This window comes from Pseudoalteromonas sp. R86517 (genome assembly GCF_042466295.1).
Taxonomy (GTDB): domain Bacteria; phylum Pseudomonadota; class Gammaproteobacteria; order Enterobacterales; family Alteromonadaceae; genus Pseudoalteromonas; species Pseudoalteromonas atlantica.
The window spans coordinates 1-57,671 of sequence record NZ_JAXHCB010000002.1 but is presented as its reverse complement, the minus strand read 5'-3'; the positions used below and the strand labels follow the sequence as shown (position 1 = coordinate 57,671).

Below are 57,671 nucleotides of genomic sequence, written 5' to 3'. Positions count from 1 at the left end.
TTAACGGGATCTTGTTTACTAACATTACGTTGAATATTCATTCCCGCATATTCTAAACGTTTGGTTCTAGGACGAGGTGGCGCTACGTCGACTTCTTGGCTGCTTTGTATTTCTTTTACAGACCATAGCAGTTGTAGAGGCGTATAATATGGGCTTGCGCCGTAAGAACGGTTATGAAGGTGTCCTCGATCATATACGCCAGCATTAATGCTTGAGGCTAAATAATTACTAAAGTCATTTATTTGTTTTTCGTTACTATTTAATTTAGCTAATAACAATGACATTTCTAAAGCCGAATACTCTGGTTTATAAGTACGATGGCCATCACCAATGTAAGGATATTCGTTGTTTGGGTATTGTAGGTCGTAGTACGAGGTAAATGCCGCAGGAATGTTAGTATATTTTTTACCTAGTTTAAGCGTTGGATCGTAACGGTCGAGCAATGTCATTAGATAAACCGAAAAAGCGGCTACGTGCTTAGAGTACTGGAAAGACTCTGGCCAAATATCGCCTTCGTTTTCAAACTTTTTTGCTACCGTTTTTAGTGAAGCCTGATGCTTAGTATCTAAGTGTGTATAATACGGTAAATACTTAGCGATTTCCTCTGGGTCATTTAACGCTAAAATATTGTGTACAAGGCTTGATGACTCTAATACAGGCCAGTTTGAGTCTAGTAAACCTTTATTAAGCGCTAACCAAATATAGGTTTTAAAAACCTGTTGCGCCTGGTCAAAATCAAACGCGACTAAGCTGTTTGATTGTAAGTCGTAAACCTTGCCGCCAGACTTTAAATATGGATAAACCAAATCATAGATAATCGGTAATTGAGCACCAATCACGCGAGCTTCATACAGGTGATCGCCTGGAAACATCCAGCTTGAATTCATGGCACCTTCTTTATGCACTTTCATTTGTATTAATGCATTTGAATAGGTGTTAAGTATATCTGCACCACAAGCAGCGTATTTATCTTCTTGCGTTAAGAAGTACATTACACCGCAATCAACGCCGTCCTGCAGTGCTTTAACAACGCTTATTAACTGCTCTTTGCTTCCGCCACCTTTTACACGAAAATGCGGTAAAATAGGTGCTTGTAACTTATCTTCACTCCAAACTAAGGGCAGCTCTTCAAGCGGTTTCAAACGCTTTTCTTTATTAAGTGCAGCGATTGGTTCAACACGGTGTTTAAGCTCTTCAAATAATAACTTTGCCCAAGGCTCTGTTTTAATTTTATTTAAAATCTCTGGACGTTCAGATTTTTTTACCCAAATCGAAGGGCGCTCTACCTCTGCTGACGCTCTAAATGCGATGAGTGTTATTAAAAGAATAAAACAAGGCGTGACTAAGCTGGAGTGCAAGAAATTGCGCACTGGTATTTCCCGTTTTATTTTACTGGTGATTACAGACATTATCGGGTGTTCCTAAATTATTGTGTGTTTATTGTTGCAAGCGGTATGCATAGTTAAATTGTGTTTTTACAGCGATTAAGCGCTTCTAAATAATAATAATCGCCATAATTAAGCGCCGCATTTAGCTCTTTACTCGCAGGATAATTGCCCGTTGCTTGTTTAAGTAAAAAGTGGCCATTTTCGTCTTTTTCAGCAAGGTATTCTGGTGAGCTTAAGCTTCTTAGCATCGTCATTGCAGCTTTGCGATAACGTGCAGCCTCTTCTTTTTCAACATAGCTAGCGAGCTCTAATAACCCGCTTGCAAGTAAAGATGCAGCTGATGAATCTTTATAATTATCAATCTGCGGATCATCAGGCGCGTTATAATCAAAATACGGAATTAGATCTTCAGGCATGTTTTTATGAGTTAGGATATAATTCACAATATTACGAGCATGGTTTAAAAACTTTTCATCTTTTGTGTAGCGATAAACCATTGTATAGCCATAAGCCCCCCATGCTTGTCCTCGAGACCAAGATGAGTCATCAGTAATACCTTGAAAGGTTTGTTTTGATAGTGGCAGTCCAGTATCTCGGCTGTAATTAACTAAGTGGTATGAACTAAAATCATCCCTGAAGTGATGCTTCATCGTAACAGTGGCATGACTTACAGCAGCGTCAAAATAAGTTTTGTCTCCGGTGGCAAGGGAAGCATTGAATAACAACTCTAAATTCATCATGTTATCGATAATGACAGGAAACTCCCATACCCCCCAACTCCATGAAAATGTGGCACCAATTTTGGGATTGTAGCGCTCCATTAATGTTTGAGCCGTGCTAACTAAAATTGGGGTATAACTTTCATCGCCGGTAAGTCTTAGACCATTACCAAAGGAGTTATTCATAATAAAACCCACATCATGAGTTTTACGATTGAAACGCATATCTTCTAATGCACTAGTCCACTCTACGGCGGTATTTAACCAGCTTTTATCTTGATTGTGCTCATACATATACCAAAAGCTGCCAGCGACAAAACCACTCGTCCACCCCATTGGGGTAATGAAATTGGTTTTACCGTCACTAAAAGAAGTCGGTATTTTATTTGGATTTGTATAAGCCTTTCTGAAATCGTCCAATTGTAATTGGGCTTTATCAAGTGTGGCACTACAAAACATAGCATCTTCATTTAAAAGAGTACCTTGCTTACTATTCGTTTCAACCGCATCACATGCCGGTAAGGCCAGTAATACAGCAACAGCCAAAGCACTTTTAGTTATTATTTTTCTCATTAATACCTCTTTTAAAAATCAGCCACTACATAATGATGAGCAGACGGACCTTACAATTACGTCTGTACACCTGTTGAATATCGACTGAATGCAACATTCACTTGACCGATATTGACCCATTTTGATTGATAATGTCAAATAATAAATAACTTCGCTACATTTTACTTACACGAATAAGAAAAGGGCTTTCTTGAGTATCAGGAGTTGGTGAGTGGTTGAAGCTCTTTTTTAAGAATACTTAGCGCCATTAATAATGGCGCTAAGTGGTACTCATTAATTAAAGTTGCCTTTAATTTCATAGTTACCAGGTGATAGTAAGTCAGTACTTTGTACATTCATGGAATCATTACGAATAATACTGATGTTTTTTATGTTCGGTAGTACTAATGACGCCTCAGTGTTTTTTGGTACCGTTAAAGACATACTAAGTTGCTGATTTTCTATCGACCAGCTAACTGCAATTTCACCTTGAGGAGTTGGGTGACTACCGCTAACCTCTGACAGTTTAGTAGTAAATTGCGGTTCAACTTTAAACTGTTTAAAACCAGGCTGCGTTTGTTCTACGCCCAACATACCTCGATAAAACCATGATGCAACGGCACCATAAGCATAGTGGTTTAGTGAGTTCATGTTCGCTTTATTAAAACCATCCTCAAGCGAGTATGAATTCCAGCGCTCCCATGTTGTCGTTGCACCATTATTTATCGAATAAAACCAAGACGGGTAGCTTTCTTTAAATAAAATGTCATACATTACTTCACTGTGGCCAAACTTTTGTAAGACAGGCGCCAACATTGGAGTCCCTAAAAAGCCGGTACGTAAATGATGATCACTCTGCTCTAACAATGCAAGTAACTTACCTACCGCTACTTTTTCATCATTAGACTCAAACATATTAAATGCAAGCGGCAATAAGTACGTTGTTTGTGTAGTAATAGGATTAGTGACAACTTGTTTTGGTTGTCTTAAGCGTTTCCCCTTCTCTCGTTGGATTACTTTGATAACCTCAGGTTTAAGATCTAAGTTTTCATCAAAGTAATGAGTTCTGAATTTCTTTTTTAAGTTTTTAAATAGTGTTTCGTATTGCTGTGCATCACTTTCATATCCCAACAAACGAGCTGTTTTAGCGGTTATATCTGCCGAACGAGCAAAATATGCAGAACTAATTATATCTGGATGGGTATCCCCTTTTGCTCTACCGCCTTTAGAGTATGGCTGTAACCAATCACCATAAGTACCTAAGTAGGAACTATACTCATAACTATGGAACTCGTGGTAACTCAACCAACGCTTCATCATATTATAGTTGTCAGCGAGTATTTTTTTATCACCAGTGAATTGATAGAGATCCCAAGGTAATATTGTGGCTACGTCCCCCCAAGCTGCAGCGGTACCATCAGTTAAAAACGCTCTAAAAGGTACAAATTTAGGCACCATACCATCAATACTTTGCTCTTCACGAACACTCTCCAACCAAGCAGCCCAAAAACCATAAACATCTGCCTTATACATCGAAGTCATGGCGAATACTTGGGCATCACCAGTCCAACCAAGTCGCTCATCCCGTTGTGGGCAATCGGTTGGTATATCTAAGAAGTTACCCCTTAGCCCCCATTCCACATTATCTGATAGTTTATTTAATTTACTGTGCGAACTTTCAAAATTATCAAACACTTCAAAATCAGAATGTAGTACTTGACCGTTTATCCACTCAAGTTTTGGGGTTTGGCTTTGGTCATAGCCAGTCAGCTCAACATAACGATAACCATGAAAGGTAAAGGTAGGTTGATACTCAATAACGCCATCTTCTTTGGGAATGTAATAATCCGTATTTTTAGCTGATCGTAAGTTTTTGACATGGAAAAAATCTTTTTCTAATGCTTCAGCAAAGCGAAGTTTTAGTTTTTTCCCAGCGATAGCTGGCACTGTAATTTTAGGCACTCCCACCATATTCTGTCCCATGTCAAAGATAGCAACACCATCTTTAACGCTAACAATATCGATTGCCGGAATACTTTTAGTAACTCGAACAGGTTGATGACGTTTCGGTTTGAGTTTTACTTGATCATCAATCGGCTCAACCACGACTGGTTGCCATTTAGCAGCATTGTATTGAGCAGTATTCCAACCAGACATTTCATAACGTGCGTCATACGTTTCACCATCATAATTACTTGCTTCACGTATAGGGCCATCTATTGTACTTTGCCAGTTATCATTACTCGTTATTACTTTTACAGAACCATCATTATAAGTAACTTCTAATTGAGCAAGTAACCGCATCGGTAAGATGTATTCTTTTTTAGTAGGATGAAAGATTCGCCCAGTGTGCCAACCTTCAGCAACGACAGCACTCAATGCGTTAGCGCCTTGCTTGATTTGTGTAGTCACATCGTAAGTTAATGTTTCTATTCGTTTGTGATATGGGGTCCAGCCAGGAGTCATTACATCTTGACTTAGTTGCTCGCCATTTATAAATGGTTTAAAGACACCTTTTGATGTTATATAAAGTCTTGCTTTAGCGACTTTTTTATTAACTTCAAAGGTTGTTCGTAAATACTGTGGCCGATAATACAGGTTGTCTGGTGCACTGAAGCGGCCTTCTTTTACCTCACTTTGGTTACGCTCCCCAGTTTCAGGGTGACCAATCCACTGTGCTTTCCAATCATCGTTTTCTATTAACCCTAATTCAAGGTGGTTGACCTCACTCCATTTTGAAACTCGATCATTTTCATCCCACATTTTTACTCGCCAAAAAACTTTTTGTCGAGACTTTAATTTCGGCCCTCCATACTCAATCCAAGCGTTATCTTTAGTGCCTACCTTTTTACTATCCCAAATTATCTGTTTGTCATGAAAGTTAGAGGTATTTGCAACTTGAACTTGGTAAGCAGATTGTAATTGAGCTTTACCGTGATTGGGCAGTTTCCAACTAAATCGAGGTCGCTGCTCATAATACCCTAAAGGATTTACAAAACCTTCACCAACCTTAAGCTGAACAGGCGATGCTAGTTGATTTTGCACCTGTTTTGGTTCATTTTTATTTCTTTGCTCATTCTCTTGCGAACAACCTGTTAATGCCAATAAGGTTAGCCAAAAGAAAGATAAGTTCTTCAAGTGTTTTAATAATTTGATTTTTTTAATCACAAGAACGTCCTTAAAAGCACACATAATTAACTAAACCTAGGCCTTTGTAATAACCTAAAGCCAATCAGCGTGCTCGTCGAAATTATTTAATCATAAAAACTGACGTAAACCTATTAATACTTATAAATATCAATACCTTAAGCTTTACCTTTCGCTTAAATTAATGCATCGTCACGCCACTAGAAAAAAGCATAATGTCGTCTGTTACTTCGCTTCGACCAACATAAATCCCCCAACGAAAACCAATCTCTTCTGTACGTTCCCACTGGCCAAAACCAACTTTTTTATTATCAATGTATACTTCGTAATCCATGCCATTGTCTCTTACACGAACATCAAAGCCTTTACCGTTCATATTCTTAGCTACTATATATTTTTTATTACCTATCTCAGGTTGCTGTTTACGTGGTACATACCAAATATTGCCATGCTCATCGAGACGGATCATCACTGACCAATGATCGACATTATTGCCTTTAGCTTGAAAGATAGAGCACATATGCGGTAACGCGCACCCTGACGATTTAATAATAGTGAAGCGCCCTGCCCACTCTCGCCAAACACCTTCTGCAGGTGCCCATTTATCTTTCGTACTGAAGCTTTCAATACGTGCTGCATTTTCACGTTTATTACGAAGGTTTTCTTCACCTTTAAATAAGCGAAAAACTTGAGTATTGCCATCTTCTTGGTACCAGCGCGTCCATCGCTCAAATTGATCACGACGAATTGAGGCGTGCCCTACGGTATGGATAGCTAGATTATCTTGAATTATTGGGTTATTGGCATAAGGTCCAACTTCAACCAATGCATTATTAACATCAATTTTTGATCCCTTGTAACCTTTAGTGGTATTTGTGTGATGTGGTCTTAACGCATCACTGTCTTTAACCGTTTGCCAACTAGGGTCATCACCTAATTGTGTATATAACGGAGCAGCTTCAGCCTCGAGTGGCTCATTTTGTTTTTGCGCATTACAAGCAGTGAGTGTTAAAACTGCCGCCATTGATATTAATACTGTACGGATAATCATTGCTCATTACCTTTATTGTGTGTGTTAAATTAGCTCTAAGGCTGTGTACTATTGATCGTTAACAGAGGTTTAAATACTCAAATAGCGGTACCAAAACTTGTGCTTTTAAATTCACAGCGCTTTGGTACTAAAGTTTATTTAGTGTGTTAGTGATAACTAACGTTTAAACTCAAAGGTGTATTTACCAGTACCAAAAAGCTCCTTCGGCTTATTCGGAAGTGTTACAAAAGCACTGCTGTTATTAGGAATTTCAAAGCTCCAATTAATAACACCGTCTTTTTGAGTCCATTTACTTTTAATTTTTCCATAACCCGTTTGATAACTAACGTCGACCCATTCTAAGTCTTTAGGAAAGACAGGGCGAAGTTCAAACTCCTGAAAGCCAGCTTTATCATCTAACGGGCGGATCCCACCAAGCCCTTCGTAAAACCATCCATCGTAACCGCTATGAAATGGATGGTTTAATGAACGACCTGGGGCGTTTCTCCGCTCTGGATCAAGATCTGGGTCTAAAACCCCTTTTCGCTCCCAAAGGGTTGTCGCGTTAAGTTTTTCAAATTGAAATGAGTAGCCAGGGTAACCATCTGCAGTAAAAATATTAAAAGCAGTGTCCGCATAGCCGTAATCGCTTAATGCTAAATACAAATAGGTTTGACCAAGTGCACCTACAGAGCCATGACCGCCCCACTTCTCGACCACATCTTTATTTAAGGCAACTGCGATTGATTGGCGTAAATCAGCTGGCGCAATCCCAAAGCGTAGCGCCATTGCATCGGCGGTTTGACTACCATAATGTCCGGTCTGCGGGTTATAAAACTCTTTATTGAACTGCGCACTGATTGCTTGGAATAAGTCAGTAAATTGTTGTGATTTATCTGCCTCATTGAGTAAAGCAGCTATTTTACTCATTAGATCGGCGCCATGAGCAAGTAAAGCTGAACTCGTAATTGTTGGCGAAGTGTGCTGTGGATTACAGCGTTTTCGACCCATACCCGGTTTTAAAACGGGATCACACCAATCACCGTAGCCTATACGTAATAAGCCATTATCTAATTTACTTTCGGCTAGCTGCATATACTCCAGTAAACTATCAAATTGTCTCTGTAGTACTTGTAAGTCACCGTGATGACGGTAATGTTCCCAAGCAATAATTATCTCAGCAACGGCCCAATCAAAATTGCCACCGTGTGTACGCTTACCTGGAACCACGGCAGGGGCTTGGAATGTTGCCGTACTAAAGTCACCTAAATACTTTTGCCAAAAGTTATCCATATTATAATTATAGTTACCAGTGATAAGCGCAGCATGTGCATCACCAGTCCAGCCCGCACGCTCTCTGATAGGGCAATCCATTGGTACAGCCATTAAATTACTTTCATAACTCCATAACGCCATATCATGAATGCGGTTAATTAAATCATTAGAGCTTTTAAAAGTACCCGCAATTTCAACATCGCTTCTTACTAAATGCGCTTTAATGGCATCAATAGCTGGTGCTTGTTTAAGTCCTGTTATTTCTAAATAACGAAAGCCATGCCAAGAAAATTCAGGTGTCCACGTTGATGCATCATTACCAGAAGCAATATAACCATCCACTTGTTTTAATAGTGGTGCTCCACCGCCTGTTTTTTGGCTAATGTTACCATCTATATCAGCCCATTCAGCATATCTAAAATACACAGCCTGCCCCTTACGTAACCCTAATTTATCAAGGTTGAATGTCGGTACGCCGGTAAAGTTTTGTCCAAAATCGAGTACCCATACGTTTTCTTTAGGCTGAAATATTTTTTGCACTGTCATTTTTTTAACAGGCCGAATAGGCGGTAATAGTTGGGGTTCAAGCTTCTCTGTGGGCCACAGTTTAAGGGCTTGTACTGGCTTCCACCCTGTCAGGTTTGAAGTATTTACATTCCAATCCTTAACGACTTTATTTGCATCATATAACTCACCTGAAAAAATACCTTCTTTTATCACTGCTGAAGGGTGACTTAACCATTTTTCATTCGATGTTATTAATTGTGTGGAACCATCTTCATAGGAGAGTTCTAATTGCGCAATAAATTTAGGTTGGCCGTAAGAAAGTGTTTTTGATGGGCGACTTTTTGAGGCATCTGGGTTTTTCCATCGACTAAACGCAATGTTTTCATCGTACCAACCGCTGCCTAAGTGTACAGCTATTGTATTATCACCTAGTGATAGGAGCCCAGAAATTTCGTCGGTGTTATAAAGAATACGCTTATCAAAATCTGTTTGTCCTGGGTCCATAATACGATCAGAAACTCTCTGGCCATTTATATAAACTTCATAGTAACCAGCTGCAGTAGAGTGCAGTTTAGCTTTTACTACTTTTCTACTGTCTTGAACTTTAAAGGTATGACGAAATAAACTCGCTGTTGGTTGTGCCTTGACCTGTTCAATAACCAACTTTTGCGTTTTATTTTTTTTCTTTGTTAAGGTTGATGAACTTTCTGGGTTTAGGCCTGTGGCGAAAAGCGCCCATTGGTCAACATGCTCAGTAAGCGGTGTAATAGCCTGCTGTTGAACTTGCAGCCATTTCGCTTCCCAATCACTTTCATTGAGTAGCCCCATTTCCCAAACGCTCGGCTCACTCCATTGACCAGCTTGGTTATTGCCTGACTGCCAAACTCTCACACGCCAATAAACAGTATCATTAGTTCCTAATGCAGCCCCTAGATATTTAATGTTTAAAGAGTGTTTAGCTTCAACCTTACCGCTATCCCATAATAAACGAGAGATAAACTTATCAGTTAAGCTGGCTTGAATTTGATAATGAGATTGGCTTTTTATATTTGAATGCCATGATAACTTTGGCCGCATATTATGCACATTTAGAGGGCGCAGCTTAGATTCGACCAATAAGTTGGTTGGTTTGCCGATCGGATTATCGGAAACTTTTTGGGTATGACATGCAGACAAAAACATTAATACTAAAAGAAAGGCAAATTTTTTCATAATGCTGCTCACTAGTTGGAGTCATGTTAGATGGTTAAAAAAAATTCCTATTAATAGCTCTATTAATAGGAATTTAGTGCACTATTTTACTGGGGAAAATAGCGCAATTTAAATTTTAACCGAGCGTTAATTTTCCCATTTCACCATTTCAGATGCGGCTAAAAGTACTGCACCAACCCCATATAATTGTGAATCTGTTTTTTTGACGGGATCTGGAGATTTACCTACATGCTGCACCCAGTTAACTCGACCACTGGGTTCTACAGCTTCCTCGATAGCTTTCCACCCTTTTTTAACGATCTCTTTTGATTTTGAATCGGTTAAAATACCATTATTTACACCCCAAGCTAGGCCAAACGTAATAAAGCCGGTTGCACTGACTTCTGGGGTTTTAACGATATCAGGATCCATAAGCGATGCGGGCCAATAACCGTTTTCACGTTGCAATTTCATCAAGCCCGCAGCGTTCTTTTTATATAACTCAATGTAGCGTTCTTTTGAAGGGTGCCCTTCAGGTAAGTCATCTATAATGAGAGGTATAGCGGCAAAAACCCAGCCATTACCACGTCCCCAAAATACCGGCTTACCATTTTCGTTTTTCATATTAAAGTAACGGCTGTCTCGGAAAAACAAACCATATTTATCTGAGAACAAATAATCTGCGCTTGCCCAAAATTCCTTATCGGCATATTCAAAGTATTTTGGATCTCCCGTAACATTACTTAACTTTAGCCACGTTCTTGGCGCCATATATAGCGCATCAGCCCAGCACCAACGATCTTGGCAGTTCCCTTCAAAATGAGCGCCATTTTGGGTTGTGCTAGTTTCATCTAACATTTCTAAGCCAACTTTAGGTGGATTGGCTAAAATTTTGTCGAATAGCTCCTGGGTAGGCTTATAAGCATCAGTATTACCTGTTTGCTCGGTTAACCATAAGTAAGTTTGCCCAATAGTATGGTCGTCTGCATGGTAGGGACGATCGAGCAGTAGTTCATAGTTTTGTTCTTTTGCCATTTTTTCTATATAGCGTAAATAGTCTTTATTATTAGTGGTTTCTGCCCAGCGAGTTAACCCTATATAGAATGACGCTTGAATCCAAAATTTAGGATTTTCTGACTTTGCTCGATGTGATTCTGGTATATACGATAAATCGCCAAGCTTAGATAGCTGCCAATCAGCAGCGCTATTAGCGATACTAGTTACAGAGTTAGCCTCAAGGCTATTTTCAGCACCTGCAGATGCCTGAACTTCAGCTTCTACTTTATCCATCGTCTTAGCCGTCTTATTTGACTCTGAGCAACCTGTAAGCAAAAGACTCACAGCAAAAGGTACCAGTGCTAGTTTAAATTTTTTGTTCATCAAAAAAATCCTAATTATTGTGTGTATATTCTGAAGGCCGTTAGGCTTTTAGTTCACTTAAATGTGTAAGATATAAGTAAATTTAAGATAGAGAGTTTTCATTAACTGTCAGCTACTCGTGTAAAGCATTTTAAATAATTATTTAATAAAAATTTTACTTATTTTAAATACAATAAATCAGCGTGATAACAATTGCAATATCATGACTAAAAAAGATTGGATATGACTTTAATAGGTAAGGTAGGCTAGTTGGAACTGAATTTTCAAAAAAGATAAGTGATGGCATATCCATCACTTATCTAGATATGATTAATCTTTATATTTCTCGAAAAGCTCAAAGAACTCTTTTGTCATCGCTTTATAATTTGATGCCAAGTTATTCTTTTCTCCTGGGTCTTTAATTATATTGTACAGCTCAACGTCTGAGTCGACCCCATAACGTACTGCTTTGAAGTCTCCTTTACGCGCAGCTTGAAAAGTATCTCCAATAACACCAGAGTTTGGATCACCTACTTGCTTAGCAAACTCCCAATATAGAACTCTTTCTGGTTGTGGTTCTGGTGAATCTTGCAATAACCCCTTTATAGAAACACCATTGGTTTTAACTCGCGGGACTAAGTTAAGGTCAACACCAGTAATGTCAGCTAAAGTTGGTAATACATCGGCAAATAGCCAAGGAGTATCATCTACACGTGGCTTTTTGATTTTATCAGGCCACTGTATAAGCATAGGAACGTGAATCCCTCCATCATAAAGATCTCGCTTTTGACCTTTATAAGGGCTAGCTGCTTTGAGATACTTAGGGTCTGCTCCACCTTCGTCGTGCGGACCATTGTCAGATGTGAATACGATAATTGTATTCTCTAAAATACCTTTCTCATCCAGCACTTTAGTTATTTGGCCAACATAATCATCCAGTGCACTCACCATACCAGCTAAAGTTGCATTTGGTTTATTTACCGGCTCAGGGTAGTAAGCAGCGTATTTATCACTGGGCGTACCTGTTGACATACCTGAGTAAGGCGTTTCGTCAAAAGAATATTGCTTGCTGTATTTCTCCGGTACCGCTAGCTCAGCGTGTGGGGATGAGAATGTTAGCATTACAAAAAACGGGTTTTCTCGATCTTGCTTAATGTAGTCTATTGCTTCATTTGCAAATAGCTCTTGTGCGTAAGCTTCCTTTTTACCACCTTCGTTTTCAGTAATACGTATTTTTTTTCCATCACGCCACAATATTTGAGGGTACTGTCTATGGCCCTCCAAAATAGAATACATACCGTACCAAGTGTCAAAACCCATCGCTAACGGATCCGTTACTCCCATTTGAGAGCCAATCGAGTATTTCCCAAACAATGCAGTGTCATAGCCTGCGTACTTTAGAACATGAGCAACGGTTATATCACTTTCAACTAATTGTACTGTATTGGAATTATTCGTCATGTAGCGACCATCGCGTCCTGTAAAAAGCGAAACTCGAGAAGGTGAACATACTGTATTGCCAGCATAAGCTTGATTAAATCTTATACCTTTATTAGCAATGTCATCTAAATTAGGCGTTTTAATTGGTGTGTTTCCATATGCACCTACCTGATTGAATCCAAGGTCATCAGTCAATATAAATATGACATTCGGCTTTTCTGATGCAATAACCGGTTTCGTTAAACTTAAGAGTAGAAAACCAAGGGCGCCGGCTAATTTGTGTGTGTTTTTTATCATTTTTCCCTCTACCTGTATTTGCAAAATAAGAATGTAAATAAAAGAAGATTTTTTTGCCTTCTTATTACATTTAAATATGTGCCTAAGAGCTATTAATTAAATTAGCTTAACTCATTCTAAGCACCTCAACAGCTCTCTAATCACGAATTATTTATCCCTCGCTTTACAACCCCAATTAGATAAAAGCAAAGCATTTGCATATATCAAAGCAGCAACTGCGCTAGCATAGCGAAAGATTAATATTGAGCGATTCTGACGATTTTCACACAATCAACACAATAATGACAAGTAATATTAACTAAATAAGCACTTTTAAATTAATGAAAACCCTAAACTCATATCTAAACTAAATAGCTAATATTGGCTAATCTCCCTAAAAAAACTATGCATAAAATACTTTTTCACATTTAACATTACTATAGAGGAGTCAAAGGATTTTTGTATTGCAACCCCAAGCTACTGATATTTATTATAAAACAAATATTTATTAAAAGTTGATTTATATGTTATTTAGCTTACCCACGATATTGAGTTAACACATCGCTCACTATAGAGCTGTTGACTTAACAAAACATCAAATCTAATCTAATTAACTCATAATAAATCACAAGATTATTTAAAACATGAAACACAGACTACACAAACACACACTAATGGCTTTAAGCCTCTCTATTATTGCAGCCTTAACTGGTTGTAATGCTCTAATAAACGCTGGAGAAACTCCGTCAGATGAAAAGTTTTTAAAACCAGCCCAGACAGGAAGCTTTGGCGATCAAGGCGATGGTACATATATAAACCCTATTTTAAACGCTGATTATCCCGACTCTGATATAGAGCAAGTCGGTGACACTTATTACATGATTACTTCTAAACAACATATGTCTCCAGGTATGCCGATTTTAAAATCTATGGATATGGTGAACTGGACCAACGTTGGTCACGCATTCCCAAAACTATCTTGGGCTCCTGAGTATAACTGGGACCGTATGAATGGTTATTCATTTGGTACTTGGGCAGGTGATATCGCATACCACGAAGGGAAATGGTATGTGTATCAAATAGATTATCAGCATGGATTGATGGTCACAACCGCAGAAGACATAGAGGGACCGTGGAGTGAGCCAATTATGATGTTACCCAAAGCTGATGTGCTTGATGACCCAGCTGTTTTTTGGGATAAAGAAACTAAAAAAGCGTATGTAATCATTAATACGGGCGCAAAGCAAAAGTCCCCTCATAATAAAATTGAGGGAAATGAAAATCGTATTTATGAAATGAGTTGGGATGGGACAAAAATACTTGATGAAGGAAAACTTGTTTATACAGGCATGGGCGCAGAAGCAGCTAAAATTTATAAAATAGATGGTACTTGGTACATCTTCATGGCTCAATGGACTATGGGTGATAAATCAACAAAGCCTGGCGTGAAAAACCCTAAAAATGATAGAAAGCAGCTTGTTCTTCGCTCCAAAGAGAGCATTTATGGGCCTTATGAAGTAAAAACGGTTTTAGAGAAAGGGTCTGAATTTAATAATCGAAGTGCTAGTCAAGGTGGCCTAATGAAAGCACCTGATGGTTCTTGGTGGTATATGCATCAACTTATCCAAAATGACGATATTCCTTTTCAAGGCAGACCACAAGTACTAGAACCAGTTACATGGATTGACGGTTGGCCAATTATAGGGGTTGATGAAGATAATGACGGTATCGGCGAACCTGCTAAAAGATACAAAAAACCTATAAATGGTTATCCAATCACAGCGCCAAAAAGCGATGATGACTTTTCATCAGCAAAATTAGGCCCGCAATGGGAGTGGAACCATAACCCTAGAGATAGTCACTGGTCGTTGACTGAACGCCCGGGATGGTTACGCCTAAAAGCGAGCAAGGTGCTACCAAATAAAGAAGGACATGGTCCCAAAATTAATGAGTGGACCAACAACGATGGTTCAGATGGTGATTTTTGGAGAGCCAGCAATACCTTGAGTCAGAGAATGATGGGGGTTACCACCGGTACAGCAGTTGCAAAATTTGATGTATCGGGTATGAAACCCAACCAACTAGCTGGCTTTGTACGTTATGGGGGAGTGTTTAATCTTCTAGGGGTTGAAATGGATGAAAAGGGTAAAAAGCATTTATTTTATATGAATGGAATGAGCGAAAAGACCCTTGGCCCAGAGTTAAATGGTGACAAGCTATTTGTAAGAACTTCAAATGCTCGAAATCAAGCGACCTACGAATATAGCTTTGATGGGAAAAGCTTTAAAGCATTTGGCCCTACATTCACCATCGCTTTTGGTAAATGGACAGGCGATCGTTTAGGGTTTTTCTCGTGGAATGAAAAAAAGGATGCTGGCTACATCGATGTTGACTGGTTCACATACGATTATGATGGGCCTAAAGCGGCACGTTAATTAGCTACATTAGTTAACGTTATAAAATTTATTTATACCTGCCTATTATAAACTTATTTTTCTGTATTAAATTATAATAGGCAGTGTGTTAACCGATGCATACCCCTTACCCTACTTTAAATTTATAGCTGTCAGGGCAATTGAAAGTTGTATCACTAAGTCAACCAAAAAACCCGAAATATAAAACAAGTCCCCTCTATATTTGAGAAAAATTCCACAATGTGGAACACATTTTACTTAAGGTTTTAGTTATTCTTCATTAATATAAACTGAAATTTAGTAAAGCTACGCTGACAAGCTCTTTCAATAACTGTATTAAACCGTTAGTTTTTCTCTTTTTTATACCTCCCAACCTACTTTAATAGACCTAATAGCAACATAAGACCGTTGTAATACTTAAGTCATATAATTCATTTAATATCTCTGTAAACGGAATAAACGACAGAGTAATGAAAACTTTTAAAAGCCTTTTAGACTTGCAGCCTTCCTCTGAAGAAAGTGAAGTTAAAAATATTATTCGTCATATACGGAAATATATAACTCGTCGAACTTCTAATGCAGATAATGTAGATGATCTAGTGCAGGAAGCTTTAATAAGGACAATAAACAGGAATAAATCCACTAAAATTGATAACTTTCCGGCCTATATCAATCAGGTAGCAAAATCTGTCATTTATCATGATTGGCAAAAAAATAAGAATCAACTCAATAATGATGACGAAATGGAGCTGATAGCACCAGAAAGTAGCGACCCCGAGTCTAAAATAATCACAGAACAAAAGCTAGAACTTGTTAAACAAGCACTTGATGAACTTCCCCCATTACGGAGAAAAGTTTTTGAACTTAGACGTTTAGAAGGTTTAAGCCGAGAAGAAATTGGCTTAAAACTAGGTATGAGCCAAGAGTCTGTAAAAAAACATATCACTCGAGCTATGACCCAAATAACATTGCATATAGAAAAACATCAGTAGAGATGTCCCCTTTTTTGTTTTATTACACTCTATAATATTAATACATGCTGGTAAGAATTTTTGAATGAATGAACAAACACTAGAGCAAGCCGCTGACTGGGTAGATCGGGTAAACGATTTAAACGAAGATGAATCAGCAGAACTTTCCCTGTGGCTAAAACAGCCGGAAAATAAAGCTGCATTTGATAGAGTTGCTAAAATATTTGGCGACCCTTCAATTGATAAAGCTCTACATAATTTGCATATCTACCATAATGATACGTCTATTACTCCATTAAAGAAAAATTCAAACAAGCAAAAGAGTTTTCATAAAATAGCCATTGCAGCTAGCTTTAGTGCTATTGCCTTTATGGCGTACTGGTTTTCTTTGCCACAACAAGAAGCATCAATTACACCGACCATTGCTTCTAATGATAAGTTTGAGCCAGTTAAAGCTATTAGCGCGCCTATAGGTAAGCGTGTTTCAAAGTTACTAACGGACGGTACCTATTTGCACTTAAATGCAGGGAGTGAGCTAACAGCGAAATTACAGCCCAATGTAAGAAAAGTAGTACTAAATAAAGGGCAAGTTTTTTTTGATGTAGCAAAAGACAAAAAACGCCCATTTATTATCGACTCTGGAGAAACTAACATTACCGTGTTAGGGACCTCATTTGATGTACAGCATAATGAAAATAAAGTAGTAGTGACTGTTTATGAAGGGAAGGTAAAAGTTAATGCAAATGACACTGTAACATTAATTCCTCCTCAAAAAGCAGTCGTGGTGGATGGTCGTATTACTGTAACTACTGATAAATCATTAGAGCAACTTCCCCTTTGGAGAACCGGCTGGATTGAAGCAGAAAAAGAAACTTTAGACAGCATAGTTGAACAACTACAACGATATAGTAACGATAAAATTAAACTAGATAGTAAGCTTAGTAATACGATTATTAGTGGTCGATTCAATCTAGAAACACCAAAACAGAGCTTGATGTTAATAGCTGATGCTTATAATTTAAAACTTGAAGAAAGACAAAATATACTGTTCATTTCGAGAATTTAAGTGTTCGATTTATTTAAATTCATTGATATGAGCAAGCTACATTGTTTAAGACATAAAATTTTATGTCTTACGCATGCTCTAATTTGTTTAAGTATATTAATTCCTAGCCCTATTCAAGCAGCACAAACAAAAAGTAAATTTGTTCAGGTGCCAGCGAGTTCACTTAGCGACAGTTTACGCCAGATTGCAATTGCATATCAGGTTTCCTATAGCAGCGATCCTACACTACTCAATAATAAAAAAAGCCCAACTATTAGTGGTTCTTACACCTTATCTCAAGCGCTTAAATTACTTTTAGATGATACTACTTTGTCTTTTAAAATAAAAAATAATGGATTTGTAATTTATAAAAGCCCAAGCCAAAACAATATTAAACTAATAGAAGAGATTACAGTTAAAGGTATTCGTTATTCTCAAGCACGCTCGCGTAATTTAAAGCACAACACAAAGGCAATTAGTGAAGCAATTTCATCACAAGACATCACAGATATTCCAAATACAAATTTAGCAGAGGCGCTACAATATATACCCGGGGTAGCTATAACTCGCGAGGCAGGTGAAGGCCGACAAGTATCTATCCGTGGCAGTTACCCTGATTTTAGCCTGGTTACACTTAATGATATGCCAGTATTGGCAAATAATGATTCACCTATGGATAGTAGAGTGCAAAAGCAGCGCGATCGCTCTTTTGATTTTAACATTTTACCAGCTGAACTATTTAAGCAAATACAAGTATTCAAAAGTTATTCTTCTGACCAGATCGCCGGCGGAATATCAGGTACGATGGCCTTAAAAACAATAAGTCCACTAGATAAGAAAGGGTTTAACTTTGTTATTACCCCCGAAATTGGCTATAACGATTATGTTAGCTCGGGGTCTAAACGTTACTCTACCCTTTTGTCAAATACGTGGGGGAACTGGGGGGCGCTTGCAAGTGTAGCCTATACGAGCAGAGAATCATTAGAACAAGGTGCTAATACATTTAGATGGCGTAACATAGCCATTAATAATGCTGACTTATCCTCATTAAGTAAATTACAATCAGAAAATTTAGCACAAGGGAATTACATCATCCCTCGGGGAAATAGGTATTCTGTTTGGCAAGGAACTCAGCAACGCTTTGGGACAAACTTGTCTTTAGAATATAAAAACTCTACCTCCCATATAGATGTAGATGTGCTCTCAGGTTTTTTAAAAGGAAATCGTTCAGAGTCTCATTTATATCCCCGGGGTGACCAATCTACACCTGTAATAAAAGAGCAAACAGCAATAACAAGTATCAAAACAAATAAAGACAATGAGTTAGTTTATGCTCACTATGTTGATGCCAGAGTAGCAACAGAAAGTAGAGTTCAAAAAATAAATACGTCCTACCACCAAGGCCAGTTCTCAATTGTAAAAAAGCTCAATAAACGGTGGGATATACATGCCATATTAGGTATCCAGCAATCAAAGTACGAAATACCGTATAGTAATAAAATTTATACCCAAGGGGTCAGTGATGTAACTATTGATTATACACAAGACCCATTTTACGCCGATATTGACTATAGCCAAAACTTACAAGACATTAGTATGTGGGATTTATACCACGGAGATTTAGAATACTATCAATCAGATAATAAATATCTATTTGCAAAGATAGACCTACAGCATCGTTTTAATGGCACTTTCTCTATGAAATTTGGTGGGGACTGGATCTCATTTACAAATAAAATGAATAACCTTCAACAAAACGATATTTTTTTCAATGAAATAAGTAACTCCCCACAACAATTAATTGAGTTACCCGAAACACTCATAACCCCCCAAAATAAACATAAAAACCAGCGCTGGTTGAGCATAAACACTAATGATGCACTTGCACTTTATAAAATAGCGCCATTTAACATAAAGCAGAATAACGCTTCTTTTATAAGAAAGTATGAACATATAAAAGAAAACAGTCGAGGTGTGTATACATTATTAGCACTTGAGAGAGATAAGTGGGAGGTCGATTTTGGGCTACGTTACCAGTTTGATTCTATAACAACTTCTACTCAGGACTTATCAACCTTAAGCTATGATTTATGGCTACCTAGCCTAAATAGTACACTCTTCATTGATGAGCATTGGCGCTTTCGTTTTGGGGCTTCTAAAAATTATTCTAAACCGTTATTAAGTTCTCTAAACTTTGCCGACTCTAACAATACCCTAGATAATATTGAATATATTTTTAACCCAAATCTTAAGCCTTACATATCCTATAATACTGATGTATCTCTGGAGGGTGATTTTAGTGGTCATAGTTCATTGGATTTATCTTTGTATTATAAAAATTTAAACGATTACATTGTTACTACTCAAGCTCCATTACCCCACCCTATTAAAGCTGCCAACGATAAAATAGCGGTATGGCAAAGCAATGCAGAGACAGCTTATCAATGGGGCATCGAATTAAATTTAAATTACTTAATACCCAACTCTTACTGGGGTATTAACCTACAAAGTACGTATAACGAAGGCAAGGTAACTTATTACAACTCCAATGATGGCATAGCATTATTTAAAAAGAACTTGCCGTTTTTATCTAAAATCACAGCATCGAGTATGATTTTTTACGATCGTCCCAACCTGAACTTTAAACTAGGTGCTATTTTCAGAGGTAGATATTTGGTACGTGCTGGAGGATTAATAAATGATGAAAATGAAACCGGCTTTATGCCAACAACATATTGGGACGCAAGCTTTAACTACAACTTTACTAAAAACTGGAAGTTAAAATTAAGTGCTTTTAACCTTAGTAATGAACAAGAACGCCAGTATAGTGACTCATCGCTGAGAGCTTATAACTCTACAACAAGTGGCCGCACTTTTTACCTGGGCCTGAGTTATCAATATTAAAAAACCTTACCTGTTTTTAAATCAACGCTAAAATTTTCTCCCTGGGTATTTTTACTAAACTTTGCCATTACTTGTGTAAGTGAAGCTAAATATTGCTGTATCTGCGTTTGAGTTTTGCAATTTGATTGTTCTAATAAGGTGCTTAACTGTTGGTAAAAGATACGCCTTTTATCGGATATATCAGCTGTTACATCACCATTTCTTAATAAATAGAAGTCTTGCAGCCAAGATTTTGTTGATATCAATTTCAATTGAACTAACATTTCAGGGCTAGCACTATCAATACATTGCATTGCCGTAAACCAGTTCTCTAAATAAAGGTTTTTATCTAGCCACGATACTAACTCGTTAGGCCAATCACGCTTTAAAAATCGTTGCTCAATCAACCCAATAAGGTGACGCTTAGTAAACTCTGCATAACTTTTAGAATTTAAAATAGTGCGATCAAAATTATCTTGTTTATTATCATTTCTGTATAGCCACTCTCTATCATAAAAACTAAAGAGCCTATTAAAATCTGCCAAATCGTTAAGTGTATAGGTATTTATATGGGCGGTTTGCTTTTGTAGATTTAATTCAGCAACTTTATAAGCAGCCTTATAAGCAGCAAGGCTTGGCACTTGAACATTAACTAATTGAGAGCTCTTATTATTAGTAATTAATGCAGTATCGTTTAAATGCATATGGCCGGCAAAATGTAATGTTAGGCCTGTCTGTGCAAGTATTTTTGCGGTTTGTGCAGTGGGGACTCGTGGTAATGAAAAGTCTCCGTTATTAAATACCTTATGTAATTCCTTATTAGCATTATCGTAAAAATCTCCCATCGGAAAATGGCTAAATGCGACAAGTGTTTTATCCTGCTCCTTAGCCCTTTTAACCACAGATTTTATCCACTGGATTAGTAAAGGCTTAGCTTTTATTAAAGCATTGTAGCCAGCTCCTGATGAACCTTTAAACGTTATAGGTGTATTTTTCCATTGAGGTGCATATACATTGGCATCAATTGCTAAGAGCCAAACCCCTTGTTTTGGCTCAACCAAGTAGCTGGCATCAGGCATCATAATACAGCGAGTCGCATTATTCGGATCACACCATGAAAACTCTCTATTTTTATACGGTGTTTCATATAGTAAGTCGGATTCGTGTTTACTAAAGCCAAAGTCATTAAGTGTACTTAGAATTTCTGAGTAACCCCAATGCTTAACTCCATCATCGCAAAGAGAGTGATTATGTGCACATTTTGTATGCCCGTGGCTATAAAGGCCAAATTCATTACCGTCAGAAGTTAAAAAGTCCGCTTTTCCAGCAGGAGATGAAAATGGTTTTACGGGGTCATGATTACCAGGAATTGCAAAAAATCTCATACCGTATTTTTTTTGGTACCTGCTCAATATTTTAGCTAAAGCCCGAACGTTAATTGGCTGGCCATCATCAGTAAAGTCACCTGGTAATGCTATTAGCTTAATGTTTTTTTGAGCTAGCTCATCCAATACATGAATAAAAGCAAAGTAGTTCTCATTAAATAAGCGAGTCGAATGAAGTTGAGCATACATACTACGGATTAGAAGAGGTTGTCGGGTTTTAGGGTCTTTAGGTAACGCAGTGTTCACAGCCTTAACTGTGGTTGCAAAGATATCATGCAGATGAATATCTGCTAGAAAAGCCACTTTTACAGTACCAGGCTGATCCTCACTTTTCATATCAAAATATTCAATACCTGCAGCATTCAATGAATTAAAAGCGCCAAGTATTACAAATAACCACGTCAACCTTTGTCCCACCACCCCTACACACCTCAGTTAATGTTTTCTTTATTGATAAAGAGTTCAGTTATGAGAAATAGGGGACAAAACTTTTAAAAACACGACTTTAATTATGAAGCTTTTATTAAATCAAAACTTTTGTGTCCCCTAATTTAAAAATGAGCGCTCTTAGGTAGCAAACTCACAATTGAGATGCGCTATGCGTTTTATTATTTTTATTGCTGCTATAACGTGGCTAACAGGTGCTTTAGCCACCCCTTTGAATCAATTCCAAGTGATTGGCTCACATAATAGTTATAAAAAAGTACTTAATCTTGGAGTTAAAAAAGAGCTAAGCAAGCTTAACCCCAAGCTTACGGCACAAATTGATTATGGCCATATTAATATTGTTGATCAGCTCAATAGTGGTATCAGGCACTTAGAAATCGATGTGTTAAAAGATCCAAATGGTGGCTTATACCTTACGCCGTGGGCTGAGCATGTCTCAAGTGAAGCTTTGTTTAGTGAACAAGAAATAGAGCAGCTATCAACTCCTGGGTTTAAAGTCATGCATATACCTGGTGTTGACGTGCAAAGTCACTGCATATTATTTAGTCATTGTTTAAACAACCTCAAAAACTGGTCACAGGCAAACCCGCTCCATTATCCTATCGTTATCATGATTAATGTTAAGGAAACGGGTACACCTATAGACCCTCAACCCCCTACATTAAAATTTAAAGCCAGTGATTACCATTCTCTTGATGCCGTAATAAAGCAAACTTTATCAGGCTCATTATTTACACCCGATAATTTACGCAAAAGCAGCCTGTCGTTAAATGAGACAGTGACCCAATTTGGCTGGCCAAATGTAGATCTGCTTAAGCAAAAATTTATCTTTTTATTTGATGGAAAGAAATCACAAACCTCATTGTATAGAAAAAACCGTCCTTCGCTGAGAGGAGCCAGTATGTTTGCACACTATGAAGCAGACCAACCAGAAGCTGCTTTCATGATAGTGAATAACCCCATAAAGCATTTCGAAAAAATTCAAAAATTAATAGCTTCAGGCTACATGGTGCGTACCCGCGCAGATGCAAATTTAAGTGCCACTAATTCGCACCGAACAATGCAGTTTAATGCTGCAAAAAATAGCGGCGCACAAGTAATTTCAACCGATTTTATACCCGGCTCGCCACAGCAGGCGCGCTTTAACTATGTGGTGCAATTTGACGAAGGTCATTTAGTGCGCACAAACCCTTTTATTAATAATCAACTTTAAATTAAAAACCAAGGAAGCATTATGTTGAACAAACCATCTCGTACGCTTTTAGCAACGGCTATAATAAGTTCGTTAGGCGCGTCTAATTATGTGTATGCAGAACAATCTGCGCAAACAGAAGTGGAAGAAATTGTTGTACAGGGTTATCGCAACAGTTTGTTAAAAGCGAAAGATTTAAAACGAAATGCTGTGGGCGCGCAAGATTCTATTGTGGCTGAAGATATTGCAGATTTTCCCGATCTAAATCTAGCAGACTCACTACAACGTGTACCTGGCATTGCCATAACTCGAGAAGGCGGCGAAGGCCGACAAATTTCGTTACGAGGCTTGGGTCCAAACTTTACACAAGTACAACTCAACGGTATGGAAGCTTTAGGTACATCGTCTTCAGCAATGGATAGCCGAGGTTCCGTAAGTCGCTCTCGCGCTTTTGATTTTAATATATTTGCTTCTGAGTTATTTCAACGCGTTGATGTGAAAAAATCATTTTCAGCCGAAATGGATGAAGGCGGCATAGGCGGCACTGTTGGGCTTCATACAGCTAAACCATTTGATTTTGATGGTTTTAATACTGCTCTATCAGGTCAACTTGGCGATAATTCACAAACCGATGATGTTAGCCCACGAGTTGCAGCGCTTATCTCAAATACATGGGATGATAAATTTGGTGCATTATTTTCAATTGCATACAGCAAACGTGATGTAAATGAGCAAGGTTACAATACTTATCGCTGGCGCAAAAAAAATGCATCAGGCTCCGATATCTCTGAACTATCAGATGAATTACAAGATAAAATAAACAATGAAGAAGTGAGCTTTTCACGTGGTAGCCGCTATTCATTGTTTGAAAACGAGCAGAAGCGTTTAGGTACAACTCTAGCTTTGCAGTATCGTCCTTCTAATGACCTTGAGTTTGGTTTTGATGCTTTATATGGTGAACTGAATAATGATCGCAGTGAATTCCACTTACAAAGTCGTGGCTCTAGCTCGACTGCACTAGGGTGTACAGGGCCGGCCTATATAAGTGAACCTACTTGTTCAAAACTTACCTCGTTGGAGATAAACGAAAATAATGACGCTATTTACTCAGTATATGAAGATGCCGCGATTCATTCGGAAAGTAGAAACCAGTATGCTGATACTGAAATAAGCCAATATGTACTAAATAGCGATTGGCAAATTACTGAAGATTTAAATATGACTGCTTTAGTAGGACGCTCTGAATCTAAGTTTAATACCGGTAGCGCAAAAATATATTTAGAAACATTCGGTGACGAAACTATTGACTACCGTGGCGATGCTTATTATGGAGAAAATACGTATGGGTTCGATCCTACCGACAGTAGTTTATTCCGTTACCACGAAATTGATATATCTGAAGAGGAAATAACTAATACATTCGACTCTGTAAAATTAGATTTTAATTACACACTAAACAATGCTTCAAATATAAAGTTTGGTGTATCTAATAAAAAGTTTGAAAGTGAAAACGGTGAAACTAAATCTGACAACATTAACCGTAGTGATTGGGAAGATGGCGTACTGGATGACACGGTAGATTCAAGCCTTACATTTACCAATACCGCACACAATAAGCAACAATGGGTAAGTGTTGATGTACTAGGCACTCTAGCGAGTATGAATATCGACCCTAATTTAGATAACCCTGATTTTACCGATAACGTACAAGAAAAGACCTTTGGCGCTTATTTGCAGTACGAAGCTGAATGGGAACTAGGCTCAGGTTACTTAATGGGTAATGCGGGTGTGCGTCATTACGATACTACTACCAATGCTATAGGGTTAATAAATGGAGAAGTAGTTGACGTTGAAAATACCTATTCAGGGTTACTACCCGCTATTAATTTAGTGTGGGATAGTAATAACAGTTTAGTGCTACGTGCAAGTTATGGCGAAAACCTCACCCGCCCTTCACTCGCTGCATTAGTGCCAACAGGTGTAGTACAAAATGATGCCACATCAACCAATGGCCTAAGTATCAGTTCAGGAAACCCTAACCTTAAGCCTTATGAATCAGTTAACTTTGATTTTTCAGTAGAGTATTACTTTGAAAATATTGGATATGCTGCCGTAAGTTACTTTCATAAATCTATCGATAACTTCATTATTACCGAAACCTATGATATCCCATACAGTGAAACAGGCTACCCACTTAGCTTTCTAGGTGATGTAGATGAAGCAGGTAATCCTCAAAATGCGGGTACCATATTCACTGTTATTCAACCACAAAACTTAGATGAAAGTGATATTAGTGGCTGGGAACTCGCTTTTCAACGTGACCTAGACTTTTTACCCGCCCCACTTAATAACTTAGGTGTTATTGCTAATTATACATTCGCTGATGGTGAAGCGCTTTACCGTAATGTGGGTAACTCAGGTGTTGATCAATATAAATCATTCCCAGGTCTTTCAGAACATTCTGGTAACTTTACAATATATTACGATTCTGACTCATGGGGCGCACGCGTTGCAGCTGCATACAGAAGTGACTATATTGCAGCAGTACAAGCAGGTAACGGAGATGAAGACGAAAATGGTTTTCATGCCAGCACCTACATAGATGCATCTGCTTTTTATCAGGTAAGTGATAAGCTAAAAGTTACAATTGAAGCAAGTAACTTAACTAACGAACGTGAAGAGCAATATTCAGACTCGAATGATCGTCTATACAATACAACAATTAACGGCCGTACTGTGTATTTAGGCGCGAGTTACCGCTTTTAATGATGTATCAATAGTTAGGTTGCATAATCTCATGTAACCTAACTACTAAGAGCGTATTAGCTCTTTAATAGGTTAATTTTATTATTCTATATTCCCATACTTTGAAATAATTTGAGCTATCTCTTTTTCACTATTGCGTATAGTTGAGTTAAATTTTTCTAATGCTTTATCGTCAAATAACCTTTTTCTAAACATGTAGTGCGTTGGGCTTTTATTTACTATAAAGCGACCAGGCATTATATTTTTAGCTACTTGAAGATAAAGGCCGGTTAAATAGTCCTCGACTACAAAGTCGACCCTATCGGTACTTAATAACATAAACCTTTTTTTTGCTAAGCTTAGTTCGAGTAAACAACTTGAGCATTCTTTTTTAAAATTTTCGAAACTTTCGCCGTAATAACTCCCTCTATTTTTAGCAATAAGGCTTTTTGATAATAATGAATAAGGTGAGTTAGAAGTAGTAAGATTTTTAATTAAATCTTTGTTATGCTGGTTCTTATCATTGTAGAAAAAAATCATTTTTTCATCTCGATAAGCGGTGCTAAATGCTGCAAAGCTACTGCGCTCTTGTGTATAAGTTGCACCAAAGATAAGATCTACGTCCCCTTTTTCTAATTCGGTAAAAGCACGGCTTGAAGAAGGAAAAACAATATACTCCCAACAAAAATTGTTCTTCGTTAAAATTAATTCCAAAATTTCTATATCGAGACCTTTGAATTTTTCGCCAACTGTGTATGAATATGGCACCCACGTAGATGATGCACTTACTAACAGTGTACGGTCACAAGCAAAACTATAAAAAGGAATATAAAATAATAATGCGAGTATGAAATTATTAACCATGTGTTTCAAATATTGAATCATTTACTGCCATAAAAGTTAAAACAAAGTCTTGATAATAATAGTCTAAACTGAGAAAACAGTTCATCTGATTACTTATCGGTTTTATTTAATTGTTACTAGACAAGTTTAAACGCGGTTTAACGTAGTCCAAAAAAATAGAAATACGTGAAGCAAGTGCGCTTTGCTTATAGTAAACAGCATGTACAGACTCCCTTCTATTAGGGTGCTCGATTGCCTTAGGTAAAATTTCTACTAATGTGCCTTTAGCTAGCTCTTCATGCACCATATAGTACGACAAAGCAATCACTCCCACGCCATTAATACACAGATGTTTTAATATCTCCCCACTATTAGCTATCGGCGTAATCTCTGGTGAAAACGATTTATCATTCAAATACCAATTATTTAAATGAGCTGAGTTGGTAAACCCTAGTAAGTTATGATGCTTTAAATCAGTACACTTATGAGGTGTTCCAAACTCGGCCAAATAAGCCGGGGAGGCAACTATGCAAAGTGGGCTATACCCTAAAAATTTTGCGCGCAGCGTTGAGTTTTCGGGCTCGCCAACTCGAAATGCAACATCCACCTTATTCTCTAATAAATCAATAACTGAATCATTTGTTGAGAGCTCAATAATGATTTTAGGATATAACCGCTTAAAACTATCTACTAAAGGTACAAGCTGACTCACCATAAATGGAAGCGCGGAATCTACCTTTAATTTACCAGAAGGCTGCCCCTGATTAACTTTAAGTTCCTGAATGCCCAATTTAATTGAGTGTACCGCCTGTTGAGCATGAGCCTTAAACAAATGTCCTTCTTCTGTTAGTACTACCTTTCTTGTAGTTCGGTTAAAAAGAGTTGTTTTAAGATCCGTTTCTAATCTCGAAATAGCTCTAGATAATGTCGCTATTTGCATCCCTTCACTCCTTGCTGCCTTTGAAAAGTTTCCATACTCAACAACAGCTAAAAATGCAGTTAAATCTTCTGTTTTAATCATTTAATCCTCACTCCAAATACACTCTTATTGTTACACATTAAACAAATATGATTTGTTAATTTTGAGGATAGTGCAAATTTAATTGTTTGATATGATCTAGCAGCAATCAGTAAATAAGCTTTTTAACTAATGTCTACGCCTAAAAGTTAATACAAGGATAAATATGAACCAAGACAACACCTCTTATACAACTGCATGGAGCTTTGATGGTAAAACAAGCTCTTTATCGATGACAATAAAGCCTTTACCAAGTTTAAAAGAAGATGAAGTATTAGTTGAAAATCAAGCGATAGGAATTAATCCCGTCGATTGGAAAGTCATAGACAATGGTAGTTTAGCTGAGAAACAAATTGCCGGTGTAGATGGTGCTGGAATAATTAAAAAGGTGGGTTCAGAAAAGTTAAATCATTTATTAAACAAGCGTGTGGCTTATCATCAAGACCTAAATAAAGATGGAAGCTTCGCTCACTGTACGATCCTCAATGCCTCTGTACTTATGCCTATGCCTGAAGAGTTAGACTTTTCAACAGCCGCTAGCTTACCTTGCCCACTAATGACTGCCTGGCAAGCTGTAGAAAAAATTCCTTCTTTCCCAGGAAAACCGGTACTCGTTAACGGCGCCTCTGGCTCTGTAGGAAGATATTTAATACAACTATTAATGAATAAAGGCTTTGTGGTTTCGGCCATTGCCAGTGAAAAACGTCATAATGAGCTGAAAGAGCTGGGGGTTGATAATCTGTACCCTGATTTAGATAGCATAAATTATGAAAGTTTCTATGCCGCTTTTGATACTAAATCTGTATCAAGCGCAGAAGAAACCTCAACTAAAGTGAAGGCTAATGGTCATTTAATTCCAATTCAAGGACGAATAGAGCAGCCACCTTTTCCCGCTTTTGGAAAGTGCATTTCTTTACATGAAATTGCCTTAGGTGCCTTACATAAGCACGGCACTAAAGAAGACTGGATGCAACTTACGTTAGCTGCTTCGCAATTAATGGAGCTAATTAAACGTAAAGAGTTCACACCCAACCACTTCATGACTTTTCCATTTTCTACTCTAGATAAAACACTAAAAGAATTTAAGAGTGACAGAAAGGCATTGAAATACGTTGTAACTATTTAAGCCTATTTTGGCATATTCAGAATACCTAGGAGATTTTGTAATGAAAAAGCTAGTTTGGATATTTCTATTTTTTACATGGAGTTCACTGGCAGTTGCTGCCGATAAAATTTTAATTGTAAGTACAAGTTACTCAAAACTGGGGAATACCGGTGAGAAAACAGGGCTTTGGCTTTCAGAGGCTTCACATCCGTATATTATTTTAACTGATGCAGGATACGAAGTTGATATTGCGAGTGTTAAAGGAGGTAGAATTCCCATAGATCCAAATAGTACAAAAGAACATGACGATATTAACCAGTCATTTTTAAATACACCTGAGTCTGCGAATAAACTAAGTAACTCTTTAGCATTAAAAGATGTATCTGGTAATGATTACATAGGTGTAATCTTTAGTGGCGGGCATGGCAGCGTATGGGACTTTTACCCGAATACAGATATTGCACGTATTGGCACGCAAGTGCAAAAAAATAATGGAGTGATTGCGGCTGTATGTCATGGTGTATCAGCGTTGTTAAGCATTAAAAATTTAGAAAACAACCCTATTATAAAAGGAAAAGAGATAGCGGGTTTTAGTAACAGTGAAGAGCGCGCGATTAACCTAGATAAAACGGTTCCATTCATGTTGCAAGATGCACTAGAAAAACAAGGTGCTAAGTACAATTCTGGCGAAAATTTCACTGCTTTTGTCAAAGTAGACGGCAATATCATTACAGGCCAGAACCCGCAATCATCGTCACTTTTAGCAAAAGAAATACTTAAAAAATTGAAGAAGTAAGTGCTAATAGCCTAAAGAGGCAAAAACGCTATAGTTCGCTAAACAAATAGATAAGTTTTTTTAAAATGGCTGAGTGTGATGGATTGCCTTCATCATGCTTAGTCGTCACTTTTGTACCAAATCGGACTATGGTACTAACTCGTTTATGCCCCAAAACGTGTTGAGGCGAATGCCTTAAAAGAGCGATAACCGGTCATTGAGGATGGCTAAATTTAGGGCTAATTAATAGATAAAGTTGTGTCGTTTATTCATATAGTCAAGCAAACGAGCAACGCGTATATCCTACATTTAAATTTATTTAAAATCTTGAAATACCCTCGGTTATTTGTTGGAATGTGGATAGATGAGCTTGAAGTCAGCAAAAATATGCGTGATGAGCGCACTATTAAATTGTTAGGCGTTGCTGAACAAGGAGAGATATTCAATGGCTTTTGCCCTCGCACCAGATCAAGAAAATGCTTACCCATCACTCATTACGGCATTGTGCGCGCGCGATGCGTATACTAGAGGCCATTGTGACCGCGTCTGTGCGCTTGCGTTGGAAGTGGGCCGTGCGGCCGATTTGAGTGCCCCCTCATTAGATGACTTGCGTATTGCCAGTCAATTACACGACGTGGGTAAGATTGGAGTTCGTGATACTGTTCTCTCGAAGCCTGGAAAGCTCACACCTGATGAAAGGGAAGAGATAAAGGCTCACTCGGTTATCGGTGAGAGAATAATTAGTGAGACATTCCTGACAAACAGAGACGAGGTCGCGTCTATTGTCAGACATCATCATGAAGCATTTGATGGAAGCGGATACCCGGACGGACTGGCTGGTGCCGATATTCCCCTGAGTAGTCGAATACTTTCGATCATTGATGCGTATGATGCACTGACGACTAGCAGGCCATACCGCATGGCTAAATCGCACCTTGAAACTATGAATATCTTGAAGCATGAAGTGGACACGAAGTTTGATCCAAATATTTTTTTGTTGTTTACAAAAGTCATAAAGGCCAGTTCGGCACGTGCCTCGTAAACGCTCGTTTCTAGAATACGGTGAACGCTGCCTAAAAAGTCTCTGCAGATGACATTTGATCCGCCACCCACTTTTTTGCTAACGCAAAAGCAGGCGTTGTCTCAAATGCACCTGAGCTCAGGCGTTGCTAATGTCTGCAAATGGCACAGAGCCGTCCTTCGGCTCTAACTCATTTATGTCCAAAAACGAGTTTAGTAATTGCCGCTCTTTGCGAAGTTCGGCTCAGTGCTAGTTAGCAAACATTGGTACCATAGCTTTTTATATCCATGCTCCATCAACCTGTCTTATTCGAATTTACCCCTAGATTTCGAGGCCTGCTGCCATCGCATTAGCTTTATTCAACAATTAGTGCGATGGCCTCCAGTTTAAATTATGTAGAATATTTTTTACGGTATGTCATTTTAGTTTTTTCAGTTAACTTTATTATCTCTAAACGTGGGCAGCCTAATCTATTAAACCCTATGATTAGCATTCTAATGACTTGAAATTATTGTTTTGTAAACTTCGAAAGTCATATTACTTACATCGCTTCCGGCGTCCTGTATTTTGCTATTGGTATAGTAAAGCGTGTTGTTATGAATACTAAACGTGTCCGCCCAGTTTACAGCATCTCCTTTTACAAGCGTGCGTAAGTCAAGACTAGGCGTGAGATACTGCACTTCTTGCGTTTCAAGATTTGCTAGATAAACATTACCTTGATGGTAGACCATGCCATCAGGTGCGCCCGTTGTTGCAACCTTACGCACAGCTTTGGAAAGCGTCTCGTTAGACGCTTGTTTAATGTCAGATGTATCGATAGCGTAAAGAGAATAACCCGATAAAGCGTGAAAATAGAGGGTGCCGTTTAATCTATCCAACGCTATACCGTCAGAGTGAACGACATTGTTGAATGGCTTCCCCTTAACACTTAATGTGTCGACTTCGGCTTTTGTTGTTTCATGGTTATCTAAAATTCGATAACTTGTATTATCATCAAGATTATACACAACAAGCCCAGCATGGCCCGAATCTGTCATGAAGATACGATTGGTTTTTTCATCTACACGTAAATCGTTGATGTAAGAATCTGGGTGGTAGGCATCATCGCTAAGTAGCAGTGTTTGGTCGATTTTGTTTGATTTTAAGTCAACAACAAACAAACGCGGGGCATCTATAACGCCTTGAAATTTTGGGTTTCGGGTATCAAGTACATAAAGCTTGTCTTTGTGCGCCACTACCGACTGCACCGCTAGAAAACAGTCTTTTCGTACCTCACTTTGTGCTACACATGCGTTTACTTGCTCATTAGGATAGGCTACAAATTCACCATTACTAGTGATATTCGCTACAGAAAAACGCACACCGTCGCGCCAATTCGGCGCATTAACGAACACTCGGCCGTTGTCACTAACGGTTACACCGGTAATTTGCGTTCCTTTAATTTCTCCAACCAATTCAACCTGAGAAGTTGATACGTTTTTTGCTACCGCATTAACAGAAAAAAGCGCGGCTATAGCGGTAATCACCAAACCTTGGTTTATTGCCTTTGTATTCATGTTTATCAACCTTTTAAAATTTTCTTAGTAAGCCCCAGCCTAAATAGCATTTAGCTTGCGATAGATTAAACATTTTACACTAAACTTAAGCATCACAGATAGTCACTAGAAAACCTATTGCAGCTCAACTTTCAGGCGGTAGGAAGAGACCTGCCGCTAACACATAAAGGCTAAATGAGTGACTTAACTTAGAGATGTTAGCAGCCAAAAATTGTATTTTATTAAACTTGTAATATTGTAATAGTGAATATTTATTATTCATATTTTGACAGGTATTGATACTTTTTAAGTAATTTTACCGTTAAGTCACTTCCTTCTATTTCAGTTTTAGAGTCGCCTTCATATTCAGCACTTACAAAACCATTAAAACCCTCATCCACCAATAAGTTTAAACAATGCTGGTAGTTTATTGATACTTCTTCTCCATCAAGAGTAAAATTATGTGTTTTAGCGCTGATACCTTTGGTGTAGGGTGCCAAATCAATTAACCCTTGTGTTCTATCGTAAAGTCTTTTTGGAGACAGGTTCCACCCACCCATAAAGAAATTGTCTAAATCTGTAAAAACGCCAACATTCTTATGGGCAGTCATTTGCATTAGCATGGCAAGCCACGCCCCATTGTTAGAGGCATTGCCATGATTCTCTACCAGCAATTCAATATTATATTGCGCAGAAATGTCCGCTAATTTATTTAATGACTCACTACAACGCTGCAATTGCTCTAAATAGTTCCCATCCCCATAGGCATTTACACGGAGCTGTTTGCAACCTAGCTCTGAAGCGCATTCGAGCCAAGGTAAGTGGTTATCTATCGCTTGCTTTCTTCCTAATACAGTTTCGTGGCCAATTTTACCTGTCTCATCACACATTAATAAGTTAAAACCTACTCCTTCATTTCTCGCTTTGGATTTAAATGCTTTAAGCCACTTTTTATCTTGTGCGTGGCCGAAGAATAAAACATTGACCAAGTCGACATGGCTAACCCCAAGCTTGCGGGCAGCAATAACTATGTCTGTGGTATCCATTGTTCCTTGAAGTACATCATCAGGAGTTGAGTGAAGTGTTTTTATAAATTGAGAGTAATCTTTTTTACTTCCCCCTAAAATCTCTCTATGAAAAGACCATTGAGATAAAGAGATGTCGAATCGTTTATCATTTGCTGTGTTATTACTTGAAAATGCAGGCGTGCATGCAGCAACCCCGCTACATGCTAGTAATTTGAGCATATTTCGTCTTGATATCATGACTATTCCAATTAATTTACAGGTATTAAAGAAACCGGATGCGAAATTATTACATCATTTCCGGTGAAACTGAGCAGCCCGTCATTACTAATACTAAAGGCGCTGATATTATTGGTATGTTGGTTAGCAACTAGCAAAGACTTTCCGTCTGGCGTGATAAGGAAAAAGCGGGGCCATTCTCCTTGTGTATCTATATGCTGTATAAGCTCCACGTTGCCTTGGCTTTGTATTGCATAAACGCCAATACTGTTGTCCCCGCGATTAGTTACATACAAGAACTTACCATCTTCGCTTATTTGCATATGGCCAGCTTGACTAATACTTTGAGATCCTTTGGGTAAAGTGCTAACTGTTTGTGTGTGATTAAGCTTTCCTGATTTTTCAACTTTTGTAACAGTTAATGTGTTATTGAGCTCATTAATAACATAGGCCACTTTCATATTTGGATGAAAAGCCATGTGTCTTGGGCCTGAGCCTGGAGGAAGGCTGAGCGCCACCTTTGAGTCAGAGAGTGTGTGGTTGGTGTCATCAACTGATTTAATAAAGATTTTGTCTATACCTAAATTCACAGTGTATAAATATTTATTATCTTTACTCCATTTAACCCAGTGAGCGTGGGAGCGACGCTGTCTTTTTAAATCAACACTATTACCAAAAAATGTATAGTTTTGTGTATTGCGTTTAAACTTTCCAGTTTGGGCATCATAATCAACGATTGCGATATTACCGCTATTGTAGTTTGCAACGGCTAGCTGGCTAAAGGAAGGGTTTATATTTATAAAACATGGGTAAGCCCCAAAACTTGAGATACTATCAATCGGTTCCAATGACAAGGTGTTTTTGGACCATTGATGACTAACAATTCTGCCGGCACCTTCTTCTATAACACTATAAAGAATTTTCGTGGATTTATCGTAATTCGTGTAAGACGTGTTTTGCGCATTGGATACAAGCATAGGTTCTTTAAAAGTATGCTTATCAGTATCGTACTGCAGCAAAAAAACACCTTGCTCTTCTTTTGCTAAAGAAGTATTTGAATAAGTGCCAACAATAATATTTAAAATATTGCTTTTATTATCCGCAGCGCAAACAGGCGCCACGGATAATAAAAGACAGCTAATAATTAGTGCTATCATGTTGGTGTAGTGTATTTTAAACAACATGTAAGCCTATTTATCAGTGTATAAAATTTCAGTGCGTGCCAAATGTGCCTCACCACCTTTAAATATAACTTTGATATATTTAAAAGGGGTACCTGCTTTGTACGCATATATTTTAGGTTTCCAATAGCCATAATTAGATTCACTATTTGCATAAACACTTGGTTTTACATTTAAATCAACCCATTTCTTTTTATCGTTAGAACCTTCTAAAGATAAATAACTGAAGCGAGTTTTTTCAAACGCAAATAATTTAAATTCAGCTAACTTTCCAGGCACTTTATAGATAGCTTCTGAACCATAATCACCAAATAGTCTATTGCGGATCTCTTTAAAGCTGCGATCATTACCAGTGGTAGGAAAAAGTGCTTTACTGGTTTCTACAACACCCAGGTTTTTCATTGTATCTATTTTTGCATAGTAACGAGATTCAACAGGCCCTACTACGTTTGAATAAGTTGATTTACCAGCGCTATTAATGGCTGCAACTCTGTAAAAATAAGGTGTATTTAATTGGGCGGTTTCATCATGAAAAAGAGGGAAATATGGTACGTCTGCATCAGATACATTATAGCCAACTAATGTCCAAGGCCCCTTATCACTTTTAGCCCTTTCAACATTATAACCAGTCGCTCCCATAGAGCCCTGCCAATTAATCGAATGTAAGTTTTCAATTGGTAATAACTTTGGTGCTGCAGGTATTGATATTTCAGCTGGTTTAGCGTTTTGAATTTCGAATGCTTTATTTCGATACATAGTCATCAAGCGTTGCTCATCATAAGCTAAACCTGACTCAAACCCTGGCCATCTGAATGCTTTAAATAAACCAGCCCCTAGTGGCTCTGAATGCCAATAAAACCCACCTTCTCGTCTTCTGTGCCTTAGGCTCCAAATTAACGCGCCAGCAACCGAGGGCTCATCAATTACTTTATCAAGTGCAGATTCAATTGCAGAACTACTGGCAAAACCAAATTCGCCAACCATGTAAACTTTACGGCCTTTGACTAAATCGATATTTTTTTGAATATTTTGAGGTATTAAAGAAGCATCGCGCTCATAATGGTGAGACGATACAATATCTATAGACCATTCTGTTAATGACTCTTCTCTTACTACTGGCTCATCAAGATCATCACTGAACCATCCATCCATTACTAAGTGGTTTTTATCTAACGATTTAATATAACGTGTAATATCAACGGTCCATTCAATTGGACTTGTTAGTTCATTACCTGTTTCCCATGCCAAAATAGCTTTGTCGTCTTTATACTTTTTACCAGTAATTGTGTTTTTTCTATTCAACGTGTATTTAATGGTTTTTTTAAAGTCATCTCGCAACTGCTTATCGACCCAAAAGTCTTGCGCTGTTTTACCTCGAAATTCAGCATAGTTAGGCCTTCCACCCATCCATTGACGATTATTTAATAATGGAAAGATAATACGAATTTCATATTCGTTAGCTAAAGCTAACATCATATCTGTGACTTTAAATGCCTCCTCATTAAATTTACCAGGGGCTTCAACATACGTAGGTGCATCTTTAGGGAAATTATTGTTTTTAACTGGAATTGTATAAATACGAATTACCTGGCCACCCATTTCTTTTACAGTAGAAAAGATATCTCGCATTTCAAATTCATTAGGTAAACGGTAGGGGTTTTTTACCGTAAAAGCCATTTCATCTTCTTGAAAATTTAATGTGGGAACATTAAAGGAAATAAAACGATAATCTTCGTCACCATTTTTTAATCGGCCATTATCTGCAGTAATAAAGTAATCAAACCCATCAGCAAAGCTTATAAAAGGGATGAAAAATAGTGCACATAGCAATAATACTTTTTTCATATAACCTACTTAAATATCATAAATAAAAAGGTAGGGCAGGTTTCCCCTGCCCTCAAGACTTATAGACGGTATTGGAAACTTAATGATAAGCGACGTTCGTTTATATAACGTTTATCAACAAGATCTTCCCACTGTAGGTATTGTTCTTGTGACTCTTCGGTAAGGTTAGTTGCTTGAAACGTAACATTCATATTTTCATTCAAGTCATAACTTACAGAGGCATCAATGTAGTTTGTTGGCGCTTGATACCTAGCAAATTGATAAGGCGCTTTATTAACAATCCACATAAACTTTTTACTACGGTAATTGTGAGCAATACGAGCTTGTAAACCATCTTTCTCATACCATAGCGCTAAGTTTGACTGATGCTCAGAGTTATCAGCCATAGGAGTATCTTTGCCATAGTAGTCCTTTGAACCACTTTCACTCGGTGAAAAAGTATAGTTAGCTGTTACACCAAACCCATCTAGCATGTCACTAAACGTACCTAGCCCTTGCTGGAAACTAACTTCTAGGCCTTTAATATTTCCGCCTTCACTATTTGTAATAGATTGAATAGGCGTTGTCCCGGTAAACTCTTTAGAGTTAATATCATATCCTCGCACCTCTCCATCACTATCGGCGATAGGAAGGTAAACGGTCTCACGTGAAATAAACGATTCGATATCTAAATAAAACGCACCTAATGAGAACATACCAGCTTCACTAAAGTACCATTCGTAAGAGGCTTCAAAATTACTTGAGCGCCAAGGATCTAAATAAGGGCTGCCTGATTGGTTACCGCTAGTAGCACAGAAAACATCTGCACCATTCGACTTCTGTACATTACAAGCTAACGTGCGATTTACTGTAATGCCGCCAGCAAGATTATTAGTATCGTGCACTGTTAATGTTTTGCTATAAGCAAAACGCATAATCATATCTTCATTTAAATCTACTTTTAGATTTAATGCAGGTAAAAAATCATCGTAGTCACGTTTCGTATTAATAGTGCCCGCAGCTGGAGCTGGCGTGCCTAATGCACCTTCTATGATGTACTCAACACCATTATAAGTTGCTGACGTTCCTGAACCTGATTCAGTTTGATTAATATCATACTCAGTTTTAACGTATCGAAGGCCAACGTTACCTGAGTAAGTAAAGTCGCTTATTTCTCCAGAAAAGTTAGCTTGAGCGTAGATAGTTGATGTTGTTTCTTCTAAATCGTATGTACCACCGCTTCGAGGTGTCTGTACGATAGTTCCATATATATCTTCATGAAAACCGACAGGGTCTTTCATTGCTCTTGGGTCTATAAAGTACAGTGAGCCTAAACCAGATGCGCCCTGAAAATCACTAATTTGCGTTACGCTTCCGTCTAAACGAGAATCCGTAAATGCTATATTATCTATAAATGACTCTAAGGTTTCTGGTGCTTGTGAAGCAGTATCTTTCCAATGAGCTAAAAATGGGTCACCATATGCGTTTGTTCTTGCAACAGCACCACGCCAAGTTTGTTGCTCAACTTCTCTAACAGCATAGCGAACCCCAAAATCCATCGAAATTAGATTATCACCGTCAAATAACCATTTACCATCAAAACGAAATACATCTAGATCCGCATTTTTATTTACGCCGTCTAAACTGCTCGACGTTAAGCTATAGCGATCTATATTTGTACCAAACTGCTCTGTTGTAACTGTTCCATCATTTTCAAGAACAGACATAGTAGGCAAGACCCAATGCTGTTTATCACCTGAATAGGCAATATTTACAGGTATTTGAGTATATGAGCCTTCAACTGGAGTCCCATCGGGTAATGTGGCTAAACTGCCGTCATAACCCCACGGATTAGCATTACCTAAAGGAACACCATTTGGACCTTTATATGTCGCACCTACCTGAGAGCCACTGTTTACGTAAGCATCTATATAACTAACAGCTTGATCATCTTTCGCTGTACCATGTACCCATCTAAATTTAGCGCTAAATGGTCCATCGCCTTCATATTCAAACTCTAAATTCGTATTGAGTGCTTCTTTTTTTACTTCATGAGTTTCAGAGTGGACCATCGTACGTCGAGCTTGCAACTCCCCAGCTGAAAATGAATTATAACTACCGCCTATATCGACACCATCAACAATATTTTCATGTGCGGTAAAACCATCACTTGTAGGTGTAAACCAGCCTGTTTCTCCTTGCCATGCTTGACTTGCAACGAAACCAGCTTGGTACTGATGTTCATCTAATTTTGTATAAAATACATCACCTGTGATCAATAAATTATCATTTAATTGATGCTGTATAGTAAAATTAGCCCCTGTACGCCCTCTTTCTATAAATCTGTTTGAAGCCTGATGGCCTTGAAAAGCGTAATACACATCGTCTAAGCTGCCATTTGAGTTTGCATCAACATCACTTGTTACAAAGTTAGACCTTTCTGTTGCATTGAACCCCCAATCATTTCCAGTAGAGCCAATCAAATAATCTGCAAGTTTCACATCGTCATAGCTAAGGTTTAATGACACGGCTGTTTTAGCATCTAAATTATAGGCGCCAAAGATAGAGAACTTACTATCAGTGTCATCTCCCATAGAGCCTTGTGTTGCCTCACCTTTAGCAACAAATGTAGCACCTTCATCTAAGTAAAGAGGCCTTACAGTTTGCAAATCAATTGTGCCAGCTAGACCACTTACAACATGCTTACCTTGTGCTGACTTAATAACATCAATACCAGAGACCATTGTGGAAGGTATATCTGAAAAATTAGGTTGTACCGTCGTTATGCCGCCAGCTGAAAGCATCTGCTCACCATTGAGAGTGGTAGCAACTTGAGGCAACCCTCGAATGTTGACCTGTGCTCCTTCCCCGCCTGAACGTGATATTTGTACGCCTGTTATACGCTGAAGTGAATCTGCAATCGTAACATCTGGTAATTTACCAATATCAGTAGCTGTTATTGAATCAACCACTGAGTCTGAGTATCTTTTATTATTAATCGATTTTACGATTGAGCTTTTAATACCACGAACATATATAACCTCAATATCCTTCTCTGCTTGTTCAGCTGTTTGTGTCTCTGCTTCTTGAGCATAGAGAGAAGAGGAAGCAAATACGCCGCTTATAATGCCTGATGCGATAAGGCTATACTTGAAAGTATTATTATTCATAATTTTCCCTTATATGTTGTGTGTGTGGGCAGCCTAAAGCTGCCAAATAGCCAGTGATTTAGTTATTCAAATTCAACGCTGTCGATATAAAATTGACTTGGGGTATCTACACTCCCTTTAGCCCCCATAAAGCGCACACCAAAACCACTCAACTCATTTAAATCAGAAATATCTAGAGATAGCTGAGTGCCATTTTCAGATAGAGGCACTGCACCTCCATCACGCCATTCATCATTCTGATCTTTGGCAAATAGCTGAATTTGAACATCGCTCCCGGCATTTTCTGTATGCGCAATAATTTTCAATGTATTAACTGAGCCTAAAACCACACCGCCTTCAGGGTACGTTTGCAAAATAATATTATCATCACCTTCAACTAACTGAGTCTCGCCACTAAGAGATTGAGCTCCATCAGAGAACCATGCTGTACTAAGGTTTATACCATCTGTTGGAGACCAATTATTTTGGAACTCCCACGCTGAAATATCGAACTCATCGCTATTTGCTTCAAAGTTTTCATAGGTACCAGCTTCTACTTTTTCAGTCGTGTTAGGTAAATCGAGTAAGTTGATAATACCGTCAAATGAATAATTACTATCTATCGTTATTTTATCTGCCCCTTGCGGTCCTATAACAGAGCTAGTATCCCAAGTTTCACTGTTCCAGGTTATAAAAAAAGACCACCATGCATTTTGTTCATGCATAGTTTCAACGTTAGGAATAGTGCCAGTTTCTGTAAGTGCCACTAACTTCTTACCGTTATGGCGATCTTTTAATGTTGAAAATTGACTCTTGAATGTGACTTCATCATCGTTCTTTGGCTCTGCATAGCCATCATAGCCAACAATATCTACGTACTCGTCACCTGGATACCAATCTGCACTTAGTGATTGTGTATGAGTGAATACCCAGATTAAATTATTCAGTTGGTGATGGTTAGTCATGCGCTCATACATGATTTCCCATAATTGTTTTAGTGCATCAGAGCCATGAGCCCCCCACCAAAACCACTCGCCTTCGGCTTCATGTAATGGGCGCCATAAAACAGGGATGTCAGCATTTGCAAGCTTAGTTAACTCAAGAGCTACAGTATCGATATCATTAATCAGCGCTTTATAGTCATCACTTTGTTCATCAGCTAGAGCTGCTGTTAAATCAAATGAGGTACAATCACTGTAAAAACACCCTTGCTCAGCTTCGTTACCGCTTGGGGCACGCCAATGAAATAGTGCAGACACAATAATATTTTTTTCTTCGTGAGCTTTTATTATTGAATCGGTTAATCCAGCGATATCGCTACCGTTATAACTGGCTGAGTAATTCATGTAATCGAAGGCTACAATTGCCGGGGCATCATCTTCTGTTGCATCAACAATTGCGTCAAAATTCGTTAGAGGGAATTCATTACCAACTTTCGCAGGAAACTCAGTTTGACCAGATAAGGTAGATGAACCGTAATTTTGAGTTAGAAACTCCATCAACTTTTTTGTTGTACTTGTGGCGTTAGGATTAACTAAAGATGGCTCTACAGCTAAAGGGGCTGCAGGAGCTGCAGCAGGAAGAATTTGAATACTGTCAACTCTGTAATAGCTCCAGCCTCCGCCAACTTCAATTGTATTTTCCCCTTGATTCATGTTAAAAACATCAACACGAATTTGTTCAAATTTACCCGTTTCAGCAAGTGATAGCTCGCTTACCACACCATTTACTTTTACCTGACCAACTTTGCCACCATAGCCGATACCTATGGCGTAGTTGAGATAAACAGTGTAATAACCAGGTGCATCCAAATTAACATTGAATGTTACTGAGTCGCCTGGGTTGATATCTGATGTATGGCTAGTCCCTGAGTGGCCGGCGATATACATATCATCATTTTTATCAACTATTCTCACTGTGCCTTTTAAGGTTGCAACACTACTGTCTTCAGCTTCAAGTGTAATAAGTTTTTCTGGGTCAAAAACAGTAATGGTAACTTCATCTTTAAGTTCGCTGCCATCAGCATCTACGACAACACTGCCATCCTCGTCGATTGCTTTAATTTCGAATGTGTATGCTTCAATTGCCTCTACCTGAGGCGCTACAAAGTTAAGCGTTGGACTAGTCCAGTCTTCAATTGCAATTGAATCCCCTTCTGTTTGCGACCATAAAATAGTTTGGCCTGCGGTGGTACCTACTAAGCGGCCATCAATAGTTACTTGCTCGCCAGGTGCAAACTCACCGTCTTCGCCCGCAATGACACCGAGCTGTCTAGATTCTGGAGTGTATTCTGCCGTTTCTGTATTAATTTTTTCTCCTTCAACGCAGCCTGATATTCCAGCAAACATTATTGAAGCGACTAAAATAGCTAATTTTGAGTGTTTGTGTGTGTATGTTGTCTTATTCATCATTCTTCCCATACCGTAAACTGTTGCCTACTTCGAAATGGCAAATGAACCGGTTCATTTTTGTGTTGTTAAAAAACCGGTTCGCTACAGTTAAAACAATAATGAACCGGTGTATATGAAACGTATAATATTTAAACTCTAGTTGCAATCAAAAGTTAACAAAATTAAAACAATTTTGATTTATTCCCATTAGTCTTTCGCAATGTAATCAATCTCACTACGAACAATTTCTGATTTATCTGAAAAAATAATTTTAATACGCCCAAAATCGAGCCCAGATAAAGTATATTTCTTTGGTATTAAATAGTCGTAGTTTTTCTCTTTAGAGCTAAAATTGCTAACCTTAGCATTAACAGGACGGTAAATTAGAGAGCTATCAGCATATTCAAAACTAAGTGCATTTTTTTGAGAGCGTTCATAAGTGAAAACTTCTACCTTTTGAATGGGTGCAGAAACATCGTACTTTATCCAAGAGCCTTTCTTGCCCGACAACCGACTAAATGCTTCTTTATAAGACCTATAATCACCAGTTTTTAGCTCAATACCTCTTGATTCATCCAATACAGCAAAGTTTCTCGCCTTATCAACTTGGGTTAAATACTTAATTTCGACAGGGCCTATAATATTTGAAGGCTCAGAGTTTCCAGCCTGATTTAGTGCAATAACGCGGTAATAATAACTTTTTCCAATCTCAGCTGTTGTATCACTATATAAATCAAAGCCAGGAGTATCTAAATCCTCTACATTATATGCAATTGTTCTCCATGCACTTTTTCCTGAGGGGCTTCTTTGTATATTATATCCCGAAGCACCAGCTGAGCCCTGCCAACTAAACTTTGGAGATTCTTTAAATGACAGTAGCTTTGGCGCCTCAGGAACCACTATCTTCGGAGCTACTTTGCCCTGAATTTCAAATGCTTTCTCTCGGTAGAGCTTTAATAGATTTCTTTCATCGTAAATGTGTCCATCATCAAAGCCAGGCCAGTGATAAGCTCTGTATAGCCCATATCCAACCGGTTCAGAATGCTGATAGAAACCACCTTCAGGATGATGACGTCGGAGACTCCACAAAAAAGTCCCTGGAATAGCAGGTTCAGATATTACATAGTCGAGTACCTTCTCTACACCTGTAGTACTTATAAAACCAAACTCTCCCAAAAAAACAGGCTTTTTACCACCAATCATCTCAACTGTTTTTTTAATATTTTTGAGCATTTTATCAGGGCTACCTTCATAATGATGAGTATTCACCATGTCGATAGTTGGCTCATCAATTGAATATTGCTGCACCCATACATCTTCTTTTTCTAAGTGAATTGCATTAAAACCATCAATTAATAAGTGATTATCGTCAATACTCTTTATATACCTAGAAATTTCAATCGCCCACGATGCCGGGTTTTCTAACTCATTCCCAGTTTCCCAAGCCATGATAGTTGGGTCATCTTTGTATTTTATTCCGGTAATCGTGTTGGTTCGATTAAGCACATAATCAACTGTCGCTTTAAAGTCTTCAATCAGCTGTCGGTCCGTCCAAAAATCTTCTGATTTTTTCCCTCTAAAATCTGCATAGTTAGGGCGGCCTCCCATCCAAGGCCAATTATTTAGTAGCGGTACAACTAGGCGTACTTTATATTCCCCAGCTAAGGCTATTGCCATATCCATAGCCTTAAATGCTTCTTCATTAAAAACACCAGGAGACTCAACAAACGTAATAGATTCGTCCGGAAAATTATTATTTCTAACAGGGATGGTGTACGAGCGAATAACTCTGCCCCCTAATTGATTCACTGTTTTAAATAAGTCATGTAATTCAAATTCTGAAGGAAGTGCATATGGATTTGCTTTTTCAAATGCCATTTCATCTTCAACATAATTTAATGTAGGAACATTGAAAGATAAAAATCTGAACTCTTCATCGCCATCCATAAGCTTTGTGCCATCAACAGTTATAAAATTATCGAAACTTTTATCACTAGCAAATGCTGTAGAGCACATTAAGAAAATTATTAAAAATATCGCTCTCATTGATTCACTCCTTGTAAATTCACATTTACTTTTTTGATGATTTTTAAGGTACTAACATCGGTTGCAAATACACTATTCAAACCTTGGGGCTCTTGTGCAGGATCGCCAAGATAGTCATCTCCTTCTTGCCAAATATAATTGCTCTTGGGATTAGCAACGCCATAACCGGCATAAGCCCAAAAGTTAAACCCCGCAAGCTCACCATCATGATTTCGACTATGAGTAATGTTTCTAAACATGGCCTTGTAAAACTTATCGCGGTAATCAGTAAGAGATTTAGGAGAGTTACTTTCCTTATTACGCGGAAAGCCGAATTCAGACATAACGATTGGCTTATTCATAGACTTAGCTATTTCAATATGTTCACTCATATATTGGTTTGCTTCATCTATTGCTGTTTCTAATGATTCAGCTTCATTATTAACATCGTACCAAGACCAATTTTTTGGCCACATATGCATAGTTAAGTAATCTATATGCTTATTGGTATGGTTTTCTCTAAACAGCTCTAGACTACCCATACTCCCAGCAGCGCCCTCATTACCGGTACTTATCAACTGATTTGGCGCTAAAACATTGATAAGGTTGACCGATTCATTAACCCACTGTCTGAATGGTATTTTTGACTTTTCTGAAAATACACGAGGCTCATTAGCAAGCTGCCAACTCATTATAGTTGGATCATTTTTATAAGGCACACCTGTAATACTATTTGTGCGTTCTAATAAGAATTTAACGTGTTTGTAGTAGCTTGCCTTACATGGATCACAACTATAAAACTGTTCAGTGTAATCCATATATTCTTGCCAAGAGACTCCCTCTTCAAATGGATTAGGCACATCCCCATACCCCATCCATTGTAAGTACTGCGACATCCCCCCAGACCAGATCCAATTATTATTTAGATATAGAACCGCTTCCATGTCTCGCTTTGACATTTCGGCAAGTAAATAATCTAAGCCAATTAATAAATTTTCATTGTATTCGTTAGGTTTAATTTGTAATGCTGGTTTCACTGAGGAGTCTGTTATCCCGCCATCAGCTCCAGCTAGTATTCGTAAGTTTTTAATTCCATTATTAGCTAAATTATCGAGTTCCTTAATAAGCCTTTTCCTATCCCCATCGGGAGCAGCTAAAAGAGGGCCGTACCAATAGTTTGTACCTACATAGTAATAAGGCTTTCCATTTTTTATGAACTGGGAGCCTTCAACCTTGATAAAAGTATTTTTGTTATTTGAATTTGTATTCACAACATTACTTGGCGCGGATTTCCCCGCCTCGTTCTCAGCAATTACCCTATAGCTTATTTCACCTGAGTATCCAGCTGGCCAAGTATCTTGAAACAATGTATCTTTTTGAGGATTAAACTTATTTTTACCGTCAGTTACTTCACTAGCAACTCGTTCCCAGTCTGCACTGTTTGACAGTTTACGCTCTATTGAATAATGTTCACCAACTGGGGAACCTAGCCATGATAACTTTAGATCTTTGGTCACATTTCTTAATATAGGTGCTTGTGGAACAGGAAGAGTAGGAGCACTTTCTAGGCCATTCATTTTAGCCTGTGACTCTCTGACTAATTGAATCACCTTCTTCTCTTCGTTAGCTTTGCCTGCATCAAAGCCTGGTAAATGGTAACTATAGTAACCACTATCGCCCTCTGCGTGCCAATAAAAGCCACCGTTATGTCTGCGCCCACGGAAACCCCAAATCATAGCGCCAGATGCTTTAACTCCATTGTAAGAATAATTTACAACCGTCTCCATGATATCTCGAAGCCCCTCTATGGGCTGTAAACCAAATTCACCTACAATATAAGGTTTTTTCCCTGCGATTTTTTTTAAGTCATTTTTAACTGTTTGAGGTTTATTATTACCATTTACCGTATAAAAATGATTACTAATGATGTCTATATTCGGATCGTCCAAAGAAGAATCTAAAATTGACAAATAGTTACCATCTATAACCAATTGATTAGGGGCTAAAGACTTAATATACGCTGCAGTCTGTGAAACAAAGTCTGTTGTACTTTTTACTAGTTCATTACCTGTTTCCCATGCCATGATACTTTTTTCTTCATAATAGTATCGCCCTGTAATCGTATTTTTTCGGGTAATCACCTGTTTAATAATACTTTTGTAAGCGGCATATGTTTTTGAATTAGTATTATAAAAGTCATCGTCCGTTTCTGCATAAAATGCGGCTAACTGCTTACGTCCCCCCCACCACTCCCAGTGGTCAATGAATGGAATTATTAAGCGTAACCCTTCATTATCAGAGTGTGCGATAAGTTGATCGAAGATTCGCATAGCTTTCTCATTAAGCCTTGGCATACCATCTTTTTCTTCGGGAGGTAATATATGTGTCTCCCTCGCACATTTTTCATCATCTTTTTGCGCAACTGAAAAGACGTATGTGCGAGTAACATTTAGACCTGATTTAACAAAAGATTGTACCCAATTTTTTTGTTCATCTGACGTTGGCCATTTAAAATATTGCCCCCAACTTCGACTATCATTCTTGCAAACCCCTAATGTATCATCCTCAATTCGATGTAACTCTGGAGCATTCAAACTTGCGAAACGAAAAGGCGTGTTACCATCGTATAACTCACTACCTGTTCTTGTAATATAGTTATCAAAAGCCAATGTAGGGGTAGCGATAAGTGCTGTAAGAAGTGTCAGTAAGCGCATTATTTAATTCCTTCATCTAACTCGGTGAACAATCTACATAACTCCATCATCGCTCTACCATTATGATAAGGAGCTTTCCAAAACCCGACCTTATAGCGAGCTTTCACATCGTTAAGATCGTTAGTGGATACCCAATGCCACTCTCCAAACTCTTTATCTAAGTGGTATTCGTCTATGTAATTCCATATTGCTACACAAGCATCGTAGTATCTTTTATCTTTTGTAATTGCATATGCATTTAAAAACCCGACCAACGCTTCAGCCTGCACCCACCAATCACTATGTTCCAACCTTGCTTCAGTTGAAAAAACAAATTCATCGCAAACTTGCCCTTTATTACCGATAGCTTCAGATAGACATGAAGAGGCAAGCTTAATAACTATTGGGTAAATCTTTGCGTTAATTCTCTGATTATCCAACACTTCAATAGCTTCATTTAATAACCAGCTAGCCTCAATATCATGACCATAGGAAAATGCTTCTGATAAGTCATTCCACTCCATATCGAAAAATAATTTTTGATGCCCTCTGTCAGCATCAACAATATTGTCTGCGAAAGTATCAAGTACACCTGTTAAAGCTTGCTTGGTCACTGCATCTTTTTTTATTTGATAGAAAGCAGTATAGGCTTCAAGCACATGTAAATGAGTGTTCATTGATTTCGGCGCATTCATATCTTTTTCGCTCAACCGAAAGTCTTCAATGCTTTCCCAATGTTGGGTCATCGCTTCTATATAACCACCATGCACTTTATCTAGTGCAAATTTCTCCACTAACTCAAAGTATTGTTCAGCCTTACTGAAAGCCAATTTTGAGCCTGTTAATTTAAAGTATGAAGAAAATGCATAAATACAAAAGCACTGTGCATATGTTTGTTTTTTAGAGTTGAGAACGTTACCTTGGTAATCAAGCTCCCAGACGGCCCCTCCAAATTCGGCATCATCAAAATAATTAATTATGTAATTAAATGAGCGGATTGCTGCTTCAACATGAGCTGTGTTTTTAGTTTTCAAAGCCAACTCACTAAAAAACCAAAGGATACGACTATTCAAAACGATCCCTTTACTAGCGTGAAGTACTTGATTACCTTTGCAATCGATTTCACCAATAAAGCCACCATTGAGATGATCTATTGAATTATCTATCCACCATGAAGCAATGTTCTCAAGCTCTTTTGAAATTGTAGAGTGATTAAAGTTAGTCATATCCTTTAAACCTCAAACTAAATAGCTAAGTTGCTATCAATTAACTTATTAATTGACTCAACTGATTTTGCAGAACTTAGCCCATCACTTGGCGCGTTAACGCAGTGATCGACTAATTTTTCGATGGTTGATGTAGCAACGTGCATGCGCGTATCTGACGAGGCATAATAAATAAATACATCACCATTACTATCAGCTATCCAACCATTGCTAAACACAACGTTAGATACATCACCCACTCGTTCATCACCTTCAGGTGCAATTAAATGACCACCAGGTTTATGAGTAATAATCCAAGGTTTTTCTAGATCAGTTAGAAATGTATATAGAACATAACGTAAACCGGCCGCGGTGTTACGTACCCCATGCGCTAAATGTAACCAACCATGTGAAGTTTTAAGTGGCGCAGGCCCTTGCCCATTTTTGACTTCAGTAATTGTATGGTAGATTTTCTCATCGATAATCGTTTCTTCATTGATGACTGCTTTTTCCATAGAGTCACATAGTCCGAAGCCAATACCACCGCCTCCGCCAACACTAATAAAACCATCTTGAGGTCTTGTGTATAAAGCGTACTTACCATCAATAAACTCAGGGTGTAATACAACATTGCGCTGTTGGCCAGAGAAAGTAACTAAATCAGGTAAGCGCTCCCAATTAACTAAATCTTTTGTTCTTGCGATACCACACTGTGCTTCTGCCGCACTAGTGTCTTCTAGTTGAGTTTTGTCTTTTCGTTCTGTACAGAACAGCCCATAAATATAGCCATCCTCATGCTCCACGAGGCGCATATCATATGTGTTTGTATCTGGCTCTTCTGTCTCGGGCATCGTAATCGGACGTTCCCAAAACTCAAAGTTATCGACGCCATTATCGCTTTGAGCAACCGCAAAATATGACTTTCGATCAACACCTTCCACTCGAACTACTATTACGTATTTTCCGTTAAATTTTATCGCGCCTGAATTGAGTGTTGCGTTTACGCCTATTCGTTCTAGTAAAAACGGATTTGTTTCGTGATTAAAATCGTAACGCCAATTTAATGGAATGTGATCATTAGTGACTATTGGATTGCTCCAACGACTATAAATACCATTGCTTTTTTGTACTTCTGAATTTTCTTTAGCAATTAATGTTTTGTGCTGTGCCTGTAACTTTGTAAGCTTTGCTTCAAATTCTGTGATTGTTAATTTACTCATCATAATTCTCTTTAATATTTAACGACTTTTAAACTTTTGTGTTGGCTAACTGCGCATGTTCGGGGTAATCGACTAACTTATCCCACCAATTGAACTTGAGGATTAGCGACGTAATTGCGGCAACAGTTAATGCGATGGTGAACGGCACCCAGTGTTTAATAACCATAAAGATTGGAGCAGCGGTAAGCGATGTGTGCCATATAATACCCAGCACAACATTCAATGCGTCGCGTTTAAAATCTTGGTTAGGTAAAACAGCTGAGTTGTCTTTATGAATCTCTTCTAAAACAGGCTTCCAAAACCCCCAAGGTCGAGTTTTTAGATAAAATGCTTTAAGAACTTCCATATCATCTGGCTTGGTTTTTAAGCTCACGACAACACATGCTAGTAAACAAAAAGCAAACATAAATGGGAATGCATAAAGAGGCGAAACGCTTGTGAACATCATAGGGATAGCAGCCACAATACCTACGGCCATGCCGGCAAAGTAGCCCATTCCATTGAATCTCCACCAATACCACTTAAGAACGTTAGATGCTGTATAACCACCGTATAGAGCTGAAACTAGCCACAGTACTATGTCATTTAATGAAGGTACAAATAAGCCAATAGCCGTACCTAAAACAACGAACAAGATAGATACAACGTAACTTAGTTTTAATGAAACTGACTCAGTCGCCTCTGGATTTATATAACGTCGATATATGTCATTTACAACATAGGCAGGTGCCGCATTAGTAGTGGCAGCAAATGTGGACATGAAAGTAGCTAACAGGCCTGCAATCATTAAACCGAGTAAACCCGCTGGAACGTAATTAGCTAATGCAAAAGGGAGAATTTTTTCAAAATCAACAGCATCGCCCATTCCATTTAGCTCGTCCATATAAAATACTAAAGCTAAAACAGTCAAGCCTGCAATCATCATGTAGCGAGGAAATAATAGAACAACATTAACAAGCCAGCTCATTTTAGCTGCATCTGTCGGAGTTTTCGCCGAAAGAACACGTTGCATGTCAAAATTAGGAGCTGGCCCAGCCAGACTTTGTAAAATCCCTTTAAATAATACCAACATTATAAATACCGAGAATAATGACCAGCCATCTTCGATAATTTTTTGGTTGGCGCTGTCTAAAATACCAGACCAATCTATGTCTAATTGCCAAGCGAAGCCTATTTCAGCCCAGCCATCTGGCGTCACTTTTGCTAGCATTTCAGCTGAGACTTGATTCATTGCAATTATACCAATTGCAATACACACAATAGTCATCAAAATAAATTGGAGAACTTCAGTGAAAACCACACTTGTCATGCCACCTTTTACAACATAAATAGTTGTAAAAGCGGTTAATATTAGTCCGTAGTACACTTCATTGGTTTGCGGGTCAGCTGAAAGCTCCCACGGTAAAAATGCAACTGCAAACTTACCTATACCGATAAAACTATAGGCTAAAAAGCCTAGTACACTTAATAAAGCAAAACCGACTACAATTAAATGGCTCAGCTTTGCACCACGGTTATCCCCAAACCTAAACCTAATCCACTCGGCACCAGTCATAACCCCTGATCGTCTTAGCCAAATAGAAAGGAAAACCATTAGAAATATTTGATTAAATGCAGGCCATAGCCAGGGAATAAATATACTTTTAGCCCCGTAGATGAATAAAAGATATACCATCCACATCGTTCCGCTAATATCAAACATACCAGAGGCATTTGAAAGCCCGAGATATTGCCATTTGAGACTATTTCCACCTAAAAAATAGCCTTGTGTGCTTTTTTTTGCTCGGCTGGAAATCCAAACTCCTAATAGAACAATTCCTACTAAGTAGCTTAAAATTATTGCCAAGTCTAATGTTGTCATATTCATTTTATACAACCTAACTTAGTGACTTTTGACCACAAGATTGTGGATAAATTATTTTATTGTGTTAATCTAAAAATGAACCAAATGAACCGGTTCATATTTTCAAGATAACTTTTAATAGTAAAGATTGCCAGAGATATCTTTAAATTTCTGTAAAAGTTAATCTAACTGTTTTATTATCAGTACATTAATGTTTTTGCCCAAAGGTTGATAATGGCTACAATTAGAGACGTTTCTAGAGAATCGGGGTTAAGTACCGGTACTATTTCTAAGGCTTTAAGTACGCCAGAAAAAGTGTCGCCTAAAAATCTTGCTCGAGTTGAAGCTGCAATTAAAAAGCTAAATTATAAGCCTAATATGCTTTCGCAAAAGTTTAGGAAAAAAACATCGAATACCATTGTTGTTCTAGTACCAGATATAGCCAATTTGTTTTTTGCTAAAGTAATTTCTGGTATCGAAACAGTAGCTCAAAAGGAAGGGTTTAGCGTATTACTTGGGGATACAAAAGACTCAATTGAAAGAGAAAAAGAGTTTGTTTCTATGGTGGAAACTAAACTTGCAGACGGTATTATAAATCTTCGACCATATAAGGCCGGTGATGCGCTGTTACCGAAAGAAGGTATTATTTCCGTTAATGCTAGTAGTTGTGAGAATACACCAGGGGCAACAGTTAGAATAGACAATGTTCAAGCTTCGCAAAAGGTGGTTGAATACTTAATAAGCTTAGGCCATAAAAGAATTGGAGTGATTAGTGGCCTAGCTGATAACCCGCATACAGTGGATCGCTTAAAAGGTTATAAAAAAGCTTTATCTAACTTTGACATAGAATATGACGCTGATCTTATCGTTGAAGGTGACTTTAATTACTGGTCAGGACTAAGTGCCGCAGAAACATTTACTCGAATGGCCAACATACCAACTGCAGTTTTTTGTATGAATGACCAGATGGCAATTGCAGCTATGAAGGGGTTTACCGACAAAGGACTCAAAGTTCCTGATGACATGTCTGTTACTGGTTTCGATGACATGAATGTATCTCGCTACTGCACACCTACGCTAACCACGGTAGCACAACCGGCTGAAAAGATTGGGGAAAAATCAGCAGAGCTACTATTTGAGCTACTCTCAGGAATAAAACCAAAAGTAACAGAGCATATTTTACCTTATGAGTTCGTGATCAGAGAAAGCACTAGCGCGCCCAAATAAAATTTAAATAAAAAATGAACCGGTTCACATTGGTGTTTTTGACAATTTAAAATTTGTCAGAGTAATCGTTAAAAATCAAAAGGTATAACACAATGAAAAATAACCTATATGAGTATGTGAACTGGTTAGAAAATAAAGCACTACCCTATTGGAGCACATTGGCTATCGATGAGCTCGGTAGCAGCTATGAAAAAATAAATGCTAATGGTGAGCCTGACATCACATCTGATCGAAGAGTGAGAGTACAAACAAGACAGATGTTTGTTTTTTCTGTTGGTCATAAATTAGGATGGATTAAAAATGGTTTTTCGCTGGTTTCAGGCCTAGAAAACTACATATCCAAATATGCAAAAAAACCTGGCGCAATACATTACGCTCATTTATTAAATTATCAGCATGAAATAATTAATGATGATCAAGATTTATATGACATAGCTTTTTTATTACTAGCATACGGTTGGCGTTATCACGTATTCAATGACCTGAACGCACTTAATGCGGCAAACGAACTACTCAGTCAAATTGATAAACAGTTAAAAGATTCACCAGGAGGTTGGAGTGAGGGTAGCTATGAAACAAAATTTCGTAGACAAAACCCTCATATGCATTTATTTGAAGCCTTTTTAACTCTTTATAAATTTACAAATAATGCAAAATGGTTAGCCAAAGCTGGGGAAGTATATTGCTTGTTCGAAACCTGCTTTATGGATTTAGAGCAAGGTGTTGTATATGAATTTTTTAGCAAAAATTGGGAAAAAGCAGCATGTGATAAAGGAAACACCGTTGAGCCTGGGCACATGATGGAGTGGGTTTGGTTACTTCGCCAGTATCAAAAATACACTCAAGCACCGGTAGATAAAATTTGTAACATACTCTACCACAATGCCCTAAAACTAGGCTTAGACGAAAATAGCGGTCTACTTCTTGATGAAATAAACATTAAAACACTTGTATCATCAGGTACCAAACGCTGCTGGCCTATGACGGAATGGTTAAAAGCAAGCCTAGCGCAAGCTGAATATGAAAAAGCATCAACTTATAATTATCTGCAAGATGCCGATCAGGCTGCAAGTGGAATTTTAACTCACTTTATTCGCTCAACTGCTCAAGGTGCATACGTAGACCAACTTGATAAAAATAATGATGTCATTAATGACACTGCCCCTGCGAGTACTCTTTACCATCTAGTTATGGCTGGCGTTGAAGTATTACCCTTAATAAAGGAGCTTTCACATGCGTCTTAGTATATTTATTCTGATATTAATTAGCCTCCCACTATGGGCGAAGGAACCACCTAATATATTACTTATTACTGCCGATGATATGGGATTTGATGATTTATCACTGCATAAACACCCATATATAAAAACTCCTAATTTAGATGCCTTAGCTAAGCAATCAGTTCAATTCTCTGACTTTTCGGTTACGCCGGTTTGCTCAACTACACGGGCGGCCTTATTAACAGGAAGAGATTTTTATAAGACAGGCGTATCTGGGGTGCACGGTGGTCGTGATTACATGCAGCTATCTGAAACTTTGATTTCTGATATTTTAAACGACAATGGTTATGCTACTGGGCTATGGGGTAAGTGGCACATAGGTAAAACTGAAGGTTATATGCCAACCGATAGAGGTTTTGATGAAGCCTACTATGCAGAGCTTTACCAACATAAAAACAGTACAGGTTTTTATAATGGCAATCCAGTAGAGCATAAGGGCTGGGTTTCAAAAGTAATCACTGATTACAGTATCGATTTTATAAGAAAAAATAAAAATAGACCTTTTTTTGCATATACAAGTTACTTAGCCCCTCATGAACCCTGGATAGCACCTAAAGAATTTACACAAAAATTTATTAATAAGGGAATGCGGCCAGCCATTGCGAATTTATACGGAATGATTGAAGAAATGGATTATCAAATAGGTCGCCTTTTACAAAGCTTAGAAGAACAAGGCTTAGCTGATAATACTATAGTTATTTTTATGAGCGATAATGGCCCTTGGTGGGATTCCAGTAACTTAGGCGCAATGACCAAAAGTGAGTGGGAAGAACGTAACCCCTCTAAAATGAACGGTAATAAAGGGCAAAGCTGGCAAAATGGCATAAAGTCCCCCCTATTCATTCGCTGGCCTAATGAATTCAAAGCAGGTACGGTGAATCGTTACGTAGACGTGAAAGACATCTTCCCAACACTTTTATCTTTAACCGAAACTCAATTACCAAAAACAAATAAACCTATAGATGGACAGTCTTTTGTCGATTACCTGTACGGTAATACTGAGGGGCCTAACAACAGAGAAACATATATAGCTTCGCACAGCGTTAAATCTAATAAAGAGCATTTTAATCAATGGACACCAATTGATGATGAGGCTCGTTCACAAATGACCTATCACTCTCAAGTAATAGGTCTGCGAAACGAGCAATATAAGCTTATTTTAAACCCAGCTAATGACCGCGATGGCTACCCGCAACCAGTACAAAGATACATTCTTATTGATATGCAGGCAGATCCTTTAGAGCGCCACAATGTCATTTCAAAACACCCTGTTGTAGCAAATAAAATGAAGGTAAAGCTAAAAGAAAAGTTTCATCAACTTCTTGTATCAAAAACAAGCTATGCACCACCTGTTTTTGTTGTAGGTGGTAACGAAACGATCTCTGTGGTAAATGGCTTTGGAGCTGCAACAACAAATGGAAATACTATTAGTACAGCGCATCATATGACTAATATGAAAGCTAAAGGAGATAGTGCTAGTTACTTAATAGAAGTAAAAAAAGCAGGGAATTACGATGTATATTTCAAGCAAGACAATACTGATGCCGCGGGAATATTAATAAATGTAAATATCGGACAAAACAACCTTTCTTCTGAGCTAACAGAGCTGAACTTACAAAAATTAGGTTCGGTAAAATTAAAAATCGGTACTCAACAAATTAAATTTAATGTCATGCAGAATAATAGCTACAAACCCTGGGCTGAAATATCAGGTTTTAGGCGCCTAATACTTGTGCCTAAAGGTTACGAGATTTCAAATCATGACTTAAAAATGCCTCAATAATGGAGAACATTATGTATTCCCTAGACTGTTTTAAAGCCTACGATATTCGTGGCATAGTGCCAGAGCAATTAAATCCTCTACTTGCTTATAAAATAGGGCAAGCTTACGCACAAGTGCTTACGGGTGATAAAGTTGTTATCGGTCACGATATACGTTTATCAGGCCCAGATATTTGTGAAGCCTTAGCACAAGGATTAATTGATTGTGGTGTAGATGTAATTCATATAGGTCAGTGTGGTACCGAAGAAATATACTTTGCCGTACCACATTATAATGCTGATGGTGGTATTTGCGTAACCGCGAGTCATAATCCTGCCAATTATAACGGCATGAAAATTGTTGGAAAAGAGTCAGTCCCTGTAAGCGAAAAAACGGGTTTAGCTCAAATAAAGGCTATAATCGAAGACAATAACTTCCCTGCTCCCGTTAAAGAAAAAGGGAGCTTATCATTTCAAAACCCAAGAAGTGCCTATACGCAAAAGTTACTCGAGTTTATTGATATCGATAAGCTGAAACCACTAAAAATAGTTGTCAATCCAGGCAATGGTGGAGCTGGAGAAGTGGTAAATTCACTTGAAAAACACTTACCTTTTGAGTTTATCAAAGTGAATTTTGAGCCTGATGGTCACTTTCCTAATGGCGTACCAAATCCCCTATTAATTGAAAATAGAGCTGTTACCCAGCATGCAATTAAACAGCATAAAGCTGATTTAGGAATTGCTTGGGATGGTGATTTTGACCGTTGCTTTTTCTTTGACGAAAAAGGTGACTTTATTGAGGGGTATTATTTAGTAGGACTCTTTGCGAAACTAATGCTGGATAAAGAACCAGAGGGTAAAATTATTTTTGATCCTCGCCTTTATTGGAATACAGAGTCCATCATTAATGATACAAATGCACTAGGGATAAAAAGTAAAACGGGGCACGCCTTTATAAAGGAACGCATGCGCGAAGAACATGCTTTATATGGCGGTGAAATGAGTGCACATCACTATTTTAGAGACTTTTACTATTGTGATAATGGGACAATTCCTTGGTTATTAATATGTCAATTTTTGAGTAGTATAGACACCCCGCTATCTTCTCTAGTAGAGCAATACCAGCAACAATACCCATGCAGTGGCGAAATTAACTTAACTGTAGATAATGCAATAACCGTACTAGAAGCTCTTTATACAGCATACGCTCATGATGCTATTGAAACCGAGCATATTGATGGCCTGGGAATTACCTTTGATACATGGCGTTTTAACGTTCGATGCTCTAATACTGAGCCGCTACTTAGGGTAAATCTAGAAACAAGAGGTGATATTAATTTACTGAATCAAAAAACCTCTGAAATAGTGAATTTTATTAAGAGAATATAGGTCCCATTATGTTTAAATTTTGCCCTAATTGTAAAAGTATTAATATCAACTTTATCAATCAGCATTTCTGGAAATGTAAAGATTGTGATTTTCTTTATTATCATAATGCTGCTTCTGCGGTTGCAGGAATAATTAAGTTTCAAAATAAAATACTATTTACGATCAGGGCAAAACAACCATGCCACGGAATGTTAGACTTGCCCGGTGGCTTTGTAGATCATAACGAAACCCTTGAACAGGCTTTAAGCCGAGAGGTAGAAGAAGAGCTTGGTTTGCAGATAGAGAGTACCTGTTGGCAATATATTGCATCATTCCCAAATACCTATAATTTCCAAAATATCACTTACCATACTTTAGATAGTGTTTTTTACTTTGAATTGACAAGTTCTCCCTGTTTAGAGCTACAAAAAAGCGAAATATCAGAAGCTAAATGGATAGAAATAAGCAAAATAAATTTTGACATGATTGGCTTTGCATCACTAGCTAAAGCACTAAAAACCTACCTAAATCAACTTGATAACTTGTAGCTCATGTCCGATTTTACAGTTTAAAAGAACGGGGTTAGACTTCGCCCTACAGGCGGCTTTGAGCGAGAAGCAGACGGTCGAGTAAACTCGTTTTTGGACATAAATGAGCTAGTAACATGGATTAATTAAACGAATTTTAGATCAAAATTTATATTGAAACGGCGAAATAATGGTCAGTTTTTATTGACCATATTTGGCGTTAACTAATTTTCTACAGTTACCACATTTTCAATAACAGCCCTATTCCTGATTTCAGTTTCCACCGGTGTATATAAATCTACATCGATTGATGGTGTTTCAATCGACACAATCAATGAATAGCGAGCTTTTTTATTATATCGTTCCAACTTTTTACGAGTTCGCCACCAACCCATTGCAGGATAAACAGCTAACAAGCCTCGTTCAGCTAAATCAGCCGCAGTACCTTCCCAAATGTCTTTATGAATAGAC

Annotated in this window: 35 protein-coding genes and 1 pseudogene (1 of these 36 running past the window's edge); 14 read left to right on the top strand and 22 right to left on the bottom strand. The window is 38.0% G+C overall.

Annotated elements, in window-relative coordinates; all coding sequences use genetic code 11:
- From SJY38_RS16345 to SJY38_RS16315, 7 genes are all read right to left on the bottom strand, one after another.
- Positions 1 to 1,409: the 5' portion of a heparinase II/III family protein gene (locus SJY38_RS16345; protein ID WP_377110246.1), read on the bottom strand. It extends 1,153 nt beyond the left edge of the window; the window shows 1,409 of its 2,562 coding nt (coding positions 1-1,409); it begins with the start codon at positions 1,407 to 1,409; its stop codon lies beyond the left edge, outside the window.
- A gap of 53 nt (positions 1,410 to 1,462) precedes the next feature.
- Positions 1,463 to 2,680 (bottom strand): glycoside hydrolase family 88 protein, encoded by a 1,218-nt coding sequence (locus tag SJY38_RS16340; protein WP_377110245.1) that lies wholly within the window; start codon positions 2,678 to 2,680, stop codon positions 1,463 to 1,465.
- A gap of 273 nt (positions 2,681 to 2,953) precedes the next feature.
- The gene (locus SJY38_RS16335) at positions 2,954 to 5,827 is read right to left on the bottom strand and encodes a family 78 glycoside hydrolase catalytic domain (RefSeq protein ID WP_377110244.1); all 2,874 of its coding nucleotides are present in this window, start codon (positions 5,825 to 5,827) and stop codon (positions 2,954 to 2,956) included.
- A 160-nt stretch (positions 5,828 to 5,987) separates the two neighbouring features.
- Complete coding sequence (locus tag SJY38_RS16330; protein WP_377110243.1) at positions 5,988 to 6,857, bottom strand: hypothetical protein; 870 nt, start codon at positions 6,855 to 6,857, stop codon at positions 5,988 to 5,990.
- A 156-nt stretch (positions 6,858 to 7,013) separates the two neighbouring features.
- On the bottom strand, positions 7,014 to 9,695 hold the full coding sequence (locus SJY38_RS16325) for a family 78 glycoside hydrolase catalytic domain (protein ID WP_377110242.1): 2,682 nt from the start codon (positions 9,693 to 9,695) through the stop codon (positions 7,014 to 7,016).
- Between the two features lie 261 nt (positions 9,696 to 9,956).
- Positions 9,957 to 11,099, bottom strand: a complete 1,143-nt coding sequence (locus tag SJY38_RS16320; protein WP_377110241.1) for a glycoside hydrolase family 105 protein — start codon at positions 11,097 to 11,099, stop codon at positions 9,957 to 9,959.
- 399 nt (positions 11,100 to 11,498) lie between these two features.
- Positions 11,499 to 12,905 (bottom strand): sulfatase-like hydrolase/transferase, encoded by a 1,407-nt coding sequence (locus SJY38_RS16315; protein ID WP_377110240.1) that lies wholly within the window; start codon positions 12,903 to 12,905, stop codon positions 11,499 to 11,501.
- A 653-nt stretch (positions 12,906 to 13,558) separates the two neighbouring features.
- Between SJY38_RS16315 and SJY38_RS16310 the strand changes: the two genes are divergently transcribed.
- From SJY38_RS16310 to SJY38_RS16295, 4 genes are all read left to right on the top strand, one after another.
- Entirely contained in the window at positions 13,559 to 15,319 is a 1,761-nt protein-coding gene (locus SJY38_RS16310; RefSeq protein ID WP_377110239.1) for a glycoside hydrolase 43 family protein, read from the top strand.
- A 449-nt stretch (positions 15,320 to 15,768) separates the two neighbouring features.
- Positions 15,769 to 16,290 carry an RNA polymerase sigma factor gene (locus SJY38_RS16305; protein WP_377110238.1) on the top strand — a complete coding sequence of 174 codons (522 nt, stop codon included), beginning with the start codon at positions 15,769 to 15,771 and terminating at the stop codon, positions 16,288 to 16,290.
- Between the two features lie 64 nt (positions 16,291 to 16,354).
- Positions 16,355 to 17,335: a FecR family protein gene (locus SJY38_RS16300; RefSeq protein WP_377110236.1), complete on the top strand. Its 981-nt coding sequence runs from the start codon at positions 16,355 to 16,357 to the stop codon at positions 17,333 to 17,335.
- Complete coding sequence (locus SJY38_RS16295) at positions 17,336 to 20,218, top strand: TonB-dependent receptor (protein WP_377110235.1); 2,883 nt, start codon at positions 17,336 to 17,338, stop codon at positions 20,216 to 20,218.
- Here the strand turns inward: SJY38_RS16295 and SJY38_RS16290 are convergent.
- Positions 20,215 to 21,987, bottom strand: coding sequence for a metallophosphoesterase family protein (locus SJY38_RS16290; RefSeq protein WP_377110234.1), 1,773 nt, complete (start codon positions 21,985 to 21,987; stop codon positions 20,215 to 20,217). The genes SJY38_RS16295 and SJY38_RS16290 overlap by 4 nt on opposite strands.
- 193 nt (positions 21,988 to 22,180) lie before the next feature.
- Between SJY38_RS16290 and SJY38_RS16285 the strand changes: the two genes are divergently transcribed.
- Positions 22,181 to 23,242: a Ca2+-dependent phosphoinositide-specific phospholipase C gene (locus tag SJY38_RS16285; RefSeq protein WP_377110233.1), complete on the top strand. Its 1,062-nt coding sequence runs from the start codon at positions 22,181 to 22,183 to the stop codon at positions 23,240 to 23,242.
- Between the two features lie 21 nt (positions 23,243 to 23,263).
- Complete coding sequence (locus tag SJY38_RS16280; RefSeq protein ID WP_377110232.1) at positions 23,264 to 25,987, top strand: TonB-dependent receptor; 2,724 nt, start codon at positions 23,264 to 23,266, stop codon at positions 25,985 to 25,987.
- Between the two features lie 81 nt (positions 25,988 to 26,068).
- Here SJY38_RS16280 and SJY38_RS16275 read toward each other — a convergent pair whose 3' ends face one another.
- Entirely contained in the window at positions 26,069 to 26,851 is a 783-nt protein-coding gene (locus SJY38_RS16275; protein WP_054983801.1) for an ABC transporter substrate-binding protein, read from the bottom strand.
- Between the two features lie 85 nt (positions 26,852 to 26,936).
- A complete protein-coding gene (locus tag SJY38_RS16270) occupies positions 26,937 to 27,830 on the bottom strand; it encodes a LysR family transcriptional regulator (protein WP_054983802.1) in 894 nt (297 codons plus the stop codon).
- A 163-nt stretch (positions 27,831 to 27,993) separates the two neighbouring features.
- Here SJY38_RS16270 and SJY38_RS16265 point away from each other — a divergent pair, with 163 nt between their 5' ends.
- From SJY38_RS16265 to SJY38_RS16255, 3 genes are all read left to right on the top strand, one after another.
- On the top strand, positions 27,994 to 28,953 hold the full coding sequence (locus SJY38_RS16265) for an alcohol dehydrogenase catalytic domain-containing protein (protein WP_054983803.1): 960 nt from the start codon (positions 27,994 to 27,996) through the stop codon (positions 28,951 to 28,953).
- Positions 28,954 to 28,993: 40 nt separating this feature from the next.
- Entirely contained in the window at positions 28,994 to 29,728 is a 735-nt protein-coding gene (locus SJY38_RS16260; protein WP_377110231.1) for a type 1 glutamine amidotransferase domain-containing protein, read from the top strand.
- Between the two features lie 424 nt (positions 29,729 to 30,152).
- Positions 30,153 to 30,749: an HD-GYP domain-containing protein gene (locus SJY38_RS16255; protein ID WP_004589546.1), complete on the top strand. Its 597-nt coding sequence runs from the start codon at positions 30,153 to 30,155 to the stop codon at positions 30,747 to 30,749.
- Positions 30,750 to 31,222: 473 nt separating this feature from the next.
- Here SJY38_RS16255 and SJY38_RS16250 read toward each other — a convergent pair whose 3' ends face one another.
- The 11 genes from SJY38_RS16250 to SJY38_RS16200 all read right to left on the bottom strand — a co-directional run bounded on the left by SJY38_RS16250 (position 31,223) and on the right by SJY38_RS16200 (position 51,061).
- On the bottom strand, positions 31,223 to 32,284 hold the full coding sequence (locus SJY38_RS16250; protein WP_377110230.1) for an L-dopachrome tautomerase-related protein: 1,062 nt from the start codon (positions 32,282 to 32,284) through the stop codon (positions 31,223 to 31,225).
- 254 nt (positions 32,285 to 32,538) lie between these two features.
- Entirely contained in the window at positions 32,539 to 33,510 is a 972-nt protein-coding gene (locus SJY38_RS16245) for a sugar phosphate isomerase/epimerase family protein (RefSeq protein ID WP_377110229.1), read from the bottom strand.
- A gap of 29 nt (positions 33,511 to 33,539) precedes the next feature.
- The gene (locus SJY38_RS16240; protein ID WP_377110228.1) at positions 33,540 to 34,691 is read right to left on the bottom strand and encodes a lactonase family protein; all 1,152 of its coding nucleotides are present in this window, start codon (positions 34,689 to 34,691) and stop codon (positions 33,540 to 33,542) included.
- Positions 34,692 to 34,697: 6 nt separating this feature from the next.
- Positions 34,698 to 36,533: a cellulase family glycosylhydrolase gene (locus SJY38_RS16235; RefSeq protein WP_054983808.1), complete on the bottom strand. Its 1,836-nt coding sequence runs from the start codon at positions 36,531 to 36,533 to the stop codon at positions 34,698 to 34,700.
- A gap of 59 nt (positions 36,534 to 36,592) precedes the next feature.
- Positions 36,593 to 39,682 (bottom strand): TonB-dependent receptor, encoded by a 3,090-nt coding sequence (locus SJY38_RS16230; RefSeq protein ID WP_348689232.1) that lies wholly within the window; start codon positions 39,680 to 39,682, stop codon positions 36,593 to 36,595.
- Between the two features lie 62 nt (positions 39,683 to 39,744).
- A complete protein-coding gene (locus SJY38_RS16225; RefSeq protein ID WP_377110227.1) occupies positions 39,745 to 42,069 on the bottom strand; it encodes a glycosyl hydrolase in 2,325 nt (774 codons plus the stop codon).
- A 189-nt stretch (positions 42,070 to 42,258) separates the two neighbouring features.
- A complete protein-coding gene (locus SJY38_RS16220) occupies positions 42,259 to 44,097 on the bottom strand; it encodes a cellulase family glycosylhydrolase (RefSeq protein ID WP_377110226.1) in 1,839 nt (612 codons plus the stop codon).
- The gene (locus SJY38_RS16215) at positions 44,094 to 46,790 is read right to left on the bottom strand and encodes a hypothetical protein (protein WP_377110225.1); all 2,697 of its coding nucleotides are present in this window, start codon (positions 46,788 to 46,790) and stop codon (positions 44,094 to 44,096) included. The genes SJY38_RS16220 and SJY38_RS16215 overlap by 4 nt, the downstream gene beginning before the upstream one ends.
- On the bottom strand, positions 46,790 to 47,995 hold the full coding sequence (locus tag SJY38_RS16210) for an AGE family epimerase/isomerase (protein WP_377110224.1): 1,206 nt from the start codon (positions 47,993 to 47,995) through the stop codon (positions 46,790 to 46,792). Before SJY38_RS16210 ends, SJY38_RS16215 begins: the two co-directional genes overlap by 1 nt.
- Before the next feature lie 17 nt (positions 47,996 to 48,012).
- Entirely contained in the window at positions 48,013 to 49,197 is a 1,185-nt protein-coding gene (locus tag SJY38_RS16205) for a glycosidase (protein ID WP_327078105.1), read from the bottom strand.
- A 25-nt stretch (positions 49,198 to 49,222) separates the two neighbouring features.
- A complete protein-coding gene (locus SJY38_RS16200; RefSeq protein WP_054983773.1) occupies positions 49,223 to 51,061 on the bottom strand; it encodes a sodium:solute symporter family protein in 1,839 nt (612 codons plus the stop codon).
- Between the two features lie 210 nt (positions 51,062 to 51,271).
- Between SJY38_RS16200 and SJY38_RS16195 the strand changes: the two genes are divergently transcribed.
- The 5 genes from SJY38_RS16195 to SJY38_RS16175 all read left to right on the top strand — a co-directional run bounded on the left by SJY38_RS16195 (position 51,272) and on the right by SJY38_RS16175 (position 57,221).
- Positions 51,272 to 52,264 (top strand): LacI family DNA-binding transcriptional regulator, encoded by a 993-nt coding sequence (locus tag SJY38_RS16195; RefSeq protein WP_054983774.1) that lies wholly within the window; start codon positions 51,272 to 51,274, stop codon positions 52,262 to 52,264.
- A gap of 92 nt (positions 52,265 to 52,356) precedes the next feature.
- On the top strand, positions 52,357 to 53,508 hold the full coding sequence (locus tag SJY38_RS16190; protein WP_054983775.1) for an AGE family epimerase/isomerase: 1,152 nt from the start codon (positions 52,357 to 52,359) through the stop codon (positions 53,506 to 53,508).
- Entirely contained in the window at positions 53,498 to 55,327 is a 1,830-nt protein-coding gene (locus tag SJY38_RS16185) for an arylsulfatase (protein ID WP_054983776.1), read from the top strand. The genes SJY38_RS16190 and SJY38_RS16185 overlap by 11 nt, the downstream gene beginning before the upstream one ends.
- Positions 55,327 to 56,694, top strand: a complete 1,368-nt coding sequence (locus tag SJY38_RS16180) for a phosphomannomutase (protein ID WP_348714530.1) — start codon at positions 55,327 to 55,329, stop codon at positions 56,692 to 56,694. The genes SJY38_RS16185 and SJY38_RS16180 overlap by 1 nt, the downstream gene beginning before the upstream one ends.
- Before the next feature lie 8 nt (positions 56,695 to 56,702).
- A complete protein-coding gene (locus tag SJY38_RS16175) occupies positions 56,703 to 57,221 on the top strand; it encodes an NUDIX domain-containing protein (protein ID WP_054983778.1) in 519 nt (172 codons plus the stop codon).
- A 203-nt stretch (positions 57,222 to 57,424) separates the two neighbouring features.
- On the opposite strand, the pseudogene SJY38_RS16170 reads toward SJY38_RS16175, so the two are convergent.
- Positions 57,425 to 57,671, bottom strand: a pseudogene (locus tag SJY38_RS16170) (hypothetical protein); the annotation flags it as partial.

What these genes read in the sequence shown, in the direction of transcription:
- SJY38_RS16260 (WP_377110231.1), top strand. Translation starts at nt 28,994, where the DNA reads ATGAAAAAGCTAGTTTGGATATTTCTATTTTTTACATGGAGTTCACTG.
- SJY38_RS16205 (WP_327078105.1), bottom strand. Translation starts at nt 49,197, where the DNA reads ATGATGAGTAAATTAACAATCACAGAATTTGAAGCAAAGCTTACAAAG.
- SJY38_RS16310 (WP_377110239.1), top strand. Translation starts at nt 13,559, where the DNA reads ATGGCTTTAAGCCTCTCTATTATTGCAGCCTTAACTGGTTGTAATGCT.
- SJY38_RS16325 (WP_377110242.1), bottom strand. Translation starts at nt 9,695, where the DNA reads ATGCGGCCAAAGTTATCATGGCATTCAAATATAAAAAGCCAATCTCAT.
- SJY38_RS16190 (WP_054983775.1), top strand. Translation starts at nt 52,357, where the DNA reads ATGAAAAATAACCTATATGAGTATGTGAACTGGTTAGAAAATAAAGCA.
- SJY38_RS16240 (WP_377110228.1), bottom strand. Translation starts at nt 34,691, where the DNA reads ATGTTGTTTAAAATACACTACACCAACATGATAGCACTAATTATTAGC.
- SJY38_RS16275 (WP_054983801.1), bottom strand. Translation starts at nt 26,851, where the DNA reads ATGATTCAATATTTGAAACACATGGTTAATAATTTCATACTCGCATTA.
- SJY38_RS16195 (WP_054983774.1), top strand. Translation starts at nt 51,272, where the DNA reads ATGGCTACAATTAGAGACGTTTCTAGAGAATCGGGGTTAAGTACCGGT.
- SJY38_RS16210 (WP_377110224.1), bottom strand. Translation starts at nt 47,995, where the DNA reads ATGACTAACTTTAATCACTCTACAATTTCAAAAGAGCTTGAGAACATT.
- SJY38_RS16265 (WP_054983803.1), top strand. Translation starts at nt 27,994, where the DNA reads ATGAACCAAGACAACACCTCTTATACAACTGCATGGAGCTTTGATGGT.
- SJY38_RS16330 (WP_377110243.1), bottom strand. Translation starts at nt 6,857, where the DNA reads ATGATTATCCGTACAGTATTAATATCAATGGCGGCAGTTTTAACACTC.
- SJY38_RS16200 (WP_054983773.1), bottom strand. Translation starts at nt 51,061, where the DNA reads ATGAATATGACAACATTAGACTTGGCAATAATTTTAAGCTACTTAGTA.
- SJY38_RS16255 (WP_004589546.1), top strand. Translation starts at nt 30,153, where the DNA reads ATGGCTTTTGCCCTCGCACCAGATCAAGAAAATGCTTACCCATCACTC.
- SJY38_RS16250 (WP_377110230.1), bottom strand. Translation starts at nt 32,284, where the DNA reads ATGAATACAAAGGCAATAAACCAAGGTTTGGTGATTACCGCTATAGCC.
- SJY38_RS16180 (WP_348714530.1), top strand. Translation starts at nt 55,327, where the DNA reads ATGGAGAACATTATGTATTCCCTAGACTGTTTTAAAGCCTACGATATT.
- SJY38_RS16285 (WP_377110233.1), top strand. Translation starts at nt 22,181, where the DNA reads ATGCGTTTTATTATTTTTATTGCTGCTATAACGTGGCTAACAGGTGCT.
- SJY38_RS16185 (WP_054983776.1), top strand. Translation starts at nt 53,498, where the DNA reads ATGCGTCTTAGTATATTTATTCTGATATTAATTAGCCTCCCACTATGG.
- SJY38_RS16245 (WP_377110229.1), bottom strand. Translation starts at nt 33,510, where the DNA reads ATGCTCAAATTACTAGCATGTAGCGGGGTTGCTGCATGCACGCCTGCA.
- SJY38_RS16220 (WP_377110226.1), bottom strand. Translation starts at nt 44,097, where the DNA reads ATGAGAGCGATATTTTTAATAATTTTCTTAATGTGCTCTACAGCATTT.
- SJY38_RS16175 (WP_054983778.1), top strand. Translation starts at nt 56,703, where the DNA reads ATGTTTAAATTTTGCCCTAATTGTAAAAGTATTAATATCAACTTTATC.
- SJY38_RS16235 (WP_054983808.1), bottom strand. Translation starts at nt 36,533, where the DNA reads ATGAAAAAAGTATTATTGCTATGTGCACTATTTTTCATCCCTTTTATA.
- SJY38_RS16270 (WP_054983802.1), bottom strand. Translation starts at nt 27,830, where the DNA reads ATGATTAAAACAGAAGATTTAACTGCATTTTTAGCTGTTGTTGAGTAT.
- SJY38_RS16225 (WP_377110227.1), bottom strand. Translation starts at nt 42,069, where the DNA reads ATGAATAAGACAACATACACACACAAACACTCAAAATTAGCTATTTTA.
- SJY38_RS16300 (WP_377110236.1), top strand. Translation starts at nt 16,355, where the DNA reads ATGAATGAACAAACACTAGAGCAAGCCGCTGACTGGGTAGATCGGGTA.
- SJY38_RS16230 (WP_348689232.1), bottom strand. Translation starts at nt 39,682, where the DNA reads ATGAATAATAATACTTTCAAGTATAGCCTTATCGCATCAGGCATTATA.
- SJY38_RS16340 (WP_377110245.1), bottom strand. Translation starts at nt 2,680, where the DNA reads ATGAGAAAAATAATAACTAAAAGTGCTTTGGCTGTTGCTGTATTACTG.
- SJY38_RS16315 (WP_377110240.1), bottom strand. Translation starts at nt 12,905, where the DNA reads ATGATAAAAAACACACACAAATTAGCCGGCGCCCTTGGTTTTCTACTC.
- SJY38_RS16280 (WP_377110232.1), top strand. Translation starts at nt 23,264, where the DNA reads ATGTTGAACAAACCATCTCGTACGCTTTTAGCAACGGCTATAATAAGT.
- SJY38_RS16305 (WP_377110238.1), top strand. Translation starts at nt 15,769, where the DNA reads ATGAAAACTTTTAAAAGCCTTTTAGACTTGCAGCCTTCCTCTGAAGAA.
- SJY38_RS16215 (WP_377110225.1), bottom strand. Translation starts at nt 46,790, where the DNA reads ATGCGCTTACTGACACTTCTTACAGCACTTATCGCTACCCCTACATTG.
- SJY38_RS16320 (WP_377110241.1), bottom strand. Translation starts at nt 11,099, where the DNA reads ATGGATAAAGTAGAAGCTGAAGTTCAGGCATCTGCAGGTGCTGAAAAT.